The sequence below is a fragment of the Streptomyces sp. NPDC041968 genome (assembly GCF_055589025.1).
In genome coordinates this window covers 111150-168820 of the sequence record NZ_JBVJCB010000005.1, presented here as the reverse complement: position 1 = coordinate 168820, position 57671 = coordinate 111150, and the positions used below count along the sequence as shown (strand labels likewise).

At 73.8% G+C, this 57671-nt stretch carries 41 protein-coding genes and 1 pseudogene (2 of these 42 cut by a window edge); 26 read left to right on the top strand and 16 right to left on the bottom strand.

Translation table 11 applies throughout. The annotated features are described in order from the left end of the window. A protein-coding gene (locus tag ACZ6EG_RS14345; protein WP_391969926.1) for a GuaB3 family IMP dehydrogenase-related protein crosses the window boundary here: on the top strand, nt 1–519 show its final stretch. Its footprint begins 606 nt before the window's first position; the window shows 519 of its 1125 coding nt (coding positions 607–1125); the start codon falls outside the window, past its left edge; it ends in the stop codon at nt 517–519. A 64-nt stretch (nt 520–583) separates the two neighbouring features. Here the strand turns inward: ACZ6EG_RS14345 and ACZ6EG_RS14340 are convergent, their stop codons facing one another. Continuing rightward, nucleotides 584–1792 carry a nucleotide sugar dehydrogenase gene (locus tag ACZ6EG_RS14340; RefSeq protein ID WP_391969925.1) on the bottom strand — a complete coding sequence of 403 codons (1209 nt, stop codon included), beginning with the start codon at nt 1790–1792 and terminating at the stop codon, nt 584–586. A 298-nt stretch (nt 1793–2090) separates the two neighbouring features. Between ACZ6EG_RS14340 and ACZ6EG_RS14335 the strand changes: the two genes are divergently transcribed. The 9 genes and pseudogenes from ACZ6EG_RS14335 (at nt 2091) to ACZ6EG_RS14295 (ending at nt 18149) form a co-directional block, all read left to right on the top strand. Further along, on the top strand, nt 2091–3797 hold the full coding sequence (locus ACZ6EG_RS14335; protein ID WP_383641428.1) for a glycerol-3-phosphate dehydrogenase/oxidase: 1707 nt from the start codon (nt 2091–2093) through the stop codon (nt 3795–3797). A gap of 171 nt (nt 3798–3968) precedes the next feature. Further along, nucleotides 3969–6017 carry a serine/threonine-protein kinase gene (locus ACZ6EG_RS14330; RefSeq protein WP_469604560.1) on the top strand — a complete coding sequence of 683 codons (2049 nt, stop codon included), beginning with the start codon at nt 3969–3971 and terminating at the stop codon, nt 6015–6017. 153 nt (nt 6018–6170) lie between these two features. Continuing rightward, entirely contained in the window at nt 6171–8867 is a 2697-nt protein-coding gene (locus ACZ6EG_RS14325) for a protein kinase (RefSeq protein WP_469604557.1), read from the top strand. A 145-nt stretch (nt 8868–9012) separates the two neighbouring features. Beyond that, nucleotides 9013–10809, top strand: a complete 1797-nt coding sequence (locus ACZ6EG_RS14320) for a serine/threonine-protein kinase (protein WP_469604554.1) — start codon at nt 9013–9015, stop codon at nt 10807–10809. A 118-nt stretch (nt 10810–10927) separates the two neighbouring features. Then, nucleotides 10928–12019, top strand: a complete 1092-nt coding sequence (locus ACZ6EG_RS14315; RefSeq protein ID WP_391969921.1) for a serine/threonine-protein kinase — start codon at nt 10928–10930, stop codon at nt 12017–12019. Between the two features lie 81 nt (nt 12020–12100). Then, the gene (locus ACZ6EG_RS14310; RefSeq protein WP_469604551.1) at nt 12101–13774 is read left to right on the top strand and encodes a serine/threonine-protein kinase; all 1674 of its coding nucleotides are present in this window, start codon (nt 12101–12103) and stop codon (nt 13772–13774) included. Then, a pseudogene (locus tag ACZ6EG_RS14305) lies at nt 13774–14490 on the top strand (serine/threonine-protein kinase); the annotation flags it as partial. The gene ACZ6EG_RS14310 and the pseudogene ACZ6EG_RS14305, both read left to right, overlap by 1 nt. A 155-nt stretch (nt 14491–14645) precedes the next feature. Beyond that, the gene (locus ACZ6EG_RS14300; RefSeq protein ID WP_391969918.1) at nt 14646–16259 is read left to right on the top strand and encodes a succinic semialdehyde dehydrogenase; all 1614 of its coding nucleotides are present in this window, start codon (nt 14646–14648) and stop codon (nt 16257–16259) included. A gap of 72 nt (nt 16260–16331) precedes the next feature. Then, nucleotides 16332–18149 carry a GMC oxidoreductase gene (locus ACZ6EG_RS14295; RefSeq protein WP_391969917.1) on the top strand — a complete coding sequence of 606 codons (1818 nt, stop codon included), beginning with the start codon at nt 16332–16334 and terminating at the stop codon, nt 18147–18149. Between the two features lie 76 nt (nt 18150–18225). On the opposite strand, the gene ACZ6EG_RS14290 is transcribed toward ACZ6EG_RS14295, so the two are convergent. Both ACZ6EG_RS14290 and ACZ6EG_RS14285 read right to left on the bottom strand, forming a co-directional pair. Continuing rightward, nucleotides 18226–19254, bottom strand: coding sequence for an LPXTG cell wall anchor domain-containing protein (locus ACZ6EG_RS14290; protein ID WP_391969916.1), 1029 nt, complete (start codon nt 19252–19254; stop codon nt 18226–18228). A 656-nt stretch (nt 19255–19910) separates the two neighbouring features. Then, entirely contained in the window at nt 19911–20228 is a 318-nt protein-coding gene (locus tag ACZ6EG_RS14285) for a chorismate mutase (RefSeq protein WP_391969915.1), read from the bottom strand. A 346-nt stretch (nt 20229–20574) separates the two neighbouring features. Here ACZ6EG_RS14285 and guaA point away from each other — a divergent pair, with 346 nt between their 5' ends. Continuing rightward, nucleotides 20575–22155 (top strand): glutamine-hydrolyzing GMP synthase, encoded by a 1581-nt coding sequence (gene guaA, locus ACZ6EG_RS14280; RefSeq protein ID WP_383641399.1) that lies wholly within the window; start codon nt 20575–20577, stop codon nt 22153–22155. A gap of 7 nt (nt 22156–22162) precedes the next feature. Here the strand turns inward: guaA and ACZ6EG_RS14275 are convergent, their stop codons facing one another. Then, nucleotides 22163–22648: a pyridoxamine 5'-phosphate oxidase family protein gene (locus tag ACZ6EG_RS14275; protein WP_391969914.1), complete on the bottom strand. Its 486-nt coding sequence runs from the start codon at nt 22646–22648 to the stop codon at nt 22163–22165. 136 nt (nt 22649–22784) lie between these two features. On the opposite strand from ACZ6EG_RS14275, the gene ACZ6EG_RS14270 reads away from it, so the two are divergent. Next, on the top strand, nt 22785–23588 hold the full coding sequence (locus tag ACZ6EG_RS14270; protein ID WP_391969913.1) for a class II aldolase/adducin family protein: 804 nt from the start codon (nt 22785–22787) through the stop codon (nt 23586–23588). 27 nt (nt 23589–23615) lie between these two features. On the opposite strand, the gene ACZ6EG_RS14265 is transcribed toward ACZ6EG_RS14270, so the two are convergent. Further along, a complete protein-coding gene (locus tag ACZ6EG_RS14265; RefSeq protein ID WP_469604543.1) occupies nt 23616–24473 on the bottom strand; it encodes a DUF4429 domain-containing protein in 858 nt (285 codons plus the stop codon). A 211-nt stretch (nt 24474–24684) separates the two neighbouring features. On the opposite strand from ACZ6EG_RS14265, the gene ACZ6EG_RS14260 reads away from it, so the two are divergent. Together ACZ6EG_RS14260 and ACZ6EG_RS14255 are read left to right on the top strand one after the other, a co-directional pair. Beyond that, nucleotides 24685–25980 carry a hypothetical protein gene (locus ACZ6EG_RS14260; protein ID WP_469604540.1) on the top strand — a complete coding sequence of 432 codons (1296 nt, stop codon included), beginning with the start codon at nt 24685–24687 and terminating at the stop codon, nt 25978–25980. Between the two features lie 150 nt (nt 25981–26130). Next, nucleotides 26131–26655: a DoxX family membrane protein gene (locus ACZ6EG_RS14255; protein ID WP_391969910.1), complete on the top strand. Its 525-nt coding sequence runs from the start codon at nt 26131–26133 to the stop codon at nt 26653–26655. Here ACZ6EG_RS14255 and ACZ6EG_RS14250 read toward each other — a convergent pair. Together ACZ6EG_RS14250 and ACZ6EG_RS14245 are read right to left on the bottom strand one after the other, a co-directional pair. Further along, entirely contained in the window at nt 26652–26894 is a 243-nt protein-coding gene (locus ACZ6EG_RS14250) for a hypothetical protein (protein ID WP_469604537.1), read from the bottom strand. The two genes, ACZ6EG_RS14255 and ACZ6EG_RS14250, sit on opposite strands and share 4 nt — an antisense overlap. Next, the gene (locus tag ACZ6EG_RS14245; RefSeq protein WP_469604534.1) at nt 26881–28341 is read right to left on the bottom strand and encodes a PspC domain-containing protein; all 1461 of its coding nucleotides are present in this window, start codon (nt 28339–28341) and stop codon (nt 26881–26883) included. The genes ACZ6EG_RS14250 and ACZ6EG_RS14245 overlap by 14 nt, the downstream gene beginning before the upstream one ends. 180 nt (nt 28342–28521) lie before the next feature. Here ACZ6EG_RS14245 and ACZ6EG_RS14240 point away from each other — a divergent pair, with 180 nt between their 5' ends. Further along, the gene (locus ACZ6EG_RS14240) at nt 28522–29814 is read left to right on the top strand and encodes an ATP-binding protein (RefSeq protein ID WP_469604531.1); all 1293 of its coding nucleotides are present in this window, start codon (nt 28522–28524) and stop codon (nt 29812–29814) included. Then, a complete protein-coding gene (locus ACZ6EG_RS14235; RefSeq protein ID WP_469604529.1) occupies nt 29811–30506 on the top strand; it encodes a LuxR C-terminal-related transcriptional regulator in 696 nt (231 codons plus the stop codon). Before ACZ6EG_RS14240 ends, ACZ6EG_RS14235 begins: the two co-directional genes overlap by 4 nt. Nucleotides 30507–30522: 16 nt before the next feature. On the opposite strand, the gene ACZ6EG_RS14230 is transcribed toward ACZ6EG_RS14235, so the two are convergent. Next, entirely contained in the window at nt 30523–31575 is a 1053-nt protein-coding gene (locus tag ACZ6EG_RS14230) for a C40 family peptidase (RefSeq protein ID WP_469604526.1), read from the bottom strand. Between the two features lie 327 nt (nt 31576–31902). On the opposite strand from ACZ6EG_RS14230, the gene ACZ6EG_RS14225 reads away from it, so the two are divergent. Then, nucleotides 31903–32256, top strand: coding sequence for a hypothetical protein (locus ACZ6EG_RS14225; protein ID WP_391969904.1), 354 nt, complete (start codon nt 31903–31905; stop codon nt 32254–32256). Here ACZ6EG_RS14225 and ACZ6EG_RS14220 read toward each other — a convergent pair. Together ACZ6EG_RS14220 and ACZ6EG_RS14215 are read right to left on the bottom strand one after the other, a co-directional pair. Then, nucleotides 32234–33253, bottom strand: a complete 1020-nt coding sequence (locus ACZ6EG_RS14220) for a tellurite resistance/C4-dicarboxylate transporter family protein (RefSeq protein WP_469604523.1) — start codon at nt 33251–33253, stop codon at nt 32234–32236. The two genes, ACZ6EG_RS14225 and ACZ6EG_RS14220, sit on opposite strands and share 23 nt — an antisense overlap. A 27-nt stretch (nt 33254–33280) precedes the next feature. Then, nucleotides 33281–34465, bottom strand: a complete 1185-nt coding sequence (locus ACZ6EG_RS14215; RefSeq protein WP_469604520.1) for a C40 family peptidase — start codon at nt 34463–34465, stop codon at nt 33281–33283. A 449-nt stretch (nt 34466–34914) separates the two neighbouring features. Here ACZ6EG_RS14215 and pcrA point away from each other — a divergent pair, with 449 nt between their 5' ends. Beyond that, nucleotides 34915–37395 carry a DNA helicase PcrA gene (pcrA, locus tag ACZ6EG_RS14210; protein ID WP_469604517.1) on the top strand — a complete coding sequence of 827 codons (2481 nt, stop codon included), beginning with the start codon at nt 34915–34917 and terminating at the stop codon, nt 37393–37395. An 81-nt stretch (nt 37396–37476) separates the two neighbouring features. Here pcrA and ACZ6EG_RS14205 read toward each other — a convergent pair whose 3' ends face one another. Beyond that, the gene (locus tag ACZ6EG_RS14205) at nt 37477–39075 is read right to left on the bottom strand and encodes a M23 family metallopeptidase (protein ID WP_469604514.1); all 1599 of its coding nucleotides are present in this window, start codon (nt 39073–39075) and stop codon (nt 37477–37479) included. Nucleotides 39076–39357: 282 nt separating this feature from the next. After that, nucleotides 39358–40314: an esterase/lipase family protein gene (locus ACZ6EG_RS14200; RefSeq protein ID WP_391969899.1), complete on the bottom strand. Its 957-nt coding sequence runs from the start codon at nt 40312–40314 to the stop codon at nt 39358–39360. A 631-nt stretch (nt 40315–40945) separates the two neighbouring features. Between ACZ6EG_RS14200 and ACZ6EG_RS14195 the strand changes: the two genes are divergently transcribed. Then, nucleotides 40946–41362, top strand: coding sequence for a cobalamin B12-binding domain-containing protein (locus ACZ6EG_RS14195; RefSeq protein WP_356601879.1), 417 nt, complete (start codon nt 40946–40948; stop codon nt 41360–41362). A gap of 93 nt (nt 41363–41455) precedes the next feature. Here ACZ6EG_RS14195 and ACZ6EG_RS14190 read toward each other — a convergent pair whose 3' ends face one another. Together ACZ6EG_RS14190 and ACZ6EG_RS14185 are read right to left on the bottom strand one after the other, a co-directional pair. Continuing rightward, on the bottom strand, nt 41456–43090 hold the full coding sequence (locus ACZ6EG_RS14190) for a DUF5691 domain-containing protein (RefSeq protein ID WP_469604510.1): 1635 nt from the start codon (nt 43088–43090) through the stop codon (nt 41456–41458). A 127-nt stretch (nt 43091–43217) separates the two neighbouring features. Continuing rightward, a complete protein-coding gene (locus ACZ6EG_RS14185; RefSeq protein WP_469604507.1) occupies nt 43218–44573 on the bottom strand; it encodes an SWIM zinc finger family protein in 1356 nt (451 codons plus the stop codon). Nucleotides 44574–44704: 131 nt separating this feature from the next. Here ACZ6EG_RS14185 and ACZ6EG_RS14180 point away from each other — a divergent pair, with 131 nt between their 5' ends. The 6 genes from ACZ6EG_RS14180 to sucD all read left to right on the top strand — a co-directional run bounded on the left by ACZ6EG_RS14180 (nt 44705) and on the right by sucD (nt 53811). Further along, nucleotides 44705–45844: an ATP-binding protein gene (locus ACZ6EG_RS14180; protein ID WP_391969896.1), complete on the top strand. Its 1140-nt coding sequence runs from the start codon at nt 44705–44707 to the stop codon at nt 45842–45844. 2 nt (nt 45845–45846) lie between these two features. Then, entirely contained in the window at nt 45847–48375 is a 2529-nt protein-coding gene (locus tag ACZ6EG_RS14175; protein ID WP_469604990.1) for a DUF5682 family protein, read from the top strand. Continuing rightward, nucleotides 48372–49541: a VWA domain-containing protein gene (locus ACZ6EG_RS14170; RefSeq protein WP_391969894.1), complete on the top strand. Its 1170-nt coding sequence runs from the start codon at nt 48372–48374 to the stop codon at nt 49539–49541. Before ACZ6EG_RS14175 ends, ACZ6EG_RS14170 begins: the two co-directional genes overlap by 4 nt. A gap of 204 nt (nt 49542–49745) precedes the next feature. After that, nucleotides 49746–50861 (top strand): hypothetical protein, encoded by a 1116-nt coding sequence (locus tag ACZ6EG_RS14165; protein WP_469604502.1) that lies wholly within the window; start codon nt 49746–49748, stop codon nt 50859–50861. An 856-nt stretch (nt 50862–51717) separates the two neighbouring features. Continuing rightward, nucleotides 51718–52899 (top strand): ADP-forming succinate--CoA ligase subunit beta, encoded by a 1182-nt coding sequence (gene sucC, locus ACZ6EG_RS14160; RefSeq protein ID WP_053135877.1) that lies wholly within the window; start codon nt 51718–51720, stop codon nt 52897–52899. Between the two features lie 27 nt (nt 52900–52926). Next, nucleotides 52927–53811: a succinate--CoA ligase subunit alpha gene (sucD, locus tag ACZ6EG_RS14155; protein WP_391969891.1), complete on the top strand. Its 885-nt coding sequence runs from the start codon at nt 52927–52929 to the stop codon at nt 53809–53811. 82 nt (nt 53812–53893) lie between these two features. On the opposite strand, the gene ACZ6EG_RS14150 is transcribed toward sucD, so the two are convergent. Then, a complete protein-coding gene (locus tag ACZ6EG_RS14150; protein ID WP_469604497.1) occupies nt 53894–55201 on the bottom strand; it encodes a helix-turn-helix domain-containing protein in 1308 nt (435 codons plus the stop codon). A gap of 96 nt (nt 55202–55297) precedes the next feature. On the opposite strand from ACZ6EG_RS14150, the gene ACZ6EG_RS14145 reads away from it, so the two are divergent. Further along, a complete protein-coding gene (locus ACZ6EG_RS14145) occupies nt 55298–57028 on the top strand; it encodes a cell division protein PerM (protein WP_469604494.1) in 1731 nt (576 codons plus the stop codon). Between the two features lie 60 nt (nt 57029–57088). Here the strand turns inward: ACZ6EG_RS14145 and ACZ6EG_RS14140 are convergent, their stop codons facing one another. Continuing rightward, on the bottom strand, nt 57089–57671 hold the 3' portion of the coding sequence (locus ACZ6EG_RS14140) for a hypothetical protein (protein ID WP_469604491.1). Its footprint extends 224 nt past the window's final position; 583 of the gene's 807 nt are visible here — the last part of the coding sequence; the start codon falls outside the window, past its right edge; its stop codon occupies nt 57089–57091.

Sequence of the window (57671 nt, the reverse complement as noted above, 5' to 3'; positions counted from 1 at the left end):
CACCTGATGCGCACCGGCGCGGCGGGCGTCCTCGTCGGCTTCGGCGGCGGCGCGGCGCACACCACGCGCAACGTGCTCGGCATCCAGGTCCCCATGGCGACCGCGGTCGCCGACGTGGCCGCCGCCCGCCGCGACTACATGGACGAGTCCGGCGGCCGGTACGTGCACGTCATCGCCGACGGCGGCGTCGGCTGGTCCGGCGACCTGCCCAAGGCCATCGCCTGCGGTGCCGACTCCGTGATGATGGGCTCGCCGCTGGCCCGCGCGACCGACGCGCCGGGCCGGGGCAACCACTGGGGCATGGAGGCCGTGAACGAGGAGCTGCCCCGTGGCAAGAAGGTGAACCTCGGCACGGTCGGCACCATCGAGGAGATCCTCACCGGCCCGGCCCGCAACCCCGACGGCTCGATGAACTTCTTCGGCGCGCTGCGCCGGGCGATGTCGACGACCGGCTACAGCGAGCTGAAGGAGTTCCAGCGCGTGGAGGTCACGGTCGGGGACTCGCAGCACCGGCGGTAGTCACCCGCACGCCGTACCGATGGGCCCGCAGCGATCGCTGCGGGCCCATCGGCGTCTCTTCGGGTCAGAGCCGGTGCGCCGCCCCCGTGGGCGTGGCCCCCCGCGTGTCCAGCAGCAGCTGGGCCTTGACCGACAGGCCCTGGAGGTCGTACGTGCGGTGCTGCTGGAGGAGGATCGTCAGGTCGGCGGCGGCGGCGGCCTCGTAGAGCGAGTCGGCGCGCGGAACCGGGCGGTCGGCGACCTTCCAGGCCGGGATGTGGGGGTCGTGGTAGCTGACCGCGGCGCCCATCGAGATCAGACGGGACGCGATCTCTTCGGCCGGGGTCGCCTGCTGGTCGGCGAGGTCGGCCTTGTAGGTGACGCCGAGGAGCAGGACGCGGGCGCCGCGCGCGGACTTGCCGTGCTCGTTGAGGAGGGCGGCGGCGCGCTGGACGACGTAGCGGGGCATCTGGGCGTTGACCTGCTGGGCCAGCTCCACCATGCGCAGACTGTGGGGGGCCTGCCCGGTCAGGTCCTGGGGGACGGAGTGGCCGCCGACGCCGGGGCCGGGGCGGAAGGCCTGGAAGCCGAACGGCTTGGTCTCCGCGCAGCGCAGCACGTCCCACAGGTCGACGCCGAGGTCGTCGCAGAGGACGGCCATCTCGTTGACGAGGGCGATGTTGACGTGCCGGAAGTTGGTCTCCAGCAGCTGGACCGTCTCCGCCTCGCGGGGGCCGCGCGCGCGGACCACCTTGTCGGTGAGGCGGCTGTAGAAGGCGGCGGCCGACTCGGTGCAGGCCGGGGTGAGGCCGCCGATGACCTTCGGGGTGTTGGCCGGGGTGAAGTCGCGGTTGCCGGGGTCGGCGCGGCTGGGGGAGTAGGCGAGATGGAAGTCGCGGCCGGCGCGCAGTCCGGAGCACTGCTCCAGGAGCGGGCGCAGGAACTCCTCCGTCGTGCCCGGGCGCACCGGCGACTCCAGGATCACCGTGGTGTGCGGGCGCATGTGCGCGGCCAGGGTGCGGGCCGCGGCCTCCACCTGGGTGAGGTCCAGGCCGCCGTCCGCGCCCGGTGGGGTCGGGGCGCAGATGACGGCGGTGCGCACGCGGCCCAGCTCGGCGGGGCCCGCGGGGGTGCGGAAGCCCGTGGCGAGCATCCGGCGCACCTCGGCGGGGGTGAGCGGGTCGGCCTCCGGGCCGGTGCGGTAGCCGAGGGTGGGGATGCCGGCGGCGACGGCGGCCTGGGCCAGGGGCAGGCCGTACGGGCCGAGTCCGATGACGGCGAGATCTGCGGGCATGGCGTGGGCCGTCCTTCCCAGTAGCCGAAGCGGGACAGGTGCGCAAGCCCGGTGGACAGGATGGGCGAGCACAACGTCAGACTAGGAGTAAATATGACCGATTTACGGGATTGGTCCTGCGCGTTTCGGTGAGTGTCGGGGGGTGCGGCGGGACGGTGGGAGGGGAGTTGTCCACAGGCTGGGGGCCGTGCGGCGGCCGATGTCGGGCAGGCCGGTCAGAATCTGGGCATGGTGGGTACCAGGAACCGGGCTTCGCCCTGACGGGTGCGGCCGACGCGACCGACAGCGGGAGGCAGCAGTGAGGACAGCGACACTGGGGCCGGCGCAGCGCGCCGAGTCGCTCGCGGCCATGGCCGAGCGCGAGCTGGACGTGCTGGTGGTGGGTGCGGGCGTGGTCGGCGCGGGCACGGCGCTCGACGCGGTGACGCGTGGCCTGTCCACGGGCCTGGTCGAGGCGCGGGACTGGGCCTCGGGCACCTCCAGCAGGTCCAGCAAGCTGATCCACGGCGGCCTGCGCTATCTGGAGATGCTCGACTTCACGCTCGTCCGGGAGGCGCTGAAGGAGCGCGGCCTGCTGCTTGAGCGGCTCGCGCCGCACCTGGTGAAGCCGGTGCCGTTCCTGTACCCGCTCCAGCACAAGGGCTGGGAGCGGCTCTACGCCGGCTCGGGCGTCGCGCTCTACGACGCCATGGCGATGGCCCGCGGCCACGGCCGGGGCCTGCCGACGCACCGGCACCTGAGCCGCCGTCACGCGCTGCGGGTGGCGCCCGCCCTGAAGAAGGACGCGCTGGTCGGCGCGCTCCAGTACTACGACGCCCAGATGGACGACGCCCGGTTCGTGACGACGCTGGTGCGCACCGCGGCGGCGTACGGCGCCCAGGTCGCCAACCGCGCGCGGGTCACCTCCTTCCTGCGCGAGGGCGAGCGCGTGGTCGGCGCGCGCGTGCAGGACGTCGAGGCGGGCGGGGAGTACGAGATCCGCGCCAAACAGGTCGTGAACGCGACCGGTGTGTGGACCGACGACACCCAGTCCATGGTGGGCGAGCGTGGCCGGTTCCACGTCCGGGCCTCCAAGGGCATCCACCTGGTCGTGCCGAAGGACCGCATCCACTCCACCACCGGGCTGATCCTGCGCACCGAGAAGTCCGTGCTGTTCGTCATCCCCTGGGGCCGGCACTGGATCATCGGCACCACGGACACCGACTGGGACCTGGACAAGGCCCACCCCGCCGCCTCCAGCGCGGACATCGACTACCTGCTGGAGCACATCAACTCGGTGCTGTCGGTGCCGCTCACCCGCGACGACGTCGAGGGCGTCTTCGCCGGGCTGCGCCCGCTGCTGGCGGGAGAGTCGGACGCCACCAGCAAGCTCTCGCGCGAGCACACCGTCGCGCACCCGGTGCCCGGCCTGGTCGTCGTGGCGGGCGGCAAGTACACGACGTACCGGGTGATGGCCAAGGACGCCGTGGACGCCGCGGTGCACGGGCTCGACCTGCGCGTCGCCGACTGCGTCACCGAGATCACGCCGCTGCTCGGCGCCGAGGGCTACCGGGCGCTGTGGAACGCGCGGGCGCGGGTCGCCGCGCGCACCGGCCTGCACGTCGTACGGGTGGAGCACCTGCTGAACCGGTACGGGGCGATGGCCGAGGAGGTGCTGGAACTCGTCGCCGCCGACCCCTCCCTCGGCGCGCCGCTGCACGCCGCCGACGACTACCTGCGCGCCGAGGTCGTCTACGCCGCCTCGCACGAGGGCGCGCGCCACCTCGACGACGTGCTCACCCGGCGCACCCGCATCTCCATCGAGACCTTCGACCGGGGCACGCGCAGCGCCCGCGAGGCCGCCGAGCTGATGGCACCGGTCCTGGGCTGGGACGAGGAGCAGGTCGAACGGGAGGTCCAGCACTACGAGAAGCGGGTCGAGGCCGAGCGGGAGTCCCAGCGCCAGCCGGACGACCTCACCGCCGACGCGGCCCGGCTCGGGGCGCCGGACATCGTGCCCCGCTAGCGCGCGGAGGGGGCCGGCGGGAGGGGCCGGTGGGGCCCGGGTGACGTGCGGTCAGTCGGTCACGGCGCCCGCCCCCGCGCCCGGGCGGGCCGTGAGGCACCCTGGGCGTCGAGCACTTGTCGGGTGAGAGACAATGAAGGCTCTGTCAGGGCGGGTTGCATGAGGGGACGCATGTCGGAGGCGGAGCGGGCGGGGACATCCCGTACGGACAAGAGCGCACGTCTCCTCGCCGGGCGGTACCGGCTGGGAGACGTGCTCGGCCGCGGCGGCATGGGGACGGTGTGGCGGGCCGAGGACGAGACCCTCGGACGCACGGTCGCCGTCAAGGAGCTGCGGTTTCCCGGGAACATCGACGAGGAGGAGAAGCGGCGCCTGATCACGCGCACGCTGCGCGAGGCCAAGGCCATCGCGCGCATCCGCAACAACAGCGCCGTGACGGTCTACGACGTGGTCGAGGAGGACGACCGGCCGTGGATCGTGATGGAACTCGTCGAGGGCAAGTCGCTCGCCGAGGCCATCCGTGAGGACGGCCTGCTGGAGCCGAAGCGCGCGGCGGAGGTCGGCCTCGCGGTCCTCGACGTCCTGCGCTCCGCCCACCGCGAGGGCATCCTGCACCGCGACGTGAAGCCGTCGAACGTACTGATCTCCGAGGACGGCCGGGTCGTCCTCACCGACTTCGGCATCGCCCAGGTGGAGGGCGACCCGTCCATCACCTCCACCGGCATGCTCGTCGGCGCCCCCTCCTACATCTCCCCCGAGCGCGCCCGCGGCCACAAGCCGGGGCCCGCGGCCGACCTGTGGTCGCTCGGCGGACTGCTGTACGCGGCCGTGGAGGGCACCCCGCCCTACGACAAGGGCTCCGCGATCGCCACGCTCACCGCGGTGATGACCGAGAACCTGGAGGAGCCCAGGAACGCCGGGCCCCTGCGGGACGTCATCTACGGCCTGCTCACCAAGGACCCCGAGCAGCGGCTCGACGACGCGGGCGCCCGCGCGATGCTCAACAAGGTCATCCACGCGCCGGACAGCACGGCCGACACCGAGCCGGCCGACGCCACCAAGGTCGTGCCGCTGCCCGCGCAACCGGACGAGCGGACCCGCCGGGGCGGCTCGGCGGCTGCCGGGGGCAAGCGGGCCGAGGAGGCCGGGGAGCGGTTGCGCGGCGCGCTGCGTTCCGTGCGCAAGGCCGCGGTCGGAGCCGGTGGAGCCGGCGCGGCGGCCGCGTCCCGCGGCAAGCATGGCGACGCCGACCGGGACGCGCGAGGGGCCGCCGGCGCGGCCACCGCCGCGGGTGCCGCCGGGACGGCCGCGCAGTCTCCGCGCGGTGCGCGGGCGGCGACGGACCCGGGAGCCGCCCCAGCCCCCGGCACACCGAACGCCGCCGCGGGCAACCGCAGTTCCGGCTGGCCCGTCGTACCCCCGCCGGACCTGCCCGCCCGGTCCGCGCCCAGAGCGCCGCTCACCGACGTGGTGCCGCGCCGGACGCTGGTGATCATCGCGGTGATCGTGGCGCTCGCCGTGCTCGGCACCGTGCTGGCCCTCACCCTCGGCGGCGACGACAAGGGGACCGCGGGCAGCGGCGGCGACAAGCCGGTGGCCTCCGCCGGCGCGAGCGACGACACGAAGCAGGACGACGGGAGCGGGACCCGCACCGACGGCTCCGCGTCGGACGGGGCGTCGGACAGCCCCTCGGACGGGGCGTCGGACGGCGGCGCACCGGGGACCGGCCCGAGCGCGTCCGGCGACACCGGTGCCGGGTCGGGCGGTGCAGGGAAGTCCGACGACGGGGGCGCGGCCTCCACCCACCAGGGCGGCCAGGGCTACTCCCTCGGGCTGCCCGAGGGCTGGAAGCACCGCTCCACGGACGCCGCGGGGGACCGGTTCACCGGCCCGCGGGGCCAGAAGCTGCTCGTCGCCTGGACGTCCACGCCCAAGGACGACCCGGTCGCCGACTGGAAGAACCAGGAGCGGTACATGGTCCGCTCCCAGTACAAGAAGATCCGCATAGAGAAGGTGGACTACCGCGGCTGGAACACGGCCGACTGGGAGTTCACCTACTCGGACGGCGGTACCGCGTACCGCACCGTGGACCGGGGCTTCGTCGTCAGCGACCGCCAGGGGTACGCGCTCATGTACACCGCGAAGGCCGCCGACTGGGACAGTGACCTGCGCCGCGACACCTGGCGCACCCTCACGAAGTCATTCGAGCCCAGGTCCTGAACCGACGCGGCCCGGGTTTGAGCGGTCCGATATCTGGCATCCCCTCTTTGTGGGTTGCCTCCGGCACGTATCGTGAATGCTCGCGGACCGTACGCAGCCGGAACGGCCCGCCGGGCGAACGGAATTGACCGACGGGCTGCCGGGGGTGGCGACGTGGACGACTATGCGGGACGGGTGCTCGCCGACCGCTACCGGCTGCCCCTGCCGCCCTCCGACGAGTACGAACTCACCGAGACCCGGGCCTTCGACACCTACAGCGGCCAGGAAGTCCTGGTCCGCCAGGTGCCGTTGCCCGAGGTCGTCGAGGCGGAGGTGCTCGACGCCGACGGCCTGCCCGACGGCTTCACGGCCCGTGACGGCGTCCGGCGCCCCGGCCGGCGTGCGCACTCCGCGCAGGGCGGCACCCGGCGCCCCGCCGACCCGGTGGTACGCCGTGCCGTCGAGGCCGCGCAGGCCGCCGCCGCCGTCCCGGACCACCCGCGCCTGGACCAGGTCTTCGACGTGTTCGCGGAGGGCGGTTCGCTCTGGATCGTCAGCGAACTGGTGGCCGCGCGGCCGCTGGCCGCCCTCCTCGCCGAGGAGCCGCTGACGCCGTACCGGGCGGCCGAGGTGGCCTCCGACATCCTCCTCGCGCTGCGGGTGCTGCACACCTACGGCTGGGTGCACCGCAACATCACCGCGCGCACCGTGCTCGTCTGCGACGACGGACGCGTGATGCTGACCGGCCTGGCGGTCGGGGCGGCGGAGGAGGCGCTGTGCGGGTACGACCCGGTGCCGACCCCCGAGGGCGAGGACGACGGGGGCTCGCCGGTCGCCCCCGGCGGGACCTTCGGCCGGGGCGGCAGCCCGACGCCCGGCGCCCTCGGGCCCGGCGGTGCCGGGGCGGGCTTGCCCGGCGCGGGTGGAGCGGGGCCAGGCCTTCCCGGCCACGTCGGCTCCGGCCCCCGGCACACCGGTCCCGCGGGGGTGCGGTCCGGGATGCTCGGTCCCGGTGGCGACGACCCCGAGGCCGCCCGGCGTGCCGCCATCGAGGCCAGGGGCGCCGGCGGGCTGCCGGGTCCCGGAGCGGAGCCCGGCGGAGCCGCCGGGCTCACCCCCGCCGCGCTCGACGCCGGCGGTGACGTCCGCGCCGCGCGCGCCGGGGCCATCGCCGCGTACCGCGCGGGGGCCCGGGCCGCGGCCCGCGTCCAGGAGGCGCAGAACGGCCGTGCCTCCCTGCCCGGCGCCCGCCCCGCCCCCGACGACGACCCCGGCCGGCCTCCGCACGCGGCGGGCCCCGCACCCGCCGCCGGCCGGCCCGACCGGCCCGCGGCGGACCGCCACGGCGGTCCGCCCGGCACCGTCCCGCCCGGGCAGATCGCCGACCCCTACGGCGTCCGCACGACCTCGTGGCACGGCGCCACGCCCCGCACCGCGGACGACCACTCCTCCGGTCCGGCGCCCTCCGGCCAGGTCCCGCCCGGCCAGACCCCCGCTCCGGCGGCCGGGCGTGCCCTGCCCGCCGGTCCGCCGCAGGAGACCGGCGCCGCGTCTCCCGGCCACTGGGACGACCTGGTCGCCCGGCCGGCCTCCGCACGCGGCCCGGCCACCGCACTCGCCGCCGAACGGGCCCGGCAGACCCGGATGGCCGTGGTCGGGCCGGTGACCGAGCGCTGGGCGCCGGAACAGGCCGGGCCGGTGCACGAGAACTGGCAGCTGGCCGCGCCCATCGGCCCCGCCACCGACCTGTGGGCGCTGGGCGCCCTGCTCTTCCGCGCCGTACAGGGGCACGCGCCCTACCCGGAGGACTCGACGGCCGAGCTGGTGCAGATCGTGTGCGCGGAGCCGCCGGCCTTCGCCGAGGAGTGCGGACCGCTGCGGCCGGTCGTGGAGTCGCTGCTGCGCCAGGACCCCACCGAGCGCATCGACTTCGAGGAACTGAGCGGCTGGCTGCGCTCGCTGGTGCGCTCGGCCCCCGAGCCGGAGGCCGGCCTGCACGTCGTCCCGGCCCCGCCCGCCGAGACCAGCAGGCTGCCCATCGTGCGCCGCCGGGGCGAGCTGGTGCGCAGGCGCCGGGCCGGACTGCCCGCACACCACGGGCGGCACAAGCGGGACCGGCGGGAGACGGACCGTTCCCCGCGCAGCCTCGGCCGGACCCTGCTCCTGCTGATACTGCTCGCCCTGGCCGGAGCGATCGCCTACGCCATGTTCCTCATGCCGAAGGACGACCCCCACGACCCGGGCGCCACCGGCGGCGCGGACCGGACGGGAGCCGCGGGTGAGGCGAGCCAGGCGCCGCCCGAGCGGTCCCCCGACGCCGGCGGCGAGCCCCGGCCGGAGCGGACGTCCCCGGAGGACCGGCCCAGCGCCGCCGAGACGGGCGCCGGTTCCGCCGAGACGCAGACCACCGACCCCGACGTCGCCGACGGGTTCGCCCTGCGCAAGGACCCGGAGGGATTCCGCGTCGCCGTCGCCGAGGGCTGGACCCGCACCCCGCGCAACGGGAGCGGCCAGGTCGTCTACGGCAAGGGCGGCCTCGAGCTGATCGTCGTGCCGGGCCGGGACCGCACCAGCGAGTTCGGCGACGACCCGATGGCGTACCAGCGCGACAGCGAACCCGAGTTGGCCTCCTACCGGGCCTCCAGCTGGGCGACCTCCAGTGGGCTGAAGGCCATCGAGGTGGGCGGACGGACCATGGCGGAGGGGCAGTTCACCTGGACCGGCGCGAACGGCGAGCTGTACGTGCGCAACGTCGCGATCCTCATCGACGGCCGGTACCACGTCGTGCAGGTCCGCGGACCGGTGGCGGAGCGGGACGAGGTGAGCCGGCTGTTCGAACAGGCGTCGACGACCTACCAGTACACCGGCTGACCGCGGTTCGGCCCGATGGTTGCCCTCCGGGACGGAAAGCGACAACCGTCACAGAGCGGTTTCCGTACCACCCCACCCGTTCCCCGAACAGGGACCGGTCCCTAGTCTGACCCTGACAAGACCATTGCGGGGCAACGTGAATCAGATGCAGGGCCGGCTCGTGGCGGGCCGTTACCGGCTCGGCGACACCATCGGCAGCGGCGGCATGGGCCGGGTGTGGCGCGCCCACGACGAGGTGCTGCACCGGGCCGTCGCCATCAAGGAGTTGACCGCCGCGCTCTACGTCTCGGAGAGCGACCAGGCGATCCTCCTGGCGCGTACCCGGGGCGAGGCGCGCGCGGCGGCGCGGATCAACCACTCGGCCGTCGTCACCGTGCACGACGTACTCGAACACGACGGCCGGCCGTGGATCGTGATGGAGCTGGTCGAGGGCCGCTCCCTGGCCGACGCCGTCAAGGAGGAGGAGCGGGTCGACCCGCGCGAGGCGGCCCGCGTCGGCCTGTGGGTGCTCCGGGCACTGCGCGCCGCCCACACCGCCGGCGTGCTGCACCGCGACGTCAAGCCCGGCAACGTGCTGCTCGCCGACGACGGACGGGTGCTGCTCACCGACTTCGGCATCGCGCAGATCGAGGGCGACAGCACGATCACCCGGACCGGCGAGGTCGTCGGTTCGGTCGACTACCTCGCGCCCGAGCGCGTCCGGGGCCACGACCCCGGCCCGGCCTCCGACCTGTGGGCGCTCGGCGCGACGCTGTACACGGCGGTGGAGGGCAGGTCGCCGTTCCGCCGGACCTCGCCGCTCACCACCATGCAGGCGGTCGTCGAGGAGGAGGCCTCCGAGCCGCGGCACGCCGGTCCGCTCGCGCCCGTCATCAGCGCGCTGCTCCGCAAGAACCCGGACGCGCGGCCCGACATGACCGAGGCCGAGCACATGCTCGCCCAGGCGGCGGAGGGACGCCGGCCGGACGCGGCCCAGGCGTACGTGCCGACCCAGTACACGGGCCCGGCACGGCAGGGCGACACGCTCCACCAGGGGACGCCGGGTGCGCCGGGGGCGCCGGGGGCGCCGGGGACTCCGCTGACACCGGAACCGGCCGACGCGACGCCGTACCCGCCGGTGACCGGCCCGACGACGTTCGGCCACCCGGCCGTCGGCCCCACGGCGAGCGCACACCCGGTGCCGGGACACGCGCCGGGCGCCCCGCCCGCGGGGAGCGTCCCCACGGGCCCCACGGCGGCGGGGTACGCGCCGCCCGGACCGGTGGGCACGACCGGGTCCCGCGGTCCCCGGCGCGGCCGGCTGCGCATGGTCGTGGGGATCGTCGCCGTCGCCGCGCTCATCGGCGCGGGCACCGCCGTCGTCCTGCAACAGCGCGACGGGGGCGGCTCGCAGGCCGGGCCCGGGCCCACCCCCTCGACGTCCTCCTCGCCCTCCGGCTCCGCCACCGGGAGGGACCCCGGCGGGTCCGTACCGGCCGACTGGGTGCGGCGCGACGACCCGCTGGGTTTCAGCCTCTACCTGCCCGAGGACTGGAAGCGCGAGGCCTTCGACGACGAGGGTGAACTCCGGCAGGTCGACTACACCCCCGACGGCGGCGAGCACTTCATCCGCATCTCCGTCGACACCGCCCCCGACTACAACGACCCCTACGCACACCAGCTCGACCTGGAGGCGCAGCTCCAGCGGCTGGTCGACTACCGGCGCGTCACCCTGGAGCGCACCACCTACCGGGACCGCGACAGCGCCCGGTGGGAGTACACCTGGACCGCGCTGGCGAAGGACACCCCCTTCCCCGGGCCGCGCAGCGGCGTCGTCCACACGTACCTGTCCCGGGGCGGGGCCGAGTACGCCCTCAACATGTCGGGGCCCACGGGCGACTGGCCGGTCACCCGGCGGCAGTTCACGGCGGTGCTGCAGAGCTGGCAGGAGCGGACCGGCTGAGACCCGTGGCGGACACCGTCCGCGGCCGCCGCGACGCCGCCCGGGTACCCGTCGGTTGTCGGCCACCCGTGGGACGGTGACACGGAGCCGCCACGTCCGGTCGGGCATGATGGGACGCATGGTGACCGAGGGGGCGGGCGGGCGTGTCATCGCGGGCCGTTACCGGCTCCATGAACGGCTCGGCCGCGGCGGCATGGGCATCGTGTGGCGGGCCACCGACCAACTGCTCGCCCGCGAGGTCGCCGTGAAGGTGCTCCCGCTGGACGAGACCCTCTCCGCGGCGGAGGCCAGGCGGCGCAGGGAGCGCACCCTGCGCGAGGCCCAAGCGGTGGCGCAGCTGAGGCATCCGCACGTCATCGTGGTGCACGACGTCGTCGAGGACGACGAACGCGCGTACATGGTCATGGAACTGGTCGACGGCGGCTCGCTCGCCGACCGCGTCCTCGGCCACGGCCCGGTCGACGCCACCGAGGCCGCCCGGATCGGCGTCGCCCTGCTCGACGCCCTGGGCACCGCGCACGCCGCCGGCATCCTGCACCGGGACGTGAAGCCGTCCAACGTGCTGATCGCCGAGGACGGCCGGGTCGTCCTCACCGACTTCGGTGTCGCCCAGGTCGCGGGCGCCACCACGCTCACCGAGAGCGGCTCCTTCGTCGGCTCCCCCGAGTACACCGCGCCGGAGCGGATGTCCGGTGCCGGGACCGGACCGGAGTCCGACCTGTGGTCGCTGGGCGTGCTGCTCTGCGCGGTGCTCAGCGGCGCCTCGCCCTTCCACCGGGACTCGCTGGGCGGCGTCCTGCACGCGGTGGTCACCGAGGAGATCCGGCCGCCCGCACAGGCCGGGCCGATCCTGCCCGTCGTCCGGGGGCTGCTGGAACGCGACCCCGAGCGGCGGCTGGACGCGGCCGAGGCGGAGCGGATGCTGCGCGCCTTCCTGGCCACCGGGCGCACGCCCCCGCCGCCCCGGCCCGGCGGGCCCCGGCAGGTGACGCGGGGCGTGCTCATGGCGGTGCTGCTGGTGGTCGCGGCGGCGGGCGCGGGTGTCGCGGCGGCGGCGCTGCTGGCGGACGCCGACGGCGGCGGGGGCGGTACGCCGACGAGTTCGGCGCCCGTGACGCCGACCACGGGCCCGACGTGGACCGCCACGGCCTCCTCCGCGTCGCCGCCCGGCGCCGGGTCGCCCGTCGCACCGCACCCAAACGGGAGATAAGCGGCGCGACGCGTCACGGGTCTGTGACCGAGGCGCACGGGTGGTGGATGCGGACCCGCCGGGCGAGATAAGGATGGAGCCATGAGCAGCAACGGGGGACCGCGCAAGGGCTCGGACGAGCCGACGAGTTTTGGGCTGCAACCGCCGAACCCGCCCGCCGCGGTGCCGCATCCCGGCAATCCGTACGCGGCGCCCACCCAGGTCGTACCGCCGCGGACCCCGGCAGGGCCCGCGCCGGCGGACGTGGGTGAGCCGGGCGCCGGGCGGCTCATCGCGGGACGCTACCGGCTGATGGCCAAGCTCGGACACGGCGGCATGGGCACCGTGTGGCGGGCGAAGGACGAGACGGTGGACCGTGAAGTCGCCGTCAAGGAACCTCGCGTACCCGATCATCTTCCCGAGCGTGAACGGGACAACGCCTTCGAACGGATGCGTCGCGAGGCGCGCGCGGCGGCCCGGCTCGACCACCCCGCCGTGGTCAACGTGCACGACGTGGCGGTGGTGGACGACCAGCCGTGGATCGTGATGGAGCTGGTGCGGGGCCGTTCGCTGGGTGACGCGCTGCAGGAGGGAACGCTGGGCGCGCGCGAGGCGGCCAGGATCGGCCTGGAGGTGCTCGGCGCGCTGGAGGCCGCGCACGCGGCAGGCGTCCTGCACCGGGACGTGAAGCCGGACAACGTGCTGCTCGGCCGGCACGACCGGGTCGTCCTCACCGACTTCGGCATCGCCCGGATCGAGGGCGAGACCAACCTGACGGACACCGGCGGCTTCGTCGGCTCCCCCGAGTACATCGCCCCGGAGCGGGTGCTCGGCCAGCGCCCCGGCCCGGCGAGCGACCTGTGGTCGCTGGGCGTGGTGCTGTACGCGGCGACGGAGGGCGTCTCGCCGTTCCGCCGCAGCAACACCCCCGCTACGCTCCAGTCGGTGCTCAACGCCGCACCGGCGCCGCCGGCCTCCGCGCGGGGACCGCTGGCCGAGGTGATCACCGGCCTGCTGGACAAGGACCCGGCGCGCCGCCCGGACGCCGTCCGGGTCCGCGCCCTGCTGGACGCCGCCGCGAACCCGCCCGCCCCGGCCCCCACCCAGGTCGTGCGGGTCGACGGACCGGGCGCGGCGCCCGTGTCCCGGTGGGGCGTCCGGCTGGGCCGCAACGCGTGGATCACCCTCGGTGCCGCGGTCGCCCTGGCCACGGTGGCGTCGTACCTGGTGATCGCGGACCCCTTCGCCGGGCCGCTGCCCGAGGGCTGGAAGAAGCAGGAACTCGGCGCGAAGCTCGGCATGGGCGTGGCGGTGCCCACCGCGTTCGTGAAGCAGAAGCACGCCGACGACTGGGACGGCACCGACGAGTCGTTCGCCGACCCCAGCGGCGCGGTCGTCGTCCACGTGGACCGCGACATCAAGGCCGACGACACGGAGAACCGGATCCCCGACTCCGCGATCGCCAATGCCTGGGCGGACTGGGACGTGCTCAAGGACGGCGAGTACTCCTGGAACTTCGCCGACACCCCCGCCCCGAGGGGCGAACCGGTCGCCACCGAGTACGAGGGCGGCAAGGCCGCCGAGAACACCATCGCCTACACGACCGCGGACACGCAGAACCCCCGCGAGCGCGAGTTCCGCATCGTCTACTACCGGGCGGGCAACGGCGACATGTACAAGGTCTCGATCGACTACCCCCGCAAGGGCTACTTCGCCGACGAGGGATGGGACATCGCCCGGACCGTCGTCGCCAACTGGGAGGTCGACAAGCTCTGATGGAAGCCCAGGGCCGTCTGGTCGGCGAACGGTACCGGTTGCGGCGGCGCGTCGGTGCCGGTGCCTCGGGGACCGTCTGGCAGGCGTTCGACGAACGCGCGGCACGGGAGGTCGCCGTCAAACGGCCGAGGCTCCCCGGCGACCCGGAGGACGAGGCCTACCGCCGGGCCGCGCACCGCCTCTACCGCGAGGCACGGGCCGCCGCCCGGGTCGACCACCCGGCGGCCGTGCGCATCCACGACGTGGTCGTGGAGGAGGCCGGGCTCGACGGACTGCCCTGGATCGTCATGGAGTGGGTCCCCGGCGAGTCCCTGCACGAGGTGCTCCGGCGCGGTCCGGTGGAGGCCCCGGAGGCGGCCCGTATCGGCCTCGCGGTCCTCGGCTCCCTGCGGGCGGCGCACGCCGTCGGCATCGTGCACCGCGCGGTCAGGCCCGCGAAGGTCCTGCTCGGCCCGCACGGCCGGGTCGTGCTCACCGACTTCGGGACGGCCCGTGCACCGGACGAGAGCCCCCACCGGGGCGCCGGTCCGGAGGCGGACCTGCGCTCACTGGGCGACCTGCTGCGCACCGCCGTCGGTGACCGGGCGCCCGCCGCACCGCTCGGCCCGCTGATCGCATCGCTGCGGGCCGGGGACGGGGCGGGGCGACCGGACGCGCAGGAGGTCGAGCGGCACCTGCGGGAGGTGGCCGGCACCCGTCGGCCCGCGCCGGACCGACGGGACGCGATCAGGTCCGGCCCTTCCGCGTAGCCGTCCCCAACTCCCTGATCAGCACGTTTGTTGCCAGTGATCACTGGCGGTGTGTGAGCACTCGGTGAATCCCCATTACCGACGGGTACACAAAGCTCGCGCGGCGGCATACCCTGCGGCTCATGACGGATGCGCAGGCCCCGGAAATCACCGGCACGAACCCCCTGGCCCCCGCCCCCGCGGGTGCCCGTACCGCTGCCGACGTGGTGACACCCGAGCTGGTCGCCCAGCTCACCAAGGGCGTGGCCGGCTCCGGCCGCACCGCCAACCACTCGCCGTTCACCGGCGAGAAGCTGGCCGACCTGCCCGAGTCGACACCCGAGGACGTGGCCCACGCCTTCGAGCTGGCCCGCGCCGCCCAGGCCGTCTGGGCCCGCACCCCGGTACGGCAGCGCGCCGCCGTCCTGCTGCGCTTCCACGACCTGGTGCTGGAGCGCCAGGCCGAGGTGCTCGACCTGATCCAGCTGGAGACCGGCAAGGCCCGCCTGCACGCCCACGAGGAGGTCCAGGCCGTCGCGGTCGCCGCCCGGCACTACGGCCGCAAGGCCCCCGCGTACCTGCGGCCCAAGCGGCACACCGGCGCGGTGCCGACGCTGACGAAGGTCACGGAGCTGCGCCACCCGCGCGGGGTCGTCGGCCAGATCGTGCCCTGGAACTACCCCCTCGAACTCTCCGTCGGCGACGCCCTGCCGGCGCTCGTCGCGGGCAACGCCGTCGTGATGAAGCCCGACACCGAGTCCTGCCTCACCGCGCTGTGGGCCCGCGACCTGCTGATCGAGGCGGGGCTGCCCGCCGACGTCCTCCAGGCCGTCATCGGCGTCGGTCCCGTCATCGGACCCGAGGTCGTCAAGCACGGCGACTACGTCTCCTTCACCGGCTCCACCCGCACCGGCCGCGAGGTCGCCACCGTCGCCGCGGACCGCCTGGTCGGCGTCTCGCTGGAGCTGGGCGGCAAGAACGCCATGCTGGTCCTGGAGGACGCCGACATCGAGAAGGCGGCCGCGGGCGCGGTCCGCGCGTGCTTCTCCTCCGCCGGCCAGCTCTGCGTCTCCATCGAGCGGCTCTACGTCCACGAGTCGGTCGCCGACGCCTTCCTCGACCGCTTCGCCGCCCGCGCCCGCGCGATGCGGCTGGGCAGCGCCCTGGCGTACGGCGCGGACATGGGCTCGCTGGTCAGCGGGCACCAGCTGGAGACCGTCAAGCGGCACGTGGAGGACGCCGTCGCCAAGGGCGCCCGCATCGTCGCGGGCGGAGTCGCCCGCCCCGACATCGGCCCGTACTTCTACGAGCCGACCATCCTCGACGGGGTCACGGAGACCATGACCCTGTGCTGCGAGGAGACCTTCGGCCCGGTCGTCTCCGTGTACCGCTTCTCGGACGTGGACGAGGTCGTCGAGCGCGCCAACGCCACGCCGTACGGGCTGAACTCCTCGGTCTGGACGACGAACGCCCGCCTCGGCCGCGAGGTCGCCGCCCGGCTGCGCACCGGCACCGTCAACATCAACGAGGGCTACGCCTCGGCGTACGGCAGCGTCCAGTCGCCCATGGGCGGCATGAAGGAGTCCGGCCTAGGCCGCCGGCACGGCTCCGAGGGCATCCTCAAGTACACCGAGTCGCAGACCGTCGCCCACCAGCGGCTGCTGCCGATGGCGCCCTCGCTGGGCATGGACGACGAGAAGTACGCGGCGTTCATGAGCCGCAGCCTGCGCCTGATGAAGGCGTTCCGCTTCCGCTAGACCACCGGACCCACCAGGCCACCCAGGCCGCCCCAGGCCCTCAGTCCACCCCGTTCTCGACGAGGAGAGCACGTGCCGCAGGAGAAGACCGTCCGGACCCGGGACGAGAACGGGTACGACTACGACGTGGTCGTCGTGGGCTCGGGGTTCGGCGGCTCCGTGTCCGCCCTCCGGCTCACCGAGAAGGGCTACCGCGTCGGCGTCCTGGAAGCCGGCCGCCGCTTCACCCGCGACTCGTTGCCGAAGAACTCCTGGGACCTGAAGAACTACCTCTGGGCCCCCAGGCTCGGCATGTTCGGCATCCAGCGCATCCACCTGCTCGGGAATGTCATGGTCCTGGCAGGCGCCGGGGTGGGCGGCGGTTCCCTGAACTACGCCAACACCCTCTACGTGCCGCCGAAGCCCTTCTTCGAGGACCCCCAGTGGCGCGACATCACCGACTGGCACGAGGAGCTGACGCCGTACTACGACCAGGCCCGGCGCATGCTCGGGGTCCGGCTGAACCCGACGATGACCCCGTCCGACGTCCACCTGAAGGCGGCGGCCGAGCGGATGGGCGTGGGCGACACCTTCCACATGGCGCCGGTCGGCGTCTTCTTCGGCGACGGTGAGGACGCCGACGGCACGGCGAAGGCGAAGCCCGGCGAGAAGACGCCGGACCCCTACTTCGGCGGCGCCGGCCCCGAGCGGCAGGCCTGCACCGAGTGCGGTTCGTGCATGACCGGCTGCCGCCTCGGCGCGAAGAACACCCTCAACGAGAACTACCTGTACCTCGCCGAGCGGGCCGGAGCGGTGGTGCACCCGATGACGACGGTCCTCTCGGTCACCGAGGACTCGCGCGGCGGGTTCGCCCTCGCCACCCTGCCCACGGACCGCCGCAAGAAGGGGGCGGGCCGCACCTTCACGGCCCGCCGGGTGGTCGTGGCCGCCGGCACCTACGGCACCCAGACGCTGCTGCACCGCATGAAGGCCGGCGGTCAGCTCCCGCACCTGTCCGACCGGCTCGGCGACCTGACCCGCACCAACTCCGAGGCCCTGGTCGGTGCCCAGACCGACGACCGGCGCTACCGCAGGGCCACCGGCGAACCCCGGGCCGACTTCACCCGCGGCGTCGCCATCACGTCCTCCATCCACCCGGACGCCAACACCCACATCGAGCCGGTCCGTTACGGCAAGGGCTCCAACTCGATGGGCAGCCTGTCCATCCTCCAGGTCCCCTACGCCGGTCAGACCGCGTCCGGCGCCGCCCGTGTCCTGGGCTTCCTGGGCCACGCGGCCAAGCACCCGCTGCTGGTGCTGCGTTCGCTGTCCAACCGCAAGTGGTCGGAGCGGACCATCATCGGCCTGGTCATGCAGTCCCTGGACAACTCGCTGACCACGCACCTGAAACCGAGCGGCGTCGGCAAGGGCCTGCTCACCGCCCACCAGGGGCACGGCTCGCCCAACCCCAAGCAGATCAAGGCGGCCACGGAGGGGGCCTCCGCGCTCGCCGCCGAGATCAACGGCTTCGCGGGCTCCAACGTCGGCGAGCTGATGGGCACCCCGCTCACCGCCCACTTCCTCGGCGGCTGCCCGATCGGCGCCTCCCGCGAGACCGGCGTCATCGACCCGTACCACCGGCTCTACGGCCACCCCGGCATCTCGGTCGTGGACGGCGCCGCGGTCTCCGCGAACCTGGGCGTCAACCCGTCGCTGACCATCACGGCGCAGGCCGAGCGGGCGATGTCCTACTGGCCGAACAAGGGCGAGAGCGACCCGAGGCCGGCCCAGGGCACGGCGTACGAGCGCCTGGCCCCCGTCGAGCCCAAGGCCCCGGCGGTCCCGGCGGAGGCCTTCGGCGCGCTGCGGCTGCCGTTCCTGGGGATGCCGGCGGTGCCGCCGAAGGAGTAGCGCGGACCGGACGGCGAAAGGACCTGCGCCCCCCTCCGAGCGCAGGTCCTTCCCGTCCGGTGGGCCGTACCGGCGGCTACGCCTCGGTACCGGCCTTGCGGCGGCGCACCGCGAAGACCGCGCCGCCGCCGACGACGAGGGCGAGCCCGCCGACGAGCCCGATCATCGGCAGCGCCGAACCGGCGCCGGTCTCGGCGAGCGCGCCGGTGACCTCGGGCGTCCCGGCGGCCGGCTTCTCGACGGCCACCGGTGCCTTGCCGCCTTCCTGCGGCTCGGTGCCCTCGGTGTCCGTGCCGGCGGCCACGATCCGGAACTCGTAGGCGACGTCACCGAAGCCGGTGCACTCACCGTCCGCGTCCCCGTAGATCGTCGCGCCCAGCGTGAAGCCGGCGCCGACCGGGGCGTCGGCCCGCACGTTGATCCGCATCGCGATGTCGACCTCGTAGCCGGGCGCCAGCTCGTCGGTGTAACCGATGTAGCCGACCGCGTACCCGAACTCGTCGAGCTCCTCCCAGCTCCCGTCCTCGGGGTTCCAGGCCTGGAGGCTGACCTTCCTGCTCTCGAACAGCTCCACGCCGTCCAGGTCGGCGGAGGCACCGGCCAGGTATTCGAGGTCCCGCAGCGTGGAGCCGGAGTTGTTCGCCACGGTCAGCGAGAACTCGTGCCAGCCGCTGCCCACCGCGATGCTGCCGGGCAGTCCGCTCATGGCGACATCGACCTTGCTGTCCTCGCACACGGACGGCTCGGGGTCGGGGGTCTCCGTCTCCTCGGGCGCCGAGGTGCTCGGGGACGGCGAGGCGGGCGGCGTCGAGGTGCCGGGCGCCGTGGTCCCGGGCGCCGTGGTCCCGGGGGCCGTGCTCTCGGGCGCCGTCGTGCCCGGGGAGCCGCTCGGGGAACCGCTCGTCGTGTCACCCGGCGCGGGAGCGGTCTCGCTCTCGGACGCGCCGGGGGACGGAGCGCCGGTCGTGGGCGTGCTCTCGGCACTGCTCGCGGGCGGGGACGACGGCGTGTCGCCGGTCGCGTGGGCGGCCGGTGCAGCGAGCAGCGCCACCGGGGCCATCACCGCGGTGACGGCCGCGGCGGCCACGGCGCGACGAAGCTTCATGAAGACCTCGAGGTGTCCGGCGTGCCGCGCGTGCGGCACGGGAGGGTCGGGAGGCCTCCGCGTGTGGGGCGCGGGTGTGGCCCGTGGTTCGTTCTGTGTGGCCTGTTTGATCAGTGAAAGCTGTGAATGGTTGTCCGTCACTCACAGAACTTTTATGTAACGTGCGTCACCCATTGCGTCACCCACGACCGGGGAGCGGCATGCACGACCGGGGGGCGGCACGGCGAAGGGCCCCGCGGGCTGGTGCCACGGGGCCCTTCCTCAGCCAGCACCGGCGTCAGGGCAGCGCCGGTGCCTGGGGAGCGGCGCCGGGGGGTTGCGCCGCTTGCCTCGGAGGCAGTGCGATCGAGTGGGTCGCGCGGGGGACTCGGGCGCGGACCTGTTCCGTCGGCCGGCTCCGGGCGTCCCCGGAGCCGACCGTTCTCTGGGTGACCGGGCTGCTGTCCCCTGCCGTCCGGTCACTTCCCTGGAGCGAGGTCCCACGTGCGGCACGATCCGTACGTCTCATCGCTCCAGCGAGCCACGCGTGGTTCTTTCGGGCCCGCCCCTGGATGACACGGACACCGGGACCAACGAAGCCGTCGGCGTCCCGGTCACGCGCCGTACGGGTGAGTCGGGATCCGAACGCGGATGCGACGCTCGGACGCGTGCGGGCCTCAGACGCGCCCGCGGCACAGCTCCAGCATCGTCATCGCCAGCCCCGTACCCGGCTTGCCCAGCGCCGCCCGGTAGTGGTCGAGGACCTCCATCTCGCGGGAGAGGTTCACCCGCCGGCCGCCGGAGGTGATCCGCGCCTCCTGGATGACGGCGGACACGGCCATCCGCTCCTGGATCAGCCCGATGATCCGGTCGTCCAGGGCGTCGATGCGCTCCCGGGCACCGGTGATCACACCGGCGGCCTCACTGGTGCGGGCGCCGGTCCTCTCGGTCGCGGTCAGGGCTGTCGCGGTGGCGTCTGCTGCGGTGACGGTCATGTCGGGGTCTCCTCGCCGAGGTGGGGCGGTGCCCCTGGCCGACAGGCCCCCAAGACGCCAGACGCCCCGGGCCTTGTCGGCCCGGGGCGCCTGGGAAGTCGCTTGTCAGTTGCTCAAGCAGCACGACCATGGCAGCCGGCGGGCCGGTTGCCATAGGTAAACAGGAAGGTCTGGTGCGTGAGCATGGGCCCAGTATGCCCCGGCGACGCACGGTGTCCAAGCCGGTTCGGATCGTGAGACGCGGGGAGCGCGGTCGCCCCCCGGGGCCGCGGGCGGGACGGGCCACCTGCCCGTCTCGGTAGAATCGGCAGTACAAGACCCCCGCCCGACCGCCGGAAGGCACCCCGTGTCATCAGCGACTCCCGCTGCCGCCGCCCCCGACACCGTCCTGGTCGTCGACTTCGGCGCGCAGTACGCCCAGCTCATCGCCCGTCGTGTCCGCGAGGCGCGGGTCTACAGCGAGATCGTGCCGAGCTCCATGCCGGTCGAGGAGATGCTCGCCAAGAACCCGGCGGCCATCGTCCTCTCCGGCGGCCCCTCGTCGGTGTACGAGCCGGGCGCCCCCACCATCGACCGCGCCCTGTTCGAGGCCGGTGTCCCCGTCTTCGGCATGTGCTACGGCTTCCAGCTGATGGCGCAGACCCTCGGCGGCACCGTCGACAACTCCGGCGCCCGCGAGTACGGCCGCACCGACCTGTCGGTCTCCAAGCCGTCCTCCACCCTCTTCGAGGGCACCCCCGCCGAGCAGGCCGTGTGGATGTCGCACGGCGACGCCTGCTCCGCCGCCCCCGAGGGCTTCACCGTCACCGGCTCGACGAGCGTCGTCCCGGTCGCCGCCTTCGAGAACGACGAGAAGAAGCTCTACGGCGTCCAGTACCACCCCGAGGTGATGCACTCCACGCACGGGCAGCAGGTGCTGGAGCACTTCCTGTACCGGGGTGCGGGCCTGCGCCCGGACTGGACCACGGGCAACGTCATCGAGGAGCAGGTCGCGGCCATCCGCGAGCAGGTCGGCGACAAGCGCGCCATCTGCGGCCTGTCCGGCGGCGTGGACTCCGCGGTCGCCGCCGCCCTCGTCCAGAAGGCCATCGGCTCCCAGCTGACCTGTGTCTACGTCGACCACGGCCTGATGCGCCAGGGCGAGACCGAGCAGGTCGAGAAGGACTTCGTCGCCGCGACCGGCGTGCAGCTGAAGGTCGTGGACGCCCAGGAGCGGTTCCTCAAGGCGCTCGCCGGGGTCTCCGACCCCGAGGAGAAGCGGAAGATCATCGGCCGCGAGTTCATCCGGGTCTTCGAGCAGGCCCAGCTGGAGATCATGCGGGAGGACGGCCCCGAGGTCGCCTTCCTCGTGCAGGGCACCCTCTACCCGGACGTCGTCGAGTCCGGCGGAGGCACCGGCACCGCCAACATCAAGTCCCACCACAACGTGGGCGGGCTCCCGGACGACATCGAGTTCGAGCTCGTCGAGCCGCTGCGCAAGCTGTTCAAGGACGAGGTCCGGATGGTCGGCCAGGAACTGGGCCTGCCCGAGGAGATCGTCCAGCGCCAGCCGTTCCCGGGCCCGGGTCTGGGCATCCGCATCGTCGGCGAGGTCACCGAGGAGCGGCTCGACCTGCTCCGGGCGGCCGACGCCATCGCCCGCGAGGAGCTGACCGCGGCCGGCCTCGACCGCGAGATCTGGCAGTGCCCCGTGGTGCTCCTCGCCGACGTCCGCTCGGTCGGCGTCCAGGGCGACGGCCGCACCTACGGCCACCCGATCGTGCTGCGCCCGGTCTCCTCCGAGGACGCGATGACGGCCGACTGGTCCCGGCTGCCGTACGACGTGCTGTCCAAGATCTCCACCCGGATCACCAACGAGGTCAAGGACGTCAACCGGGTCGTCCTCGACGTGACGTCGAAGCCGCCGGGGACCATCGAGTGGGAGTGACCCCTGCCTAGGTGCGCCTGAGGGTGCGCAGGGGTTTCCCGGGCTGCCAGACCTGGACGACCAGATACGCGTCGTCCTCCACGTAGGTCCGCACGACCTCCGTCAGCTCGGTACGGAAGAGGTGGAACGGCTCCGGCGGTTCCACCTCTTTCACGTACCCCGCCCGGACCGCGGGGTCCTCGACCTCGACCGCCCGTCCCGAGATCCGCACGTCCCCGCCTCCCATGCCGGTGCCGTCCCCCGGGTTCGCCTGCAACGCGAACCGCGGATCGCGCCGCAGGTCGAGCGCCTTCACCGAGCCCGGCATCATGCCGAGCCACAGGCCGCCGCTCAGGAAACGCACCTCCAGTCCGCTGGTACGGGGCGAGCCGTCCTTGCGCAGGGTGGCGAGGACGTGGTGGGTGTACGCGCCGAAGCGGGCTTCCACGGTGGCCGCCAGCGCGGGCTCGGCGCCCGCGAAGGACGACCAGTCCGTCGTGGTGTTCTGGGTCATACGGTGAGTGTGGCCCCGAAAGGGGACACCTCGTGTCGGGTATGGCCCCCGTGTCTGTCGTCCCGGCCGCACCGCCGGTAACTTCCGGCCCTAAGGCACATCCAGTGCCGGTCCGGCGCCGAAGGACAGAGGACACATGGACGGGACGCCCGGGGCCACGCCGCCCCCGCCGCTGCCCACCGAGAAACTGCGGTTCGCGATGCCGCCGATGCACGACTCGGTCGAGGAGGAACGCCGGCACCGCAAGGAGCGTCTCGCGGGCGCGCTGCGGCTCTTCGGCCGGTACGGCTTCGAGGACGGGGTGTCGGGCCACATCACGGCCCGCGACCCCGAGTACAGCGACTGCTTCTGGGTCAACCCGTTCGGTATGCCGTTCGGGCACATCACGGTGGGCGACCTGGTGCTGGCCAACTCCGACGGGCAGGTGATCGAGGGCCGCCACCACGTGAACCAGGCCGCCTTCACCGTGCACTCCCGGGTCCACGCCGCCCGCCCGGACGTCGTCGCGGTCGCCCACTGCCACTCGGTGCACGGGCGGGCGCTGGCGGCCCTCGGCGACCTCCTCGACCCCATCACCCAGGAGAGCTGCGCCTTCTACGAGGACCACGCGCTGTACGACACCTACTCCGGTGTCACCGTCGACGCCGAGGAGGGACGGCGCATCGCCGAGGTGCTGGGTTCCGGCAAGGCACTCGTGCTGCGCAACCACGGGCTGCTGACGGTCGGCGGGTCGGTGGACGCGGCGGCCTGGTGGTTCCTGTCCATGGAGCGGTCCTGCCAGGTGCAGCTGACGGCCCGGGCGGCGGGCCGGCCGGTGCTGATCGGCCACCGGCAGGCGGTGGCGACCCGGGAGCAGCTCGGCGGGGACCTGGTCGCGTGGATCAACTACCAGCCGCTGTGGCAGGAGATCAGCCGCAGCGAGCCGGACCTGCTGGACTGAGCGTCACCGGGGCCGGCGCGGACGGGTTCAGAAGCACCGCAGCACGGCGGCCTTCGTCCGCGCGAACTCCTCGTCCGTCAGGACGCCGCCGCGATGCAGCTCGCCCAGTTCGCGCAGCCGGCGCAGCAGGACGTCATGAGGGCCCGCCGGGCGCGGTACGGCGGCCCGGGGCAGCCGGGCCGACGGATGCGGCAGCCGCGCCGTGACCGCGGTCGCGATCAGCGCGGTGAGCAGATCACGGCGGGCACTGCCCCACAGGTCCAGGGCGTACGGGTCCTGCCGCGGAGGCAGCCCGGGGGACGGCGCCCCCCGGGTCACGAAGCGCAGGAAGCCGCCCTCGGACCCGGAGGTGGGCAGCCACTCGACCCGGGCCAGATCACCGAGGCCGACGGTCCGCGGACCGGCGGCGCGCTTGACCCGCTCGGAGGTGTCGGCCCAGTCGATCCGCACCCGGGCCCCGTCGAAGGAGACCGTGCCGTCCGAGGAGCGCACCGAGACCGGCACCGGCGGTCCGGGCAGCAGATAGGCCTCGGTGGGCCCCTTCGGGATCCGGTCGAGGAGGAGGGCCCGGCGGATCTCCTCGGCGACGTACTCGGCGACCGAGCCGCGGTCGGCCTCCACCCACAGCCGGTAGGGGTTCGCCGCGTCGGGCAGCCGGCCGCCGGTGGCACGCAGGAGGGGATCGGCGCCCTCGCGCAGCCGCAGACGCAGCCACCCTCGCCTGCGGTCCGGTGCCAGCGCGATGCCCGCGACGGCCTCCAACGGCACCGAGACCTCTCCGTAGGCCTGCCGGAACGGCGACACCGAGCGGTGCAGCCCCGGCGTGATCCGAACCGTGCCGCCGTCGAACGCCCAGGTCCCGTCGCGCTGGATGATCTCGGCCACAACGGGATTCTCGCAGCCGGGTCAACACGGAGGTCCCCGTGTCACTCGCCCTGAGCAGAGCGGACCGGGGCCGCCCGGTGCGCGGGGCGCCATGTGCGGCACAATTCGCGTGCGCCCCACGGGACTTGCGGGTAAGGCCGCGGGGGACTGCGGCACTGCCGCAGGGGTCGTTGCTGGGTTTCGCGGGAGTTCGGGAAGGCGGGCGTCGGGCGTGGCGGTGCAGGAGGCGAGACGCGGGAGCGGCTCGGACAAAGGCGCGTACGAGGCGGCGCACGGGGGCGGCTGCACCTGTGGGGACTGCCCCCACGGGGCCCGCGAGGGGCACCGCCGGGCGGTGGCCGCGTTCCTTGAGCGGCGGGACGAGTTCGCGGCCGGGCAAGGGCTGCCGGCCGCCGTGGCCCACTCGGCCTCCGCCTCCCGGCAGTGGGTCTCGGAGGAACTGACCCAGTCCGCGGAAGTCGTCGCTGAACGGGGTCGCGCCGAGGGCGAGGCATGGCTGGCGGGCCTCGGCCGGCGCACCGCGGCCGTCGCGTGGGGCGCGGTCGTGCTGCTGCTCCTCGTGCAGGCGCTCAGCGCGATCGGTGCCGGATGGACGGCGGCGCGCACCGCCGGGCTCGCGGCCGCGCTGGTCGTGGCGGGCGCGCTGAGTGCCGCGTCGTGGTTCCACCGGGCGCGGGGCGGCGCGCTGGCGCCGGTCATCGGTGAGGACAACCGCCTGTCCACGTCCCGGGCCGTGGCCGCGGTCTGGGTGCTGTTCGTCGCGTACGCGGTCCTGGTGCTGGCCGGACAGCTGGCCGTGGCCTCGGACGGCGAGCGGCGGGACGCGCTGATCTCCGGTCTGGAACTGGCCCGCGGCGCCGGGGCGGTGACGGTGCTCGCGGTGGTGTGCGGGATTGCGGTCCTGGTGCGGCGGGTGGTCGGGCTGCGGGTGCTGGGGCGGCGGCTGCAGAAGGTGCGGGCGGACCGGCCGCGCGCCGCCGACCTGCTGACGGACGACGCCGGACGCGGGACCTTCGCCGACATCCAGTACGTGGTGATCAGCGCTGTCGCCCTGGTGTTCGCGGCGGTACGGCTGGCCCGGCGTCCGGAACAACTGCCCGACCTGCCCTGGGGGCTGGCCGTCGTGGTGCTGGTGTCGGCGGCGACCTACGTGGCCGGCAAGTACGCGGAGGGCGGCCGGCCCGTCATCCTCTCCGTGGTCCGGGCGCGGGAGGCCGGCGACCTGGACGCGCCGATCCGCACCGGTGACGACATCGAGATCCGCGGCGCCGGATTCGTACCCCCGGGCGCCCAGCGCGCGGACCGCCTCTCCCGGATGGTCGTCCGCATCGGGGCGGTCAACGTCCACGTGCCGCTCGTCCCCGTCACCGGCGGCTTCAGCAACCCCGCGGACGACCTGCTGACCGTCCCGGTCCCCGCCGACGTCGAGCCGGGCCGGGTCGACGTCCAGGTGGTCACCGCCGCGGGCGTGGAGACCGACCGGTACGCGATCGACGTCACCGACTGAGCACCCCCTCGCCGCGTCGGCCGCCTGTCGAAACCGACAGGAAGATCCCGGCCGGCGGAGGATTGAGCCGGGCTTCCGCGTCGTACGTATGGACTGTTGACGGAGGCTCGGCACGCGGGTGAGAGGCGGCTGGCAGTGATGGCTCACGGCATGCGGACGGACGCGTACCCCTCACCTCCGGGCGGCGGCGGGGACTGGCGCGACCACGCCACCCGGTACGCCCTGCTGCCCCTGCGGATCTTCCTGGGCGTCACCTTCGTCTACGCGGGGCTGGACAAACTCACCGACAGCGCCTTCATGAAGGACGCCGGGGCCGGCTCCGTCGGCGACATGATGCGCGCGGTCCGCGACTCCTCGGCCATCCCGTCCCTGGTCGACCTGGCCCTGGAGAGCCCGGCCGGCTTCGGCTACGCCATCGCCCTCGGCGAACTGGCCGTCGGCATCGGCACGCTGCTCGGCCTGCTGACCCGTCTGGCGGCCCTCGGCGGCGCGCTGATCTCGCTGAGCCTGTGGCTGACCGTCAGCTGGGCGTCCGACCCCTACTACTACGGCAACGACCTCGCCTACCTCATGGCCTGGACGCCGCTCGTCCTCGCGGGTGCCCCGCTGCTGTCCCTGGACGCCGCCCTGCGTACCCGGCGACGGCGCGGGACGGGCGACGGACACCGCGGCTAGCCGGAGAGGCCGGTCCCCGGCTCGTCGGCGTCCTCGCGGAGCGCCCCGCGGCGCCGGTGCGCGGAGCGGGCCACGACCCCGACCGCGCCCGCGAGGCCGAGGCCGCCCATGACGAGGGGGATCACCACGAACCACGGCGTCTGCCAGAGACCGCCCGTCTCACCGGCGTAGACGACGCCCGCCGCGGTCAGGAAGAGGCCGGCGACCAGGCGTCCGGGCTGGAAGCTATGACGCAGCACGGGACACCTCCGCCTGCCCGACGCCGACCTGGAGGTCGAGGTCGAGCGTGCCGACGGCCTTGACGCCCGCGGTGGGGGACAGGGTGATCTCCTTGTGCTTGCCCGGTGCCACGTCCACGTCCTTCTCGTCGTCGCCGGGCAGTTGGATGTCGCCCACGCCCACCTCGACGTTCAACCGGACCGTCATGTCCTGCGGCACGACCACCCGTACGCGGCCCACGCCCACGTCGGCCCGCGTGGTCACCGTCTGCCCCGCGGCCAGGTCCAGCCCGGACAGGTCGAGGGTGCCGGTGCCGGCCCCGATGTCGTACTGGTCGCGCACACCGGCCGCCGTCGTGGGCTCCCAGGTGCGCCGGACCCAGTCGGTGCCGACGTCCTCGGGGACGGCCGCCGAACCGGCCAGCAGGCCGGCCGTGACGATCGCCAGGAAGATCGAACCGGCGCCCGTGCGCCCCAGGAAGGAGCTGACCGCGATGCCGATGCCGAGGACGGCGAGCGCACAGGCGAGTCCGGCCTGGAGACTCGTGCCGAGCGGCTGGTCGTCCCAGGTCAGCCGGGTGCCGAGGAATCCGGCGAGCAGGGCGAGGAGGAAGACCCAGCCGCCGATCCCGTGCGGGCCGCGCGGCTGCGGTGGCCGCGGGCGCCGGTCGCACCCGCCGGCGTGGCCGCCGCCCGGGACGCCACGGCCGATGTTGACGGCCGCCGCGATGTCGCGGTCCTCGGAGTCCGACGGGCCCCACAGGTACCCCGTCCCGCCGACGCGCGTGCCGTCCTTGACGATGGGCTCGCGCCACCAGGAGGGCCACGTGAACATGATCGGCGGCGCCTGGGCCTCCGGCGGGGCGTCGGCGACGGCCTGGGCGGCGAGGGGGTCGGGATCGGGTGTCTTGCGGTGCCGCGACCAGTAGCCGGCGCCCGCGAGGAGGAGGGAGAGCACGACGGCGAAGGTCAGTACCCCGCCGTTGTTCAGCATGGTCAGCAGGACCCCGCAGCCGACCAGGGCGAACAGCACGGCCGCCAGCGCCTGGCCGTCGACCCGGCCGGTGAGCAGCTTGCGCACCTCGTTCTCGTCCTCGTCGTCGTAGGGGACGAAGAGCCAGGCGAAGCCGTAGAAGATGAGGCCGATGCCGCCGGTGGCGGAGAGCACCGCGAGCGTGATGCGGAAGATCACCGGGTCCATGTCGCACTGCCGCCCGAGACCGGCGCACACCCCGGCGAACGTCTTGTGCCGCCGATCGCGCCGGAACGAGGGGGGCGGCTCGGGGACGTCCGGGCCGGCGGAGGAGCCCGAGCCGGCCGCGGGGCCCGCGGCACCCGCGGCACCTGTGCCACCCGCGGCACCCGCCGCCTCCGCGGCGGGCGCGGCACCCTGCGGCCCGGCGCCCCGTGGCGGGCGTGGGCCGGAGCCGGGTCCCGGACCCGTCGCGGCGTGCTCGTGATCTGTCATGCGTCCATGGTGACGGGCGCGGCGCCGTGACGGCAGTCGGTTCGACCCTGGTCGGACCCTGATATCGGCCCTGACGCCTTGCCGGGGGAGCGTTCGAGGCCGCCCCGGACCGAAGATCAGGGGAGTCTCGGGGGCCGACCCTGATGCCCGCGCTCCCGGGGCCGTGTGACCATCGGTGTCATGCCGGACGCCGCCACAGCACCAGTCGCCGAACCGCGGCCGCCGCGCAAGCTCTACCGCAGCGGTGACGGACGCTGGCTCGGTGGCGTGGCGCGGGGGCTCGCCGGGCACCTCGGCCTGCCCGTCATCTGGGTGCGGTTCGCCTTCGTGGGCTTCTTCATGGCCGACGGCCTGGGTGCGCTGCTGTACGCGGCCTTCTGGTTCTTCGTGCCGCTGGGCATCGGCGGCGTCGACGCCCAGAAGCCACCCTCGCTCGTCACCTCCGAGACCGCGCCGGACGGCCGCCGCAGACTCGTCGCCCGCAAGCCGGACAAGGGCCAGATCGTCGCCCTGCTCCTCATGGTCGTCGTCGCCCTCGTGTTCGTGGGCAACGTCGACCTCGGCGGCGGAGCCAAGGCCTACCTGTGGCCGACCGTGCTGGTCGGTGCCGGCGTCGCCCTCGTGTGGCGCCAGGCGGACAACGCCCGCCGGGCCCGCTGGGCCGAGGTGGGCCGCCACCGGCGCACCGTCACCCTGCTGCGTTCGGTGGCCGGCGTGCTGCTGGTGACGGCCGGGGTCACGGGCATCTTCGTCCTCCAGGGTTCGGCCGCGCACCTCGGCTCCGTTCTCCAGGCGGCCCTCGCCGTCCTCGTCGGGATCACCCTCCTCGCCGGCCCCTACCTGGTGCGCATGACGCAGGACCTCTCCGAGGAGCGGCTGATGCGCATCCGCGCGCAGGAGCGCGCCGAGGTCGCCGCCCACGTGCACGACTCGGTGCTGCACACCCTGACCCTGATCCAGCGCAACGCCGAGAGCCCCGGCGAGGTGCGCCGGCTGGCCCGCGCCCAGGAGCGCGACCTGCGCGCCTGGCTCTACAAGCCGGAGGGCAACGGCAAGGACGAGGACGACGAGCCCACCACCCTCGCCGAAGCCGTCAAGCGCAATGCCGCCGAGGTCGAGGACAAGCACGGCGTCCCCATCGAGGTCGTGGTCGTCGGCGACTGCCCGCTCGACGAGAAGATCAGCGCACAGATGCAGGCCGGACGCGAGGCGATGGTGAACGCGGCCAAGTACGGTGGCGAGGGCGGCGCCGTGCAGGTCTTCGCCGAAGTCGAGGGCAGGACGGTCTTCGTGTCCGTCCGGGACCGGGGACCGGGCTTCGACCTCGACTCGATACCCGCGGACCGCATGGGCGTCAGAGAATCGATCATCGGCCGTATGGAGCGCAACGGCGGCACGGCGCGGCTGCGCGCGGTGCCGGACGGCGGCACGGAGGTCGAGCTGGAGATGGAGAGGGCGGAGAACACGTCATGAGCGACCCGACCGAGACGGACGGCGCGGCGGAGAGGCACGTACGCGTGGTGCTCGTCGACGACCACCGCATGTTCCGCACCGGCGTCCAGGCCGAGATCGGCCAGACCGCGCAGACGGGGGTCGAGGTCGTCGGCGAGGCCGCCGACGTCGACCAGGCCGTCACGGTGATCACCGCGACCCGGCCCGAAGTCGTGCTCCTGGACGTCCATCTCCCGGGCGGCGGCGGGGTCGAGGTGCTGCGCCGGTGCGCCCCGCTGATGAGCGACGCCGAACAGCCCGTCCGCTTCCTCGCCCTGTCCGTCTCGGACGCGGCGGAGGACGTGATCGGCGTGATCCGGGGCGGCGCCCGGGGCTACGTGACCAAGACGATCACGGGGACCGACCTGATCGACTCCGTCTTCCGCGTCCAGGAGGGCGACGCCGTCTTCTCCCCGCGGCTGGCCGGGTTCGTCCTCGACGCGTTCGCCTCCACCGACGCCCCTCCGGTGGACGAGGACATGGACCGCCTGACCCAGCGCGAGCGCGAGGTGCTGCGCCTGATCGCCCGCGGCTACGCGTACAAGGAGATCGCCAAGCAGCTGTACATCTCGGTGAAGACGGTCGAGTCCCACGTCTCGGCGGTCCTGCGCAAGCTCCAGCTGTCCAACCGGCACGAGCTGACCCGCTGGGCGACGGCCCGCCGGCTGGTCTGACCCGGCCGCGGGGAGGTCACACCACCCGCGTCGCCCCGGCGAACGGCATCTGGTCGACCGGGGCGAGCCGGACCGGCGCCGAGGGGTTCGGGGCGTGGATCATCATGCCGTCGCCGACGTAGAGGCCGACGTGGCTGATGCCGGAGTAGAAGAAGACCAGGTCGCCGGGGAGCAGTTCGGAGCGGGAGACGCGGCGGCCCGCGTCGATCTGGGCGTAGGTCGTGCGGGGCAGTGAGACGCCGGCGGCGCGGTAGGCGGCCTGGGTGAGGCCCGAGCAGTCGAAGGCGTTCGGGCCGGTCGCGCCCCACACGTAGGGGCTGCCGAGCTTCTGGTGGGCGTAGGCGACGGCCGCGGCGGAGCGGGAGTCGGGCGCCTGGGCCGCGGCGGTGAGGCCGGCCCGGGGACCCGCCGAGGCGCGGGAGGCGCGCTCGCCCGTGCCGTGTCCGACGCGGTCTCGTTCCCCGGCGGTCAGCCCGGACAGCAGGCGGCGGGCGGCCCCCAGCTTGCCGGTGACGGTCTCGCGGTGGCGTTTCAGCTCGGCCCGGCGCGACGTCAGCGAGGCCACCTCGACACGAGCGGCGCCGCGCAGTTGCTCGATCTCCCGCAGTTCCTCGCGCACCCGGCGCACGGTGGCCGCCTGCCGGCTGCCCGCCCGTTCGACGAAGGCGGCTCCGTCGAGATACCCGTCGGGGTCGGCGGAGAGGGCGAGTTGCAGGGCCGGCGAGAGGCCACCGCCGCGGTACTGGGCCGCGGCGGCCGAACCCAGCTCCTCCCGCGTCGAGTTCAGCCGGTCCTCCTTGCGGGCGACCTCGTCCCGCAGCCGCTCCAGGCGCCGTTCGGCGGCGTCGGCCTTCTCCTGGGCGCCGTTGTACTTCTCGGTGGCGACCTCGGCCTGCTGGTACAGCTTGTCCACCTTGGCCCTGACCTGCGCCGGCGTCGGCTGAGGAGCGGCGTGGCCGGTACCGCCGCCCAGGCCGGTCGCGGTGGCCGCGCCCGCGAGGGTGAGGGTGGCGGCGGTGCGCGCCGCCCCGCCGCTCGCGGGACGCCGTGGCCTGCGGTGCGCTGCCACCTGGATCCCCGTCCTTCCGTACTCGGAGCCTGCTCGTGCCGGTCGCTTCCGGTCACTCGCCAGGACGCTAGGCGGGGTCGCGGCGCGGGGGAGACGGGTTGCGCGGAACTGGCGGTACCGGATCACGGAGCGACCGCATGTGACCGGAGAGCCGTCGTACGGCCGTCCTCTTCACGCAGGGTGATGACCGAGATGCCCTACCGGGGGCGGGTGAGGGGACTGAGGTGTTATGGGGCGCATATATGCACTCACGCCGGTTCCGCACGCTCCCGCATCCGCCGGGCCGGTGTCGGACGGTGTCCAGGCCCCTGATTAGGCTCCGGCCCCATGGACGTACTCATCCACCTCTTCGTCGGTCTCCACATCATCGGCATCGCGGCGCTCCTCGGGGGCTTCCTGACCCAGATGAAGGCGATGGGCCAGGGCACGGCCCGTTTCACCCCCGCGATGCTGCACGGGGCGCTGACGATGCTGGTGACCGGCATCGCCCTGGTCGGCCTCAACCAGGCCCAGGACCACTCCGTCGACAACATCAAGATCGGCGTGAAGCTCGCCGTGCTGATCGTGATTCTCGGCCTGGTCTACGTGAAGCGCGACGACGAGAAGGTGGAGAAGCCGCTCTTCGGCCTGGTGGGCCTGCTGACCGTCGTGAACGTCTTCATCGCGGTGCTGTGGACCTGAGCCCCTTCGCCCCCGCGTCCGCACCACCGGACCGCAGCCCCGTCCGGGCCTGCAGGACCGCCCCGGCCGCCACCGCCAGCCACGCGGCCACCGCGATCCACAGCAGCACCTGACCCGGAGCGTCCAGCCACGGGACGTCGACGGCGGCGGCGACGGACAGCGTCGCCGCCGCCGTCATGCCGAGGGGGAAGACCGTCGACCAGCGGCGCACGTCGTAGCGGATCCGCGGCCACGCGATCTCCGCGGCGAGGAGCACGGCGTACCAGGCCAGGTCGAGGAAGAGCAGGAAGACGGTCAGGTCGTGCAGGACGGCGCTGTCGTCCTCGTTCCACAGGTACATGCCCGACCCGGCCGCCGCGAGCAGCTTGGCGCCGGCGAGTGCCGAGATGGCCAGCGCGCCGCCCGCCACCCAGTGGTCCCCGGCCCCCCGCGCCACCTGCCGCAGATCGAAGCGGAACAGCGCGACCAGGTACAGCACGATCCCCAGGAAGAACGGCACCAGCGACGCGTGCGCCAGCCAGGGCGTCGAGGTGGTGGCGGACAGCGTGGCACCCAGTACGGCGAGCCCCTCCGTCGCCACGCAGCCCAGGAACACCGCCCCCGGCATGCGGCGCCCCCAGTGCGTGACGACCAGGAACAGCAGCGCCGGCCACAGCAGCGCCGCCAGTGCCAGCAGCGCCGCCGCCGGGGTGGACCGGTCGAACAGGGCGATCCGGGTGCCGAGCACCGTCGTCGCGGCGACGGCGGTCAGCGCGCCCGGCGTCCCCGCCCGCGTCAGCCACTGCGCCCGCTCGACCAGCAGCAGGTAGGCGAAGTTCGCCGCCAGGGTCAGCCAGGCCGCGCAGGCCAGGACCAGGGCGATGCGGGAGAGCAGTTCGTGGCCCGTCAGGTGCAGGCCGACCGACAGGATGCCGGTCGCCATCACCGCGGCCCCGGCCGCCGGCGGACGCTGCGCCCACCAGGCGCGCAGAGGGTAGGGGGAGGTGCGCGGTGACATGCGCCCGATGCTAGAGAGCCGTGCGGCTCAGGCCGGGCGCACCACGCTGTGGATCGACGACTCGCCGTCGTAGAAGATCGACTCCTCGCGGACGTACGCCCCCGGCTTCGGGGCGTGGATCATCATGCCGTTGCCGATGTAGAGGCCGACGTGGCTGAGGTCGTCGTAGAAGAAGACCAGGTCACCGGGTTGTGCCTGGGAGACCGGGACCGTCGTGCCGGCGTTCACCTGGTCGTAGGTGGTGCGGGGCAGCGTGACGCCCGCCGCCTTCCAGGCGGCCTGGGTGAGGCCCGAGCAGTCGTAGGAGCCGGGGCCGGTGGCACCCCAGACGTACGGCTTGCCGATCTGCGCGCGGGCGAAGGCGAGCGCCTTCCCGGCCTTGGTGCCGTTCGAGGCGTCGGGCGCGGTGGAACCCGAGGAGGCGCCGGTGCCGCCCGAGGACTCCGACGAGCCGGAGGCGGCGTCGCTCTCCTCCTGGGCGGCCCGCTCCTGCCGCTCCCGCTCCCCGGCCTGCCGCTCCGCGAGCTCCGCGGCCTTGCGGGCAGCCTCCTCCTGCTTCTTCCTCTCGATCGCGGCGAGCCGGGCCTTCTCCTCGGCGGTCAGCTGCGACAGCAGCTCGCGCGCGGTGGAGAGCTTCTTCTGGACGGTGGCCTTGGCCGTCTTCAGATCGTTCTGCGACTCGGTGAGCGTCGCCAGGCTCTCGGTGGCCTCGCGCCGCTTCTTCATCGTCTCGGACTGCTGGGTGGTGAAGTCGTCGACCGCGTCCTTCTGGCGGCCGGTGAGCCGGCTCAGCAGGTGGTTCCGGTCGACGTAGTCCTGCGGCGAGTCCGCCAGCAGGAAGGTCGTCGTCTCCGGGATCGCGGAGCCGGTGCGGTACTGCGCGGAGGCGTAGGACCCCAGCTCCTCACGCGCCTCGTTGAGCCGCTGGGTGCGCTTGGCCACGTCGTCGAGGAGGGTGTCGACGCGCTTGCGCTGCTTGGTCGTCTTCTCCTTGGCCGCGTTGTACTTCTCCGTCGCCGAGCCCGCCTGGCGGTAGAGGTCGTCGACCTTCTTCTCGACCTCTTCCAGGCTCGGCCGGCCGTCGTCCGACGGGGCGGCCGTGGCCGTCTGGGACAGCAGGGCCACGGAGGTGAGGGCCGCCGTCGCGAGGGCGGGGGTCCGTATGCCTGCTACGCGCGTACCGGTGGCACGCGACTTGCGGTGCGACGCCAAGGAGGCGACTCCTTCCGATGCTCCGCCCACCGGGTTAGCGGTGGGGGTCCCCCCAGGTCTTCGGCCCCTGGGGGAGGGTTCGGGCGGTGTGGCGCGGAAGGGTTGCCCTACGGCGGTCCGCCCCGGCGGGGGCTCGGCGGCCGATTCACCCCAAGGTTCTCGGTGGGTCCCCGGCTCCGGCTGCCGTGCGGGCACACCGGACTCGGCGGAGGCCGCGCGGCCCGGCGGGGTTCGCCGGTGGGGGTCGTGCGGCCTGCCCGCACCGTAGCCAACTCGTGCGGTGGCTGTGAAGGTTGCCGGGTGATATGCCCGATACATTTTCGTGACCTTGGCGACAGGCGTCACTCTTCGTGTCACGACAGGTCGCAGCGCGTACCGGTGTGAGGTGTCCCGGCCATTTCCCGGGGTGGCACCGGGTTGTCGGTGGGGCGCCCTAGACTCGGAGAGCGATGAGCAGCCTCTTTGACGACAGCTTCCTGGCGAGCCTCCAGACCCCCCGGGGTCACGAGGAGGAACCTCCGCCGCCGCCCGAGGACGATCACGCACCGGAAGCGGTGCCGCACGATCTGTTCGGCGGGAAGTTCGACACGCCCCCGGACCGCGACACCCACTACCGGGACGGCGCCCCGCGCCCCGCCCTGGACGCGGCCGCCCTCCTGGACGGGCTGAACGAGAACCAGCGCGCCGCCGTCGTCCACTCCGGCACCCCGCTGCTCATCGTCGCCGGTGCAGGCTCCGGCAAGACCCGCGTCCTCACCCACCGCATCGCCCACCTGCTGGCCGAGCGGAGCGTCCACCCCGGCCAGATCCTCGCGATCACCTTCACCAACAAGGCCGCGGGCGAGATGAAGGAGCGCGTCGAGCAGCTCGTCGGCCCGCGGGCGAACGCGATGTGGGTCATGACCTTCCACAGCGCCTGCGTCCGCATCCTGCGCCGCGAGTCGAAGAAGCTCGGCTTCACCTCGTCGTTCTCCATCTACGACGCGGCCGACTCCAAGCGCCTCATGGCGCTGGTCTGCCGCGATCTCGACCTGGACCCGAAGAAGTTCCCGCCGAAGTCCTTCAGCGCCAAGATCTCGAATTTGAAGAACGAGCTGATCGACGAGGAGGACTTCGCCGCCCAGGCGAACGACGGCTTCGAGAAGACCCTCGCCCAGGCGTACGCCATGTACCAGTCGCGGCTGCGCGAGGCCAACGCCCTCGACTTCGACGACCTGATCATGACGACGGTCAATCTGCTCCGCGCCTTCCCGGACGTCGCCGAGCACTACCGCCGCCGCTTCCGGCACGTCCTGGTCGACGAGTACCAGGACACCAACCACGCCCAGTACGCCCTGGTGCGTGAGCTGGTCGGCACCACCGAGCACCCCGTCGACGTACCGCCCGAGGCCGAGGTCCCGCCCGCCGAGCTGTGCGTGGTGGGCGACGCCGACCAGTCGATCTACGCGTTCCGCGGCGCCACCATCCGCAACATCCTCCAGTTCGAGGAGGACTACCCGGACGCCACGACCATCCTCCTGGAGCAGAACTACCGCTCCACCCAGACCATCCTCAGCGCCGCCAACGCGGTCATCGAGCGCAATGAGTCGCGCCGCCCCAAGAACCTGTGGACCAACCAGGGCGCGGGCTCGCAGATCACCGGGTACGTCGCCGACACCGAGCACGACGAGGCCCAGTTCGTCGCCGACGAGATAGACCGCCTCACGGACGCGGGCGAGGCCAAGGCCGGCGACGTCGCCGTCTTCTACCGCACCAACGCCCAGTCCCGTGTCTTCGAAGAGGTCTTCATCCGCGTCGGCCTGCCCTACAAGGTCGTCGGCGGCGTCCGCTTCTACGAGCGCAAGGAGGTCCGGGACGTCCTGGCCTACCTGCGCGTCCTGGCCAACCCCGAGGACTCGGTGCCGCTGCGCCGCATCCTCAACGTCCCCAAGCGGGGCATCGGCGACCGCGCCGAGGCGATGATCGACGCCCTGTCGCAGCGCGAGAAGATCAGCTTCCCGCAGGCGCTCAAGCGCGTCGACGAGGCGTACGGGATGGCCGCGCGCTCCAGCAACGCCGTCAAGCGCTTCAACACGCTGATGGAGGACCTCCGTACGGTCGTCGAGTCCGGAGCCGGACCGGCGACCGTGCTGGAGGCGATCCTCGAACGCACCGGCTACCTCGCCGAGTTGCAGGCCTCCACCGACCCGCAGGACGAGACCCGCATCGAGAACCTCCAGGAGCTGGCCGCCGTCGCCCTGGAGTTCGAGCAGGAGCGTGCCGAGGGCGAGGAGGCCGGCACCCTGGCCGACTTCCTGGAGAAGGTGGCGCTGGTCGCGGACTCCGACCAGATCCCCGACGAGGAGGACGGCGACGGCGTCGTCACCCTGATGACCCTGCACACCGCCAAGGGCCTGGAGTTCCCCGTCGTCTTCCTCACCGGCATGGAGGACGGCGTCTTCCCGCACATGCGCGCCCTCGGCCAGGCCAAGGAGCTGGAGGAGGAGCGGCGCCTGGCGTACGTCGGCATCACCCGCGCCCGCGAGCGGCTGTACCTGACCCGCTCGACGCTGCGCAGCGCCTGGGGTCAGCCGTCGTACAACCCGCCCTCGCGCTTCCTGGAGGAGATCCCGGCCCCCCACCTGGAGTGGAAGCGGACCGGGGCGAACGGGCCCGCTTCCGCCGCGCCCGTCTCGGCGGTGGCGGCCTCGCTGTCCTCGTCCCGTTCCCGCTCCTCGGCGTCGGGCGCCTCCGGCTTCGCCACGCGTCGCACCGCCGAGAAGCCGACGGTCTCGCTGTCCGTGGGCGACCGCGTCACGCACGACCAGTTCGGTCTCGGCACGGTGGTCGCGGTCAAGGGCACGGGGGCGAACGCGGAGGCGACGATCGACTTCGGAGAACCCAAGCCCAAGCGGCTGCTGCTGCGGTACGCGCCGGTGGAGAAGCTCTGACGGCGCGTCCCGGGCGCGCCGCGCGGTGAAGCCCCGTCGGCCGACGGGGCTTCACCGAGGACTTGCTGAGACGTTACTCCGTCACTGCGGATCGAGGCCGTGGCTGCGCAGCCACGACAGCGGGTCGATCGCCGAACCGCCGGCGGGACGCACCTCGAAGTGCAGGTGCGGTCCGGTCGAGTTGCCCGAGTCGCCCGAGGACGCGATCGCGTCGCCGGCCTTGACCGTGGTCCCGGTGGGTACCTGGTAACCGGAGAGGTGGCAGTACCACGTCTCGGTGCCGTCCTTGGCGGTGAGGATCATCATGTTCCCGTACGCCACGTTGAACTGCGTACGGACGGTGCCGTCGGTCGCGGCCATCACGGTCGTGCCGTAGGACACGGGGAAGTCGATGCCGCTGTGCGCGGACATCCAGTTGATGCCGGCCTGGCCGTAGTACGCGCTGAGGCCGTGCTGGGCGACGGGGAGCGCGAACTTGGGGCGCAGCCGCTCCTTGCGGGCCGCCTCCTCGGCCGCCCGCCTCTTCTCGAGGGCCTGCTCGGCCTTGAGGTCGATGCGTTCCTGCGTACGGCTGGCCCGGTCGGCGAAGTCGTCGGCTCCGGCGGCGAGGCTGGTGAGCTGGGTGTCCAGCTTGTTGTTGGCGATGGACGGCTTGACCGGCGCGGCAGCGGGGTCCTCCGCGTCCGCCGCGGACGCCGTGGCGTCCGCGCCGTCGCCCCCGGTCATGCCGACGGAGGCGGCGGCGATGCCGGCGACGCTCATCACGCAGGCCGACGGCACGGCGATGGTCATCAGCGCCGAGCGCTTGGCGGGCTGGCGGCGCCGGGAACGGGACCCGTTGCGGGAGGCGGCGCGGGCGGCCGGGATCCGGGGAGCGGGGGTGACCTCCTCCTGGCCCTCCAGGAGGGTGGGCACGGTGGGGAGTTCCCCGGTGACCGCCGGGTCGTCGTACGGGTCGGGTTCCTCGGCGGCCGGCTCGACGTCGGCCGTCCCGTTCTCCGGGGACTGCGTGGTGTCCTGCGGGGCGCCGTCCGAGTTCCACTGCGTGGCGTCGTAGGCCCCGGTGTCGGGGCTGCCGCCGTCGTACGCTCCGGTGTGGAACGTGCCGGTCGCGAACGTGCCGGTGTCGAAGGTGCCCGTGTCGAAGGTCTGGGTGCCCCAGTCCCACTGCTGGGTCCGGTCGGCCGGGTTCCCGGACTGGTCCGGCGGCGACCAGGCGCCGGTGTCCCACTGGCCGGTGGCCTCGGACTGCGCCGCCTGCGGCGGTACGGCCGCGGACTGCTGGTGGTGGCCGTCCGTCCACGTGGTCGTGTCGTAGGCGCCGGTGTCGTAGGCGCCGGTGCCGTAGCCGGCGTGCTGGGCCGCGTACGCGTCGTGGTTCAGGACCGGACCGCTGCCGGTGGACCACTGGGTGGCGTCGTAGGCGCCCGTCGTGTCGTACGCGCCGGTGACGTCGTAGCTGCCGGTGTCCTGGCCCGGGAGACTGCCGAAGAGGGGGTCCGAGGCGAAGGTCGCCGTGGCGGTGCCGCCGGGCGGAAAAGCGGTGGCGTCGTAGCCGCCGTACGTGGTGAGGTCGCCGTACTGGGCCTCCCCTGTGCCGTACGACGCGTAGGGCGCCGATGCGGCTTCGGAAGCCGAGGCCGGGGTGGTCAGGCCCCCCGACGGGTGACGGTCGTTCACCAACTTCTCTTTCGCCTCGACAACAGGGCTGCCAGAGCAGTGCGGCGACTGTACCCGTCGGTATACGGGCGCGACAATCTTCCCCAGGTTTCGTGCCCGAAGGAAACGGGCAATCGGCCGTGTTTTGGGGGACGGCGGGCACGAGTTTGGCTTTGTGTTCGACGTTTGTTCGAAGCTGAACGGGTTGTGTCCGCCTGGTTCCGGACCCGTCAGGGGTTCGGGCGGCCACCCCTGAGGTGTCAGACGGCCGTCCCGAAGCGTCAGGCGACCGTCCCCGGGGCGTCAGGCGACCGTCAGTCCGCCGACCTGGCTGCCGGGCCGGAGGTCAGGCTCCGCGGCGACGGCGTCGAGCGCCCGGCGGATTCCGGTGGCCACGGCGGGGTGCACGGGCAGGGCGAGATGGCCGATGCCGCTCACCCTCACGTTCTGCACGGTCAGATCGGGGTGGTCGAGGCAGGCCGTCTCCAGGGGGTCCATCACGCGGTCCAGATCGCTCCAGAAACTGACGAACCGCGTACGGCAGCCGGGCGCGGGCAGGGTCAGCTCCTCCAGCACCGCCGATCCGGGGCGCATCTGGCGCACGATGGGGTGCGCGTTCGCCAACGGGATCACCCGGGTGCCGGTGTGCGGCGTGCCGAGCGTCACGAGCGTCCGGACGCGGTGGTCGCCGCCGAGCCGCTGCACGTAGTACCGCGCGATGAGTCCGCCGAGGCTGTGCCCGACGACGTCGACCCGCTCGCTGCCCGTCCGCTGGCAGATCTCCTCGATGTGCCGGCCGAGCAGCTCGGCCGCGGTGCGGATGTCGCAGGTCAGGGGGGAGTAGTTCAGCGACTCGATCTGGTGCCTGCCGTGCTGGGTCAGGCTGCGGCGCAGGAGCAGGAAGACCGAGCGGTTGTCGATGAAACCGTGCAGCAGGACGACGGGCGGGCTGGCGGGGGCCGGGAGGCGGCAGGTGGGCGGGTCGGGTTGCTGGTCCCGGGGATCCACCGTCGGCAGGGTGGAGACGGGCCGGCGCTCCTGGATGACCCCGGAGGGGTAGAGGAGCAGGTGTCCGGCGAGGATCGCGGCCTCCAGGGCGCTCGCCTTGAGGAGGGTCAGGGAGAGCCCGGTCAACCGGCCCGGAAGGGCCGCCAGCTCCGACAGTCCCGGGAGTCCCGGCACCCCTGGAAGGGCGGGGAGGCTGGGCAGGAGACGCTGACAGAGCGGGAGAAGGGGCAGTGCTGCCGTGATGACCTTCATGGGCCGACCTCCTGTCGGCACGCGCAGGGAGCCTCTGTCCCCCGTGTGCCCTCGGGGAGAGACGTGACACCAGTGTTTCGTGGTGATTACGAGGTTTGACCGACCGGATGTGCCGCCGCGCCACGTCAGTGCCCTGCGTGCCCTGCGTGCCCTGCGTGCCCTGCGTGCCCTGCGTGCCCTGCGTGCCCTGCGTGCCCTGTTCAGCTCCAGTGAGCCCTGTGTGTTTCGTGAGCCTTGTTCGTGAGCTGGCGGAACCGGCCGTTCCGTGGTGTCGTCCCGCGAGGGCGAGGCGTGCTGACGCCCCCGTCCGGCCCTCGCTGCGGCTCTCCGTACGCGTGATGTCGCCGCGCCCCGGAGCGGTGCGCGGCGAACGTGTCCCACCGTGTGATTTCCCCCTCTGTATCGACCACGAAACTGCCGGTTGCGGGATCCTGGCGATAACGTTCGTTCACTTCCCGGACGAAGCGGTGCGGGGGTCCGTGCCCGCGTCACGGAAGCGCGCCTTCGGGACTGGGCGCCCGGGGCGATGTGCGGCTCGTGTGTGCCGTTGCCCGTGCCCGTGTGTACGGCGTCGGCGAAGTGTGCGGTACTTGTCGGTACGGATGGATGTAGTCGCTTCATGGAGGCAGTGATGGGTGTGGCAGCCGGTCCGATCCGCGTGGTGGTGGCCAAGCCGGGGCTCGACGGCCACGATCGTGGGGCCAAGGTGATCGCGCGGGCGCTGCGTGACGCCGGTATGGAGGTCATCTACACCGGGCTCCACCAGACACCCGAGCAGATCGTGGACACCGCGATCCAGGAGGACGCCGACGCGATCGGGCTGTCCATCCTCTCCGGCGCGCACAACACGCTCTTCGCCGCCGTGATCGAGCTGCTCCGGGAGCGCGACGCGGAGGACATCCTGGTCTTCGGTGGCGGGATCATCCCCGAGGCGGACATCGCACCGCTGAAGGAGAAGGGCGTCGCGGAGATCTTCACGCCCGGGGCGACGACGGCGTCGATCGTGGACTGGGTGCGGACGAACGTACGGGAACCCGCGGAGGCGTGACCGCGGGGGACGGGAGCGGGTCGGGAGCGGGTTTCGAGGGTTGGTGGTCGGCGGGCGGATGTGTCCCCCGTGGGTGCGGGCCCCTGTCCCGCCTTATCGCGCCCCCAGTTCCTCGGCCATCGCCGCGCGCAGTCGCAACGTCGTGACGAGCCGTTGGAAGGCCTCCGCCCAGTACCCCCCGGCACCCGGCGCCGCGTCCTCCGATTCGTCGGGTATCGCCAGCAGCCCGTCGAGCCGGCCCGCCTCCGACGGGTCGAGGCAGCGCTCGGCCAGCCCCATGACGCCGCTGAAGCTCCACGGGTAACTCCCCGCGTCGCGGGCGATGTTGAGCGCGTCGACCACAGCCCGTCCCAGCGGCGGTGCCCACGGCACGCCGCACATGCCGAGCAACTGGAACGCCTCCGACAGCCCGTGTGTCGCGATGAACCCGGCGACCCACTCGGCCCGTTCACCGGCTCCCAGCGTGCCGAGCAGCTTGGCCCGCTCGGCCAGTGACACCGCGCCCGGTCCCCCGGCTTCGGGTGCCGTGGGCGCGCCGAGCAGGGCCCTCGCCCACGTGCCGTTCCGCTGCTGCACCGCGGCCCGGCACCACGCCGCGTGCAGATCGCTCCGCCAGTCGTCCGTCACCGGCAGGGCGACGATCTCCTCGGGGGAACGGCCGCCGAGCCGGGACGTCCAGGCACCCAGCGGGGCGGCCTCCACCAACTGGCCCAACCACCACGACCGTTCTCCCCGGCCCGAGGGCGGTTTGGCCACGACGCCGTCCCGCTCCATGCCGGGGTCGCACTCGTGCGGCGCCTCGACCGTGATCGCCGGCGGCTCCACGGCCCGGTCGAGGAACACGCACGTCACGGCCCGCGCCGCCATCCGCGCGGCCAGCGCCGAGTCCGGCAGCGCCGACAGCAGTTCCGCCGCCGTCGCCCGTACGTTGCGGCTCCGATCGGCCAGCGCCGCCTCGAGGAACGGCTCGTCCGCCGGTGCCAGCCCCGACCGCAGGGAGTCGAGGAACATCAGGCGGTCCTCGGCCCGTTCCGTCGGCCAGGTCGAGGCCAGCAGCTCTCGGGCGCCGGCGGGATCGCGGGACCGCAGGGCCGTCAGCAGGGCGACCCGCTCGGCGAAGAGGCCCTCCTCCCAGAGCCCCCGCACCTGGTCCGCGGCATCGGGACCGGGCAGTGCGGTGCCTCCGCCCGGCGTGGCGCGCAGGGCGAACCGCCAGTCCGGATTCAGCCGGGCCAGCCACAGCCCGCGCGTCCCCGCGAACGCCAGCGCCGCAGGACGCAGGTCCGTGCGGCCCCGGGCCGCGTCCAGCAGGGCCGGGAGTGCCTCGGGGGGTGGCGCGAAGCCACGGGCGTTCGCCGCCGCCAGCCACTGGGGGAGCAGCTCCATCAGGTCGGGCGCGGTACCCCGGCGGCCGCCGCCCGCCGTGCCGGGGCGGTCGGTGAGCAGCATCGCGAGCCGCCGGGCGGCCGCGGCCGGCAGCGGCGGACGGTGATCTGCGGGGGTCGCTTCGGGACGGCGGCCCGCGCGTGCCGGGCGCAGTCCGGCGCGTCGGCGAACGGTCTCCGCGGCGGCCGCGTCCAGCAGCGCCGTCGGTGCGTGCGCACCGGGCGGGCAGCCCGGAGGGGTGCGCCGGTCCGTGCCGAGCAGCGCTGCCGTGACCAGTTCCTCCCAGGTGCCGGACCCGGGGGAGACGGCGGGCTCCGCGGCGGGTGCGGGTGTGCTGGTCATGCGATTCCCTTCCGCTTTCATTCCGGGTGCCTTCAGGTGCCTTCAGGTGCCTTCGGGTGCCTTTGAGTTCCTGCGGGTGTCTTCCGGCTCCTTCCGGTCCCGTTCCGTCTTCATGTCGTGGGGCGGGTCAGCACAGCGGCACCGCCGGGCCCGGTCCGGTCGGCCAGGCCGTCAGCGGAGTGAAGCCCCGGTGGCCGAACTCTCCGAAGACCCGCACGGGCGCACCCCCCGACAGGGCGACCAGGCGCCACAGGCCCGGGCGGCTCCCGGCCGGCGCCGACAAGGGCAGTGCCGTGTCCCCTTCGGCATCCGCCAGCTGCCAGCGGTCTCCGTCCGGCACCGGGACGACCCGATCCAGGGTCACCGGCACCGCGTCCAGCCACGGGTCGTCGCGGAGGGCCTCGCCGTACCGGACGGCCGCTCGAGCCGTCGTCCCGCCCTGCGGGCGCAGGTCCGCGGGCCTGGGCGGTGTGAACTGCTCCCGCAGGGCGACGCGCTGCCGCCCGGCGCCCGGATACGTCGACACCTCGGCCTCCAGGGCCGACCCGACGGGCAGCGTCAACTCCGGTGCCCGGCCCGCCGCACCGTAGGACAGGAGCAGTGCGGTGCGCTCCGTCTCCGCGCCGTACAACCAGATGCGACGCGTCGTCAGCCGGCCGTCCCCGGTGTCGTGCTGTGCGAGGACCAGCCACCGGTCGCGCACCGGAGGGCCGTCCGCGGACGCCGGCAGACCGACGCGTGAACGGACCGTCGCCGCCAGGCCCTCCGGCAGCCGGTGCCGGCGCAGCCAGGCCTGGTCGAGCAGATGGAGGAGGGCGCACTCCTCCAGCAGCCGGACCGGCCAGCCGACGCCCGACGACGGTATGCCGCCCAGGTCCCGCACCCGCGCGGCCAGCCCCGACGCCTGGGCGTCGACCATGCGGGCCGCCGTCTCCTCCCACAGCTCGTACCCCCCCTGCTCGGCGCCGGCCAGGCCGCCCCGCAACAGGTCCGCCAGCCGCTGCTCCAGCTCCGTCGCGCCCGCGGTGATCCGCTCCGCGCGCTGCTCCGCCCGGCGCCGCGCGGCCACCTGATCACCGGGTCCGGCCGCGGCCCCGGCCGTACTCTCCGTCCTCTTCCCCTCCGCGCGCTCGCGCCGTCCCGCGATCCACCGGTCCACCCAGTCCGGCGCCTCCGCCACCGGCACCGCGTCAGCTGCGTCCGCCCAGAGCAGCAGCAGCCCGATCGCGTGCTTGCACGGGAAATTGCGGCTCGGGCAGTCGCACCGGTAGCCGGGCCCGGACGCGCCCGCGATGTCCACGGCCGTCCGATACGGCCGGCCACCGCTGCCCCGGCACAGCCCCCACACCACCCCTTCCCCGGAACTTCCCGCCTCCGACCACGGCGCGGCCACACCGAGTCTGCTCCCCGCTCCGCGTGACGCTGCGTCAGGCGCCAGTGCCAGCACCTGGTCAGCGGTCCAGCGCACCCCCTGCTGTGTCATGCCATCGAAGGTAGATCCCCCCTCTGACAATCAGTCGAGATCCAGCGTTTGTGCAGGTCAGAGTCATTGTCAGTGGTGTGGTGCACCGTGGATGCCAGATCGAACCGGTCGAGCTGGAGGGGGACCAAGCCATGCCCGTGTCCGCAGAACCGACGTCCGTCGACCCGGGGCGGGACGTGTCGGGACCCGCCGCGGAGGCGCTGCGGCCGCACGCCGAGGACGCGTTCGCGGCCGAACTGGCCGCGCTGGCCGCCCGGGACGACCGCCCGCGTCCGGCCCGCTGGAAGCTGTCGCCGTGGGCCGTCGCCACCTACCTGCTCGGCGGCACCCTGCCCGACGGCACGGTGATCACACCGAAGTACGTGGGCCCGCGCCGTATCGTCGAGGTCGCCGTCACCACGCTCGCCACCGACCGTGCCCTGCTCCTGCTCGGCGTGCCCGGGACGGCGAAGACCTGGGTGTCCGAGCACCTCGCCGCGGCCGTCAGCGGTGACTCGACCCTGCTGGTGCAGGGCACGGCCGGCACACCAGAGGAAGCCATCCGCTACGGCTGGAACTATGCGCGGCTGCTCGCCCACGGCCCGAGCCGCGACGCCCTCGTGCCGAGCCCGGTGATGCGGGCCATGGCGGAGGGCAGGACCGCCCGTGTGGAGGAGCTGACCCGTATTCCGGCCGACGTACAGGACACGCTCATCACGATCCTGTCGGAGAAGACCCTGCCGATACCGGAGCTGGGCCAGGAGGTGCAGGCGGTCCGCGGCTTCAACCTCATCGCCACCGCCAACGACCGGGACCGCGGGGTCAACGAACTCTCCAGCGCCCTGCGCCGCCGCTTCAACACGGTGGTGCTGCCGCTGCCGGAGACCGCCGAGGCAGAGGTCGAGATCGTCGCTCGTCGCGTCGACCAGATCGGCCGCTCCCTCGATCTGCCCTCGGCACCCGAGGGCATCGACGAGATCCGCCGCGTGGTCACCGTCTTCCGCGAGCTGCGCGACGGACTGACGGGCGACGGGCGTACGAAGGTGAAGTCGCCCAGCGGCACGTTGTCCACGGCCGAGGCGATCTCCGTGGTCACCAACGGCCTCGCCCTGGCCGCCCACTTCGGTGACGGGGTGCTGCGGCCCGGGGACGTCGCCGCGGGCATCCTCGGCGCCGTCGTCCGCGACCCGGCCGCCGACCGCGTCGTCTGGCAGGAGTACCTGGAGACGGTCGTCCGCGAGCGCGACGGCTGGAAGGACCTCTACCGGGCGTGCCGGGAGGTGACCGGGTGACGGTGACGGGAAACGGCGGTCTGCCGGACGGTGCCGGGACCGCCCGGGCCAGTGGTGACGTGCTGCTCCTCGGGGTGCGCCACCACGGACCGGGGTCGGCGCGCGCGGTCCGGGCGGCGCTGGAACAGACCCGGCCCGCAGTGGTGCTGATCGAGGGTCCGCCGGAGGCCGACCCCTTGATCCCGTTGGCCGCCGACGAGGACATGCGCCCTCCGGTCGCGCTCCTCGCCCACGCCGTGGAGGAGCCCGGCCGCTCGGCCTTCTGGCCCCTGGCCGAGTTCTCCCCCGAGTGGGTGGCCCTCCGCTGGGCCCTGGAGCACGACGTCCCCGCCCGCTTCATCGACCTCCCGGCCACGCACACGCTGGCCTGGCAGGAGCAGGAGCAGGAGCAGGAGCAGGAGCAGGAGCGGGAACCCGAAACCGCGCGGGAGGAGTTGGAGCCGACAGGGCCGACGGCCCCGACGGGCGGCACGGGCCGGGGGGAGCACACCACCGGCCGGGGCACCGAGGCCGCCGCGCCCCTCCCCGACGTCCGGGTCGATCCGCTCGCCGCCCTCGCCGAGGCCGCCGGCCACGACGACCCCGAGCGCTGGTGGGAGGACGTCGTCGAGCACCGGGGCGCCGAGGACGGGGACGCGCTGGCACCCTTCACGGCCCTGGAAGAGGCCATGAGCGCGCTGCGGGAGACGGAGACGGAGACGGAATCGGGGACCGGGACCGGGACGGGGACGCGCTCGGGGGAGGGCGGCGGGCGCGACCGGGACTGCGTCCGGGAGGCCTACATGCGGTTGCAGGTCAGGGCGGCGCAGCGGGAGTTCAAGCAGGCCGTCGCCGTGGTCTGCGGGGCCTGGCACGTGCCGGCGCTCCGGCGCAGGGCCACCGTCGCCGCCGACCGCGCACTGCTCAAGGGGCTGCCCAGGACCAAGGTCGACATGACCTGGGTGCCCTGGACCCACCGCAGGCTGTCCCGGTCCAGTGGGTACGGGGCGGGAATCGAGTCACCGGGCTGGTACGGGCACCTGTTCGGAGCGCCCGACCGGCCCGTGGAGCGCTGGCTGACCAGGGTGGCCGGGGTGCTGCGGGAGGAGGACCGGATCGTCTCCTCGGCGCACGTCATCGAGGCGGTGCGGCTGGCCGAGACCCTCGCGGTGATGCGCGGCCGTCCGCTGCCCGGGCTGAGCGAGACGACGGACGCCGTGCGGGCGGTGATGTGCGAGGGCTCGGACGTACCGCTGGCGCTGGTGCACGACCGGCTGGTCGTGGGGGACGTGCTGGGGGAGGTGCCCGCCGGGGCGCCCGCGGTGCCGCTGCAGCGGGACCTGGACCGGAGCCGGCGACGGCTGAGGCTGAAGCCGGAGGCGTCGGAGCGGGAGCTGGAACTCGACCTGCGCAAGGAGACCGACGCGGGGCGCAGTCGGCTCCTGCACCGGCTGCGGTTGCTCGGCGTCGGCTGGGGCGAGCCGGCCGCCTCGCGGGGCAGCACGGGGACGTTCCGGGAGACGTGGCGGCTGCGGTGGGAGCCGGAGCTGTCGGTGCGGGTCGCCGAAGCCGGGGTGTGGGGCACGACCGTGCTGTCCGCGGCGACCGCCAGGGCGGAGGCGGACGCCGTCACCGCGCAGGGCCTCGCCGACGTCACCGCCCTCGCCGAGTGCTGCCTGTTGGCCGAACTGCCGGACGCGCTCCCCCCGGTGATGCGGATACTCGCGGACCGCGCGGCACTGGACATGGACGTCGGCCACCTCGCCCAGGCCTTGCCGGCCCTCGTCCGCTCACTGCGCTACGGCGATGTGCGCGGTACCGACACCGGAGCGCTGGCCGAGGTCGCCGCGGGTCTCGCCGAGCGGGTCTTCGTCGGCCTGCCCCCCGCCTGCGCCGGGCTCGACGCCGACGCGGCGGATGAGATGCGCCGGCACGTGGACGCCGTGCACGGGGCGGTGGGACTGCTGGGCGACGCCCCCGCCGCGGACCACGGCGCCCTGAGGTCCCGTTGGCGGACCGTGCTGCGCACCCTCTCCGCGCGGGGCGGCGTGCCCGGGGTGGTCCGGGGGCGGGCCGTACGGCTCCTGCTGGACGACGGCGCGCTCGCGCCGGAGGAGGCGGCGCGACTCATGGCGCGGGTGCTGTCCCCGGGGACGCCACCGTCGGACGCGGCCGCATGGATCGAGGGCTTCGTCGGAGGCGGCTCGGGAGGCGGCATGCTTCTCCTGCACGACGAGCGGCTGCTCGCCCTCGTCGACGCCTGGCTGACCGGCGTCCCGGGGGAGACGTTCACGGACGTGCTGCCGTTGCTGCGACGCACCTTCTCGGCCTACGAACCGGGGGTCCGCCGCAGCCTCGGCGAACTGATCAGGCGCGGACCGGAGTCGCGGGGGAGCGTGACGACGACCGGCTCGGACATCCCCGGTTTCGGCGCCGGGCTCGCCACCGGACGCGCCGAAGCCGTACTGCCGGTGGTCCGGCTGCTGCTGGGGCTGGACGAGGCGGAGGCGCCGGACGCCGACGGCAACGACCTCGTGGGGGTGGACGCATGACGACGGAGCCGGTGCAGGGCGACCCGGCGCAGGAACGGCTGCGGCGGTGGCGGCTGGTGCTCGGGGGTGACCCGGCCGACGGCACCGGTCGCGCTCTCACCGGACGGGACGCCGCGATGGACGGGGCGCTCGCCGCGCTCTACGGGAAGGAGGGCAAGCCACGGGCGGGTCGGGACCGTTCGGCGGGACTGGGGGCCTCCGCGCCGGCCGTGGCGCGCTGGCTGGGGGACATCCGCACCTACTTCCCGTCCTCCGTCGTGCAGGTGATGCAGCGGGACGCGATCGACCGGCTCGGACTCGCCACCCTCCTGCTGGAGCCGGAGATGCTGGAGGCCGTGCAGGCCGACGTACACCTCGTCGGCACGCTGCTCTCCCTCCACAAGGCGATGCCGGAGACGACGAAGGAGACGGCGCGGACCGTCGTCCGCAAGGTGGTCGCGGACCTGGAGGAGCGACTCGCCACGCGCACCCGGGCGACCCTCACCGGTGCCCTCGACCGCAGCGCCCGCGTCACCCGCCCCCGCCACCACGACATCGACTGGAACCGGACGATAGCGGCCAACCTCAAGCACTACCTGCCCGAGTACCGGACGATCGTGCCGGAGCGGCTCATCGGTCACGGGCGGGCGTCCCGCTCCGTGAAGAAGGAGGTCGTCCTCTGCGTCGACCAGTCGGGCTCGATGGCGGCGTCCGTGGTGTACGCGTCCGTGTTCGGCGCGGTGCTGGCGTCCATGCGGTCCATCGACACCCGGCTCGTCGTCTTCGACACGGCGGTCGCCGACCTCACCGATCAGCTCGACGACCCGGTCGACGTCCTGTTCGGCACGCAACTCGGCGGCGGCACGGACATCAACCGCGCGCTGGCCTACTGCCAGTCGCGGATCACCCGGCCCACGGAGACGGTGGTGGTGCTGATCAGCGATCTCTACGAGGGGGGCATACGCGACGAGATGCTCAAGCGGGTCGCGGCGATGCAGGCGGCCGGGGTGCGGTTCGTGACGCTGCTGGCGCTGTCCGACGAGGGGGCGCCCGCCTACGACCGGGAGCACGCGGCGGCGCTCGCCGCGCTGGGCGCGCCGGCCTTCGCCTGCACGCCCGATCTGTTCCCCGAGGTGATGGCGGCGGCGATCGAGAAGCGGCCGTTGCCGATCCCGGACGCCGGGTGACGACTTGTCGCTGCGAGACGCCCCGCTTCCCCTTCCCTCTTCCATAAAAGGGACATGACTGCTCATCGGTGACGACGGGCTTGCGTACCTGCCGGAGTTCCGTGCGAGGATCGCGCGTCGTATCGATGTGTTGTTCGATGCCCGCGCTGTCCGGTGAAGTGTCCGGTGCGCGTGCCCGTTCCGTCGTGCGGAGGAATCTCCCCTTTGAGCTGGCCAGCGGTTCTGCCCGGTGCCGCCCCGCGTGTCATGCGCGCGGCGGCAGGGCGGCGTGCGCTGCACGTGGGACTGCTGGTGGCCGGCTTGTTCGTGCTCGGGGTGCTGTGCGGGGAACGGGCGCGGGCGACCGAAGAGGCGCCGTCGGTGAGGGACACGGTCCACCAGGTGATCGATGTCCCCCAGGACCAGCACGGGGGCCGGGCCGAGTCCCACACCCAGGCCCACACCCGGACCGAGGCTCCGACTCCGACCCGGCGTCCGAGGGCCGGCGTTCAGGAGTCCGGGGCCCTCGCCGAGAACGCCGACCTGGTGCTGCCGGGACTCGGCCCCGTGACTGCGGGACTCCGTCCGCTGACGGAAGACGTCGTCCGGCCCGTGCGGGAACGAGTCCTGGAGCCCGTCGGGAACGCGGTGGAGGCGGTGGACGGAGAGCTCGGTGCGCTCGTGCGGGCGCAGGTGCCGCCGTCGGCGGCGCTGCCGATTCCGTCCCTCCCCACCCTGCCTTCCGCATCCACCTCGCCTTCCACTCCCTCCCTCCCGGACTCGCCCTCCCTCCCGGACTCGCCCTCCCTTCCGGACCTGCCTTCCCTTCCGGACCCGTCCCACCCGTCGGCCTCGCCCGGCCTGCCGGAGCTGCCCGAGCCGACAGGCCCGGCCGGTCCCGTCCCGCCCGGCGGACCGGCCCAGGAGCCCTCGGCCCCGGAGCCGGACGCCTCCGACGACGTCAGCACCTCCCGAGACGCCGGCACCTCTGACGAGGCAGGCGCCCGAGCCTCCGCCGACGGAGCCGCCGGCGTCGCAACCGCCGCGCACGGGCCGGAACAGGTGGGTGACGGGCCGTCCACCGCGGCCCGCGTCGACACTCGGCGCGTCCAGTCGGCCCCCGCCGGACAGGCTCCCGTCCGCCGGGCGCCCACCGGCGACCCCGACGGCACGCTGGGCGCCGGGGCGGGTGCCGACCACGGCGCGCCGCGCCACGGCGACGCGCACGCGGTCACCCCGCATCACCGGATCCCCTTCCGGCTCGTGCCCGGCGCCGTCGAGCGCGCCGACGCGGCGGAGACCCGGGACCGGTACCGGGACATTCCCGTCTCGCCCGCCTAGGCAGGGCCTCCCCCCGCCACAGACCTGCCGCCGCGCGCGATGCGGGGGCGGGCGGTCAGCCCACGGCTCATCGCCCACGGCTCCCACGGCTCACCGCCCATGGCTCCCACGGCCCACGGCCCACGAGTCACCGCCCGCTGCCCGCCGTCCCTGCCGGCACACCGGAGAACCGTCGCTCCTCCAGGCGGACGTCGTCGGTTTCCCGCAGAAGCCGTCGGGTCCGGCCGGCCCCGCCCTCGACGGTCGGCCCGGTGGAGCCACATCCGCCCACCTGGACATCAGGTGGAGCACGAGCTTCGCGGGGCACGGGGCCCTGGACGGTCCGGCCGAAAGCCGTCGGCCGCCGTCCGGCCGCATCCCCGCGGATCGGGTGGAGCGGTCCCCATTGGGGTGGGGACCGGCCGCCCACACCTCCAGGGCCGCACCCTGCGGTCCCTACGGGGGCGTTCCACGGGCCTCACCGGGCCGACCCCAGCCCGGTGAGGCCCGCACCACCCGGACGAGGTCCGCACCACCCCGACGAAGCCCGCGTCGGCCCAGGAGACCAGCGGCAGACCAGCGGCAGACCAGCGTCACCCGGCGCCCCGTGTCCAGGTCCGCCCCGTCGTGCAGGCCGGCGGGCCTCACATCCGGCACCCCGTGCCAGTGAGCGCGGCATCATGTGACAGGCATCACCGCTCAGGTGTGACCCACGATTTAGAGACCCTCCGCATGCGGCGATAACCTGCGAGACGGACATGCCGCGCGCTCGGACACCGTGTGCGCCCCCCTTGTGACACAGCGGACGTCACGTTGCCCTTCGCGGCACGCCCACGCATCCAACGAACCGCTAGATCACTGATAGGGACGGAAGCGCGTGGACCTGTTCGAGTACCAGGCGAGGGACCTCTTCGCCAAGCACGATGTACCGGTGCTGGCCGGTGAAGTCATCGACACGCCTGAGGCGGCGCGCGAGATCACCGAGCGTCTGGGCGGCAAGTCCGTCGTCAAGGCGCAGGTGAAGGTCGGTGGTCGTGGCAAGGCCGGTGGCGTGAAGCTGGCCGCCTCCGCGGACGAGGCCGTCGCCCGCGCGACGGACATCCTCGGCATGGACATCAAGGGCCACACGGTCCACAAGGTGATGATCGCCGAGACCGCCCCCGAGATCGTCGAGGAGTACTACGTCTCCTTCCTCCTCGACCGTGCCAACCGCACCTTCCTCTCCATCGCCTCCGTCGAGGGCGGCATGGAGATCGAGGAGGTGGCGGCCACCCGTCCGGAGGCCGTCGCCAAGACCCCGATCGACGCGATCGACGGCGTGACGCCGGAGAAGGCGCGCGAGATCGTCGAGGCCGCGAAGTTCCCGGCCGAGGTCGCCGACAAGGTCGCCGACATCCTGGTCAAGCTGTGGGACACCTTCATCAAGGAGGACGCCCTCCTGGTCGAGGTCAACCCGCTGGCCAAGGTCGTCTCCGGTGACGTCATCGCCCTCGACGGCAAGGTGTCGCTGGACGACAACGCCGAGTTCCGTCACCCCGACTTCGAGGCCCTCCACGACAAGGCCGCGGCCAACCCGCTCGAGGCCGCCGCCAAGGAGAAGAACCTCAACTACGTCAAGCTCGACGGCGAGGTCGGCATCATCGGCAACGGCGCGGGTCTCGTCATGAGCACCCTGGACGTCGTCGCGTACGCCGGTGAGAAGCACGGCAACGTGAAGCCCGCCAACTTCCTGGACATCGGCGGCGGCGCCTCCGCCCAGGTCATGGCGAACGGCCTGGAGATCATCCTCGGCGACCCGGACGTCCGTTCCGTGTTCGTCAACGTCTTCGGCGGCATCACCGCCTGCGACGAGGTCGCCAACGGCATCGTCCAGGCGCTGAAGCTCCTGGAGGACCGCGGCGAGAAGGTCGAGAAGCCGCTCGTCGTCCGTCTCGACGGCAACAACGCCGAGCTGGGCCGCAAGATCCTCACCGACGCCAACCACCCGCTGGTCCAGCGCGTCGACACCATGGACGGCGCGGCCGACAAGGCCGCCGAGCTGGCCCACGCCGCCAAGTAAGCACTCAGGACGAGGACAGAACACACCATGGCTATCTGGCTCAACAAGGACAGCAAGGTCATCGTCCAGGGCATGACCGGCGCCACCGGCATGAAGCACACCAAGCTCATGCTCGGTGACGGCACCGAGGTCGTGGGCGGCGTGAACCCGCGCAAGGCGGGCACCTCCGTGGACTTCGACGGCACCGAGGTACCGGTCTTCGGCACCGTCAAGGAGGCCATCGAGAAGACCGGCGCCGACGTCTCCGTCATCTTCGTGCCGGAGAAGTTCACCAAGGACGCCGTCGTCGAGGCCATCGACGCCGAGATCCCCCTGGCCGTCGTGATCACCGAGGGCATCGCCGTGCACGACTCGGCCGCCTTCTGGTCGTACGCCGGCAAGAAGGGCAACAAGACCCGGATCATCGGCCCGAACTGCCCCGGCATCATCACCCCGGGCCAGTCCAACGTCGGCATCATCCCGGGCGACATCACCAAGCCGGGCCGCATCGGCCTGGTGTCGAAGTCCGGCACGCTGACGTACCAGATGATGTACGAGCTGCGGGACATCGGCTTCTCGACCGCCGTCGGCATCGGTGGCGACCCGATCATCGGCACCACGCACATCGACGCGCTCGCCGCGTTCGAGGCCGACCCCGAGACCGACCTGATCGTCATGATCGGCGAGATCGGTGGCGACGCCGAGGAGCGTGCGGCGGAGTACATCTCGAAGAACGTGACCAAGCCGGTCGTCGGCTACGTCGCGGGCTTCACCGCGCCCGAGGGCAAGACCATGGGCCACGCCGGCGCCATCGTCTCCGGTTCGTCCGGCACCGCCCAGGCGAAGAAGGAGGCCCTGGAGGCCGCCGGCGTCAAGGTCGGCAAGACGCCGACCGAGACGGCGAAGCTCGCCCGGGCCATCCTGGCCGGCTGACCGCCGCACCGGCACACCGAACGGCCCGCTCCCGGCACCCGGGAGCGGGCCGTTCGGTTTCCCCACGCCATCCGGTCCTCCGTCAGTCGAGGCGGGGCGTCAGGCGCTCCGGCCCGTGCTGCAACTGGTCCCGCAGTTTCTGCCGCAGCTCCAGCTGCTCGTCCGACAGCGCTCCCGGCGCCACCCGGGGCGGCACTCCCCGCACCGTCTCGCCCGGGGACACGGGCGGCTCGTAGTGCGTGGGCGCGGTGCGCAGGGTCAGGGCGGTGGTGCCGATGAGGGCGACCGTGAAGGCGATCGCGGCCCGGGTCCGGTACCGCGCCCGGCGTTCGCTGCCCCGCCGCACCGTCGGTGGCCGGGCCGCCCGCAGCCGCTCGGCCGACGCCACCTCGGCCAGCCGCCGGTGCAGCACCTGCGGGTCGGCCAGCTCGGGCAACCGGTCGGCGAGGGCCTCGCGGGCACGCAGCAGCCGGTTCGCCGCCGTCGGTGTGCTCGCCTCCGTCTCGGCGGCCGTCTCGGGCAGGCCGAGGCCCACACCGTCGTAGAGCACCAGCGTGCGGCGGCGCGGCGGGGGGAGCCGCAGCAGGGTGTTCAGCAGGGTGCGGTCGCCGGGGTCGGCGGGCGGGGGCTCCGGGTGCCGGTGACGCAGCCGGAACCGCTGCCACGGCGACAGCGCGTACTCGTACGCCGTCGCCCTCACCCAGCCCACCGGGTCGCGATCGCGGGCCACCTCCGGCCATCGCTCCCAGGCGGACTGGAAGGCACGCTCCACCGACTCGCGCGCCAGCTCGCGTCGGCCGGTCAGCAGGTAGGCCTGCCGCACCAGGGCGGGGGCGCTGAACTCGTACAGTGCGTCGAAAGCCTGAGCGGGTGTCATGCCGAGCGGCGCGAGTCCCGGCTCCGGCCCCGACAAGGGGCCCGCGCCCGGCTCAGTACCCGCGTCCGACACCGCCCCCGCGCCCGACACCGTCCCCGGACCGGAAGCCGCTCCCGCCCCGGCCCCGGGCTCCGCCCCGGACTCCGCCTCCGCCCCGGCTCCCGAAGCCCCCGGCTCGATCCCCGACTCCCGTCCGTCCAGCGGTTTCGCGGGGAGGACGAGGCTGTCGGTGGCCTCGTCCGCGGGGGCACCCGGTCCGGCGCCGACCGCCACGACGACGGGCACCGGCTCCGCCTGCCGGGACGCCGCCTCCTCGGCCAAGGTGGTCAGCAGCTTCGCGTACGCCTCCCGTTTCCGGCCACGTGGAGTCGTGCGGCCGCTCTCCCACGCACGGACCGTCTCGTGGGTGACGCCCACCCGCGCCGCGAGCTGAGCCTGGGTCAGCGCGGCGTTCTCCCGCAGGCGTCGGCGTGCCTTGGGCGGAGGCAGCGGGGTCGCAGGGCTCCGTGTCACAGGGCGCCCCTTCGTACGAAAAAGTACATAAACATATATTGAGCGACACAACGGTCGTTCGCCTGTTACGCCGGGAAAGCGCGTGTCGTTGGGAGCATGGCGGGCGTGACCCAGACGACCGCTCACCGAGCCCCGTTGTCCCTGCTGCACACCCGTTGGCGTGACCGTTCGCCCGGACTGGGCGCGGGCCTTCTGGGCGGCACGCTCGCCGCGTTCCTCGGACTGGTCTCGTGCGCCGCGCTCGTCGCCCTGCTCTGGATCAGTTCGCCGTACCCCGACAGCGGTCCCGGCGGTGCCCTGCACGTCGCCACGGCGCTGTGGGTGCTGGCACACGGGGTCGACCTGGTCCGCCTCGACACGCTCTCCGGCGTCCCCGCGCCCATGGGCGTCACCCCGCTGCTGCTGCTCCTGCTGCCGGTGTGGCTGGTGCACCGTGCGGCCCGGGACGCCACGGACCCCGGGGACGGTGTGGGGGTGGCCGTGGGCGCGGGCCCGCGAGCGGGGGCCGGTGGGCGTCCGGGCGGACCGCCGGACGCCGGGCCGCCCCCCGTCTCCGCGCGGATCGCCTGGTCAGGGGTCGTCCTCGGGTACCTCGCCGTGGCCGCGCCCGTCGTCCTCTACTCGGCGGACGGTGTGCTGCGGCCGTCCTGGTGGGGGGCGGTGGTGTGCCTGCCGCTGCTCACCATGGGCGCGGCGGGCGCGGGTGTGTGGACGGCGTTCGGCCGGCCGGGCGGGCCGGTGGGGCGGGCGCTGCGCGTGCTGCCCCGGGAACTGCGGGAGCTGATGGTGGAGCCGGACGCCCGCCTGGGCGCCGCGACGCGTGCCGCGGGCGCCGGCGCGGCCGTGCTGGTCGGTGGCGGCGCGCTGCTGCTCGCGGTCTCACTGGTCTGGCACTCGGCCGCCGCCCAGGAGGCGTTCCTGCGGCTGACCGAGGGCTGGTCGGGCCGGTTCGCCGTACTGCTCCTCTGCCTGACCCTGGTGCCCAACGCGGCCGTCTGGGCGTCGGTGTACGCCCTCGGCCCCGGGTTCGTGCTCGGCACCGGGCATGTCGTCGGCCCCCTCTCCTCCGCCCCGGCACCACTGCTGCCGCCGTTCCCGCTGCTGGCGGCGGTGCCGGACGCGGGCCCCGGGACCCCGCTGCACTGGGCGGCCGCGGCGGTGCCGCTCGCGGCGGGGGCGGTGGTGGGCTGGTTCACGGCACGGGCCGCGACACCCGCGGCGACGGAGTACGAGGAGGGGACCGGGGTGTGGTCGTGGCGGCGGACCGTCGTCGCGGCCGTACTGGCCGCCGTCCTGTGCGCGACGCTCGTCGCCCTGCTGGCCGCGCTCGCGGGCGGTCCGCTCGGCGGGGCCGGCCTCGCCCGCTTCGGGCCCGTGTGGTGGCAGGCCGGCGGCGCGACGCTGGGATGGATCGCGGTGGTGGCGGTGCCGGTGGCGTCGGTGGTGCGCGCGTGGCGGCAGCACGGCCCCACGGCGAAGGCGTCCGAGGCGCCGGCGTCCGGCACCGGCGGCACCGGCGACGGCGGCGGGCGTCGCTGGGGCCGTGGGCCGGAATCCGGCAGCGGGAACGGGGACGGGAACCGGGACGGAGCCAGCGGCCGACGCCGGTGGCGCCTGGGACCGGTGTCCGAGGTGTGGCGTCGCCGGGGGCGCAAGCAGGCGAAGGCGAGCGGCGACGGCGGCAGGGGCGCGGGCGCGGGCGGCGCGGAGGGGGACGAGGACGCCGTGCCCTTCGGGCTCTACGACGGGGACGGCGCCGACGCCGACAAGGCGCCCTACGACCTCCTGCCGGCCGATCCCCCCGGGGAGCCGCCCCGGGCGTCCTGAGGAGGCCCCGGAGCCCCGGCGCCTCCCTCTCCCGCGAGCCGGAGAGCCGGCCCGCGGGCGTCAGCCCTCCGTGCCCAGCAGGTCCCGGAACTCCTCGGGGAGGTGGGTCTCGCAGGACTGCCGCGCCTCGTTGGTCGGGGCGTCGGTCCGGCAGGTGTAGTAGTCGTTGAAGACCAGTTGGGCGCCGAAGGACGCGGCGACCAGCAGGATGGCCAGCGAAGCCGTGACCAGGCCACTGATCGAGGCGGTCCGCTGCGGGCCGCCGGACTGGCCCGCGGGCGCGGCCGGGGTGTCCGGGTCGGAGGCGGCGCGGGGCTTGGCGCGCAGGGCGCTGATGCCCCAGTAGAGCGCCAGCGCGCCGAGCAGCAGCGCCACGTACGGCCAGTCGAAGAGCGCGAAGAAGAGCGCCCACATGCCGCCCATCAGGGCATAGCGGGCACGCCGCTGCATGGGGTCCGTGGGGTCCCAGCGCGGGCCCGTGCCGCCGCCCGAGCCCTCGGGGCCGGGACCGGAGCCCGGGGCGCCGGGCCGCTCGCCGAAGCCGCCGGGGGAGCGGCCGGGCTGCCGGTCGCTCCACTGCCGGCCCCACGGGGAACGGCCGCCCTCGCCCCGGTCGCCGGACGGACCCCGGGAGTCGTCGTCA

Coding starts and splice junctions, on each gene's coding strand:
- ACZ6EG_RS14340 (WP_391969925.1), bottom strand. CDS start 1,792: ATGCCCGCAGATCTCGCCGTCATCGGACTCGGCCCGTACGGCCTGCCC.
- ACZ6EG_RS14330 (WP_469604560.1), top strand. CDS start 3,969: ATGTCGGAGGCGGAGCGGGCGGGGACATCCCGTACGGACAAGAGCGCA.
- ACZ6EG_RS14320 (WP_469604554.1), top strand. CDS start 9,013: ATGCAGGGCCGGCTCGTGGCGGGCCGTTACCGGCTCGGCGACACCATC.
- ACZ6EG_RS14315 (WP_391969921.1), top strand. CDS start 10,928: ATGGTGACCGAGGGGGCGGGCGGGCGTGTCATCGCGGGCCGTTACCGG.
- ACZ6EG_RS14310 (WP_469604551.1), top strand. CDS start 12,101: ATGAGCAGCAACGGGGGACCGCGCAAGGGCTCGGACGAGCCGACGAGT.
- ACZ6EG_RS14300 (WP_391969918.1), top strand. CDS start 14,646: ATGACGGATGCGCAGGCCCCGGAAATCACCGGCACGAACCCCCTGGCC.
- ACZ6EG_RS14290 (WP_391969916.1), bottom strand. CDS start 19,254: ATGAAGCTTCGTCGCGCCGTGGCCGCCGCGGCCGTCACCGCGGTGATG.
- ACZ6EG_RS14285 (WP_391969915.1), bottom strand. CDS start 20,228: ATGACCGTCACCGCAGCAGACGCCACCGCGACAGCCCTGACCGCGACC.
- ACZ6EG_RS14275 (WP_391969914.1), bottom strand. CDS start 22,648: ATGACCCAGAACACCACGACGGACTGGTCGTCCTTCGCGGGCGCCGAG.
- ACZ6EG_RS14270 (WP_391969913.1), top strand. CDS start 22,785: ATGGACGGGACGCCCGGGGCCACGCCGCCCCCGCCGCTGCCCACCGAG.
- ACZ6EG_RS14255 (WP_391969910.1), top strand. CDS start 26,131: ATGCGGACGGACGCGTACCCCTCACCTCCGGGCGGCGGCGGGGACTGG.
- ACZ6EG_RS14245 (WP_469604534.1), bottom strand. CDS start 28,341: ATGACAGATCACGAGCACGCCGCGACGGGTCCGGGACCCGGCTCCGGC.
- ACZ6EG_RS14240 (WP_469604531.1), top strand. CDS start 28,522: ATGCCGGACGCCGCCACAGCACCAGTCGCCGAACCGCGGCCGCCGCGC.
- ACZ6EG_RS14235 (WP_469604529.1), top strand. CDS start 29,811: ATGAGCGACCCGACCGAGACGGACGGCGCGGCGGAGAGGCACGTACGC.
- ACZ6EG_RS14225 (WP_391969904.1), top strand. CDS start 31,903: ATGGACGTACTCATCCACCTCTTCGTCGGTCTCCACATCATCGGCATC.
- ACZ6EG_RS14220 (WP_469604523.1), bottom strand. CDS start 33,253: ATGTCACCGCGCACCTCCCCCTACCCTCTGCGCGCCTGGTGGGCGCAG.
- pcrA (WP_469604517.1), top strand. CDS start 34,915: ATGAGCAGCCTCTTTGACGACAGCTTCCTGGCGAGCCTCCAGACCCCC.
- ACZ6EG_RS14200 (WP_391969899.1), bottom strand. CDS start 40,314: ATGAAGGTCATCACGGCAGCACTGCCCCTTCTCCCGCTCTGTCAGCGT.
- ACZ6EG_RS14195 (WP_356601879.1), top strand. CDS start 40,946: ATGGGTGTGGCAGCCGGTCCGATCCGCGTGGTGGTGGCCAAGCCGGGG.
- ACZ6EG_RS14190 (WP_469604510.1), bottom strand. CDS start 43,090: ATGACCAGCACACCCGCACCCGCCGCGGAGCCCGCCGTCTCCCCCGGG.
- ACZ6EG_RS14185 (WP_469604507.1), bottom strand. CDS start 44,573: ATGACACAGCAGGGGGTGCGCTGGACCGCTGACCAGGTGCTGGCACTG.
- ACZ6EG_RS14180 (WP_391969896.1), top strand. CDS start 44,705: ATGCCCGTGTCCGCAGAACCGACGTCCGTCGACCCGGGGCGGGACGTG.
- ACZ6EG_RS14170 (WP_391969894.1), top strand. CDS start 48,372: ATGACGACGGAGCCGGTGCAGGGCGACCCGGCGCAGGAACGGCTGCGG.
- sucD (WP_391969891.1), top strand. CDS start 52,927: ATGGCTATCTGGCTCAACAAGGACAGCAAGGTCATCGTCCAGGGCATG.
- ACZ6EG_RS14145 (WP_469604494.1), top strand. CDS start 55,298: ATGGCGGGCGTGACCCAGACGACCGCTCACCGAGCCCCGTTGTCCCTG.